Consider the following 54,936-nt stretch of genomic DNA (forward strand, 5'->3'; position numbering starts at 1 on the left):
CGGCGGCGACCTCGCTGGTCTTGCCGAGCATGCCGCGGGTGGAGGCCGCGGTTGCCCGGGTGCGTTCGGTCAGCGCCTTGGACTGGTCGGTGCTGGCGCGGACGAGGTCGCTCACGCGGCGCTCGAACTGGTCGCTTTCCCGGCCGCGCTGGTCGGCCGCCTCGATCGCCTCGAGCAAGGCGACCTGCGCCAGGATGATGTCGGTTTCGAAGCAAGTCAGCCGTTGAAAAGTGGTTACGCTCTGCTGCAGCTGGGCCTGGTCGCCGCCGAACCGCTCGAACAGGCGGTCGATGACTCGGCCGATCAGCTCGTCACGCGCGGCGATATAGCCTGGAACCGAGCTTCGCTCGCGGAAGATGCGGCGGCCATATTCGGCGACCGACTGGACCCAGTCGATATTCACCTTGCCGGCATAATGGCTTTCCAGCCGCTTGGCGGCCTCGGGGCCGAACTGGCTGCGCACTTCGGATTCGATGATGTCGCCGGCGTCCTGCCACAAACGGTGGATGTCCCGCTCCAGCGACCCTTCCGGATTATAGGCCGACAGCCGCGCGCTGACCTGTTCATCCGTCAGCCGCTGCAGCTGAACCGTTTCGCCACCCATCGCATCGTCTCCAGTGAATTCGCTCTTGAGACGCTCTTGCCGGACAATGGTTAAGACCGGGTTAGGCGGGGACGCGGTGCGCGCGCAATCTTGCCTCGGCGAAGGCGCGGTCCTAAGCGCATCGCCGTGCCGCCGCTCCGGGTGGAACGCAGCAATCATCGAGGGGCTGAATGGCCGAACCACATACCCGCCCGCTTTCGCCGCACCTGTCGATCTGGCGGTGGGGCCCCGGCATGACGGTGTCGATCCTCCACCGCATCACCGGCGCCGGCCTGTCGATCCTTGGCCTTGGCGTGCTTACCTGGTGGCTGATGGCGCTGGCCGACGGTCCCGAAGCCTATGGCACCTTCACCCAGGCCGCCGCGCACCCGATCGGGCTAGTCGTCCTGGTCGGCCTGACCTGGGCGTTCCTGCAGCACCTCTTCTCGGGCATCCGCCATTTGGTGATGGACAGCGGTGCGGGGTTCGAGATCAATATCAACAAGCGCTACGCCTTGCTGACCATCATCGTCTCGGTCCTGCTGACAGCATTGCTGTGGGCCTATCTGCTGGGAGTGATCGCATGAGCATCGGGCAAAGCGCCTCCCCGCTTGGCAAGGTCCGCGGGCTCGGCTCGGCGCGTGAAGGCGGCGAGCATTGGCTGACCGAGCGCGTCACCAGCGTGGCTTTGCTGCTGCTCGGCGTCTGGCTCATCGCCTCGCTGCTGATGCTTCCGGCGCGCGACGGCGCGACGCTGGTCGAATGGCTCCGCCATCCCAGCGGCGCAGTACCGATGGCGCTGTTGATCGTCACCGCCTTTCGCCACGCGCTCGACGGGATGAAGGTCGTGGTCGACGATTATGTTCATGACGAGGGTCTTCGCTTCGCCACCAACCTCGCGCTGCTGTTCCTGGCGGTCGGCGGCGGGGCGATGGCGCTGTTCGCGCTGGCCCGCATTGCCTTCGGAGTTGCGGCTTGAGCGCCTACAAGATCGTCGACCACACCTATGACGTCGTCGTCGTCGGGGCCGGCGGCGCCGGCCTTCGCGCCACGATGGGCTCGGCCGAACAGGGTCTGAAGACGGCCTGCGTGACCAAGGTCTTCCCGACGCGCAGCCACACCGTTGCCGCGCAGGGCGGGATTGCCGCCAGCCTGGGTAACATGGGCGCCGACCATTGGACGTGGCACATGTACGATACGGTCAAGGGCTCCGACTGGCTCGGTGACCAGGACGCGATCGAATATCTGACGCGCGAGGCGCCCGCCGCGGTGATCGAGCTTGAACATGCCGGAATGCCGTTCAGCCGCACCGCCGACGGCCGCATCTACCAGCGCGCCTTCGGCGGCATGACCCAGAACTTGGGCGAAGGTCCGCCGGCGCAGCGCACCTGCGCCGCCGCCGACCGCACCGGCCATGCAATGCTGCACACGCTCTACACGCAGAGCCTGCGCCACGACGCCGACTTCTTCATCGAATATTTCGCCATCGACCTGATCATGGAGGACGGCGCCTGCCGGGGCGTCATTGCCCTGTGCCTGGACGACGGGTCGATCCACCGCTTTCGCGCGCAGGCCGTGGTGCTGGCGACGGGCGGCTACGGCCGCGTCTATTTCTCCGCGACCAGCGCGCACACCTGCACTGGCGACGGCAATGCGATGGTGCTCCGCGCCGGCCTGCCGCTGCAGGACATGGAATTCGTGCAATTCCACCCGACCGGCATTTACGGCGCGGGCGTGCTGATAACCGAAGGCGCGCGGGGCGAGGGCGGCTACCTCACCAACAGCGCGGGCGAGCGCTTCATGGAGCGCTATGCGCCGAGCGCGAAGGACCTCGCCAGCCGCGACGTCGTGTCCCGCTCGATGGCCATGGAAATCCGCGAAGGCCGCGGTGTGGGTCAGGAGAAGGACCACATCTTCCTCCACCTCGACCATATCGACCCCAAGATCCTGCACGAGCGGTTGCCGGGCATCACCGAGACCGCGATGACCTTCGCCGGGGTCGACCTAACCCGCCAGCCCATCCCGGTCACGCCCACGGTCCACTATAATATGGGGGGGATCCCGACCAATTATCATGGCGAGGTGGTGACGCTGAAAGACGGCAACCCCGACGCCATCGTCCCCGGCCTGTTCGCGGTGGGGGAGGCGGCCTGCGTCAGCGTCCACGGCGCCAACCGGCTCGGCTCCAACAGCCTGATCGACCTCGTCGTGTTCGGCCGCGCTGCCGGGCATCGCCTCGGCGAAGTGGTCAAGAAAGGCGCGCTGCAGGATGAGCTGCCCAAGGACGGCGCCGACCTCGCGCTCGGCCGGCTCGACAAGTTCCGCCATGCCGAGGGCAACAGCCCGACCGCCGAAATCCGCCTCGAAATGCAGCGCGTGATGCAGGCCGATTGCGCCGTCTTTCGCACCGAGCGCACGCTTGCCGAAGGCGTGTCGCGCATCGACAAGGTGTTCGCGCGCATGGCCGACGTCCGCATCACCGACCGCAGTCTCATCTGGAACAGCGACCTGGTCGAAACGCTCGAGCTCGACAATCTGCTCAGCCAGGCCGTGGTCACGATGCACTGCGCCGAAAACCGCAAGGAAAGCCGCGGCGCGCATATGCACGAGGACTTTCCCGAGCGGAACGACGCCGAATGGATGAAGCACACGGTGGCGTGGTGCGACGGCTGGGGCGGCAAGAACGCCGGCGTGAAAATCGATTACCGCCCGGTCCACGAATATACGCTCACCGACGACATTCAGTACATCAAGCCGAAGAAGCGGGTTTACTAGGAGCCGCCGAGCGCAGGTGAGCGATTGCGCAGCAATCGGAAGCCAGCGCGTAGAGACGGCGACTAGCGGACGGCCTGCGCGGCTAGCCGCGACAGGACCGACGGCGCGGATTCACTCCGCGCCAGCAGTGTCGGTTAGAGACGCTTTGAGCTGAAAGCCGAAGTTGGACTCTCGAGTGTGTTTAGGTTTTTTGAACCGAGCATTCTTAAGACTGAACCGATGGCCACTCTTGAACTCAGGCGAGCACTAGCTCGGCCCGACGCCGAAACGTTGGTGCGGCAGATCGACGCTTATGCGGATTATTTTGCGACGGGTGAGGGCGAGTGGCCGGACGAGTGCGCAGACGATTTCGAATAAGTGCTTAATGCGGGTCCTGACGCTGAAAAAGCCCTCGCTTATGTCATTATCGCTGCATCACGCACCGATGATGCCAACTTCTTGCTATTCCTTGGGTGCGGTCCACTGGAAAACTTGCTTTTCTACGCCTCGCCAGAATTGATGCGGCGGATCATCGCCGAAGCCAGGCGGTCGGCAAGGTTTTGCTGGTTGCTAAGTTGTCCATACAAGATCGCGATCGATCAGGCCGTGTGGGAGCAAATCAAGCCGTTCCGCCAGACGGGCGAGCATGAGGAGCCCTCGCTAGAAACCTTGCCGCCGCGCAATGTCGCTTGAATTCGCGAGCACTGACGGCCGCAATGCGTTGACAGCAAACGTCTCTTCGGAGTCAGACTAGCTTGAGCGCCACCGCATACCTCGCCGCCTTATCCGCATAATGTGCCGCCGACGCGCGCAACGCCTGCCGCTCCGCCTCGCTCAGCTGCCGGATCGCCCGCGCCGGTGACCCGACGATCAAGCTCCCCGCCGGGAACGTCTTGCCCTCGGTAAGCAACGCCCCCGCGCCGACCAGACACTCACTTTCCAGCACCGCGCCGTTCAAGATCCGCGCGCCCATCCCAATCAGGACATCATCTGCAATCGTGCACCCGTGAAGGATCGCCTGATGTCCGACGGTCACGCGCGCGCCGATGGTCAGCGGGAAACCTGGGTCGCTGTGGCCGATCGCGCCGTCCTGGATGTTGGTGTCTTCGCCGATGATGATCGGCGTGTTGTCGGCGCGGATCACGGCGCCGAACCACACGCTCGCCCGCGCTGCGAGGCGGACGTCGCCGATCAGGTCGGCGGAGGGCGCCGCCCACGCGCCGTCAGCCAGGGCCGGCGCAGCGCCATCAATCTGGTACATTGGCATCCTTCCGCCTTAACCTAGTCGCTCTGGCTGCGGAACGCGCTCGAGCAACCGCAGCGTCTTTTCCGGGTAGGCGACGTCGGTTCCCGGCTCGAGCGTAGCCGCGGCGCCCGCAGCGACCGCGATGCGGAATGCCTCGGCCGGCGCCATCCCCTGCGCGAGGCCGTAGGTCAGGCCAGCGAGGAAGCTGTCGCCCGCGCCTACGGTGCTGACGGTCTCGACTTCGAAAGCCGGCAGGAAGAGGGTCGCGTCAGCTCCGATCAGCAAGGCGCCGTCGCTGCCGAGAGTCAGGGCGACATGCGCGGCCTCTCCACGCGCCACGACCGCAGCGGCGGAATCGCGGCTCATTTCCTCCTTGCTCACCTTGAGGACCGATATGCCGCCCGCAGCGAGCGCCGCGTCCAGCGCCGCGCCCGACGTGTCGAGGATGAGGCGTGCGCCGCGATCGCGTGCGGCACCGCCGATCTCGGCGTAAAAGTCGTCGGGAACGCCGGGGGGCAGCGATCCGCTGGCGACGAGCCAGTCGCACGAGGCGGCCACGACCGCCGCCCGGCACTGCGCCAGTTCCTCGGCGGTGATGGTCGGTCCTTCGGGAACGAAGCGGAATTCGCGGCCGCCCGAGCGCTCGTGCACGGTCAGGCTGGTGCGCGTGTCGTCAGCGATCCGCACCCAGCGCCGGACAAGGCCTTCGCGCGCGACCAGTTCGTCGAACGCCGCGCCGGTCGCGCCCCCCGCCAGGAAGACGGCTTCCACGTCGAGGCCCGGAGCCTGTCTTGAGCTTGTCGAAAGGCGCTGCAGCACGCGCGCGACATTGATCCCCCCGCCGCCCGGATCGATCCTCTCGCAGCAGGTGCGGATCTTCTTTTCCGGTTCGACTCGCTCGGCCTCGCTCGACACGTCGATCGACGGGTTGAGCGTCAGGGTCAGGACCTTCTTCGCCGCCATAACGGGGTTCATCGCAGATGCGCTGGCCGCTGTCACACCGCCGCTTCGGCACCCATCGGGCGCGGCGGCGTTGGCAAGGGGATGAGCAAGGATCCCCGGCCGTCGCGGACCGACTTTGCGGAAGACCGCACCATCCTGGCCAACGAACGCACCTTTGCCGGCTGGACGCGGACCAGCCTGGGGTGCATCGCGCTCGGGGTCGGCTTCCAGGCGCTGTTCAACCAATTGCAGCCGAGCTGGATACCGAAGGCGATCGCAACCGCCTTCCTGCTTCTCGCGGCATTGATCGTGTGGCTTGCGGAGCGCCGGTCGGCGGCGGTGATTGCGCGTCTTGATCCACACGTCGTCGTCAATGCCCGGCGGACGAACCTGCGCGTGATCGCCTTCTGCGTTTCGTTCGGGGCGGGGATGCTCGCAGCCTCGATCTGGCTGCTCATGTGATTGTCGACGGTCAGTCCGCCCATTGCGCGAGCAGCGCTCCGCTCGCGGGATTTTCCATGCGGATGCCGTCGAACCTGACGAGGATCAGGCAGTCTGGCGGGCGATTGGGTTCGGACACCGAACAGCGAATGACCTTGCCGTCCGGCCCCGCGCGAAGCCTGCCGGCGAGGACCAGGTTGAACCCGCTTTGGGCGATTCCGTCGCTGTCCTGTGGTGTCAGCACCGTTTCATACGGCCGCTCCAGCCGCCGCCCCGTGCGGGAATCGTCCACGGTAAAGATTTGTACCAGCCCGATCCGCTGCCCGGATGCGGGCGCGATTTGCAGCGGCGGTGCAGCTTCCGCCGCGGGTGCGGGCGCGGTCGCCGGGGATGCGGTTGGGACGGCTGGACAGGCTGCGGTCAGCAGCCAGGGCCGGCGGATCGAAAAACCGGAAGCCGCTTCCACAGCGCCGGTTCCAACCAGGTGGACAAGCCGGGGATCGTCACGGCCAATGTCCGGCCGCACAGTCAGGCGGATCGTCCGATCCTCCCCCGTTCCGCGCTCCTCGATGTTCGCGCGCACATCGCTTGCGGCGCCAGGGCAGGCGAAGCGCAGCGCAAACGCAAACGGCTTCCCATCCAGGGTCCGCTGGGCTTCAAGATCGCTTACCCCCGCCGCGGCGGCGCTTGCGGCTCGAGCCGTTGCCAGCAGCAGCGCCGCGCGGTCGAGCGGCGGCTCTGGGGTCGGCAGCACCGGCGAGGCAGCTTGGCTGTTGGTCACCATATTGCCCTCTGCCTCTGGGCCGGCATTCCGGTCGCATCCGGCGGTGAGAGCGAGGAACAGGACGCTTGGCAGGAAACGCAATATTGTCACGGGCAAGCCCTTAGCACAGAACGAATATCCTTCGGCATCCGCCAATCAAAGCAATGGCTTGGCCGTGATCGCGCAACGCTTCATAGCGGGCTCATGATTTCGGGCCAAATGATCACTTTGACGGTGCTCGTCGCCGTCGTTGCGGCGCTGATTTGGGATCGGGTGCGGTCGGACGTCGTTGCGCTCACTGGCGCTGCGGTCCTGCTGATGACCGGCGTCGTGCGCCCGGTCGAAGTGCAGGGGGCGTTCGCCAGCCCGGCGATCATCGCCCTCGCGTCGCTGTTCGTCATTGCTTACGCGATGGAGCTGTCAGGGTTGCTCGACGCGTCGATCCGCAGGCTGGTCGCCCTGTACCGCTGGATTGGCCGCTCTGGCCTGTGGGTCGTCATCGGCCTCGCCGGCGCGGCATCGGCGTTCCTCAACAATACGCCCATCGTCGTTCTCGGCGCACCCGTGGTTCGGGAAACGGCAAAGTCGCTAAACCTCTCGCCCCGCCGCTTCCTGATGCCATTGTCCTACGCGGCGGTGCTCGGCGGATGCTGCACGTTGATCGGCACCTCGACCAATCTGCTGGTCAACGACATGGCCGCGGTCGCCGGGCAGCCGCGCTTCAGCATTTTCGAAATCACGCCGGTCGGCCTGATCGTGGCGCTGACCGGCGGGCTGTATCTCTTGCTGGTCAGCGGCCGCCTGATTTCCACCGAGGGCGGGGAAGAACCAAGCGCCGAGGATCTTCGCGGCGGTCGCGAGCCGGGGCTTGCGGGCGGGCAGATGGGTGACGCCAGCGCCTTTGCCGGGCAGGTGGCGCTGAAGCCGGTCAAGGCCGTCGTTTCGCTGTTGATTTTCATCGCCGTGGTTGCGCTTGCGGCGATGAACGTCGCGCCGATCGCCGCCTGCGCGTTCGCCGGGGCGGTGCTGCTGATCCTGTTGCGCATCATCACCGCCGACGAAGCCTATCGCGGCTTGCGCCCCGACGTACTGATGCTGATTGCCGGGATGGTCGTGCTTGGCATTGCGCTTGACGTCAGTGGTGTCGCAAATGCCGCGACGGGGGCGATGATCGGCTCGCTCGATACCTTCAGCCCCTTACTCGCGCTGATCGTGATCTACGGCGTGACCCTGTTCGCGACCGAACTGCTGTCGAACGCGACGGTCGCGGTCCTCTTCACCCCCATTGCGGTGTCGCTGGCCGAAGCGCTGCAGGTCAGCCCGCGGCCGTTCCTCGTGGCAATCATGATCGCCGGCAGTGCCGCCTTCGCCACGCCCTTTGGCTATCAGACCAACGTCATCGTCTATCAGATGGGACGTTACAGCTATCTGGACTTCGTTAAGGTCGGGCTCCCGCTCAACTTCCTGACCTGGGCCGCCGCGGTCTTCGCCATCACGATCTACTTCCCCTTCTGATCCAAACCTTGCCCGAGGGAGCGCTCTCGGCTAAGGGGCCGACCGTCCGGCGGGCGCTCATTTCAGCGCGCGCGGCAGCCCGTCACTTGGCGAGCGCGTACGGTGCCCGGAATGTCCGGCGCCGCGACGCGCTTTTTGCCGTGAATAGGGTGCCGCGTGGGCGAGCATCCGCGGGGTGCCGCTTCGGCATGGTGCCGGGGCGGCAGTGCATGAAACCAGGTCCGCATGTGAAGGCCCGCCACGGTGGCGCGCCACGCGGCAGGCCCGACAAGAATACGGAAGACAACGACTTTATGGCGACCACGACTTTTCCCACCCGCGACGATTTCGCCGCGATGCTCAACGAGAGCCTCGGCGGCGAGAACGAGACCTTTGAAGGCAAGGTGGTGAAAGGCATCGTCACCGGCATCGAAAACGACATGGCGGTGATCGACGTCGGACTGAAGAGCGAAGGCCGCGTCGCGCTGCGCGAATTCGCCGCGCCGGGCCAGAAGGCCGAACTCAATGTCGGGGACGAAGTCGAAGTGTTCGTCGACCGGGTCGAAAATTCGGCCGGCGAAGCGATGCTGTCCCGCGACCGCGCACGTCGCGAAGCCGCGTGGGACAAGCTGGAAAAGGAATTCGAAGCCGGCAACCGCGTCGAAGGCGTGATCTTCGGCCGCGTGAAGGGCGGCTTCACCGTCGATCTCGGCGGTGCCGTGGCCTTCCTGCCCGGCAGCCAGGTCGATATCCGCCCGGTCCGCGACGTCCAGCCGCTGATGGACCTGCCGCAGCCCTTCCAGGTGCTCAAGATGGACCGCCGCCGCGGCAACATCGTCGTGTCGCGCCGCGCCATCCTCGAGGAAACCCGCGCGGAACAGCGCAGCGGCCTCATCCAGAGCCTCGCCGAGGGCCAGGTGATCGAAGGCGTGGTCAAGAACATCACCGATTACGGTGCGTTCGTCGACCTCGGCGGGATCGACGGCCTGCTCCACGTCACCGACATCAGCTACAAGCGCGTCAATCACCCGAACGAAGTGCTTGGCATCGGCGACACGGTGAAGGTGCAGATCATCCGCATCAACCGCGACACGCAGCGCATCAGCCTTGGCATGAAGCAGCTTGAAGCTGATCCGTGGGAAGGCGCCGCTGCCAAGTATCCGATCGAGGGCGTGTTCCGCGGCCGCGTGACGAACATCACCGAATATGGCGCCTTCGTCGAGCTTGAGCCGGGCATCGAAGGCCTCGTCCACGTCTCGGAAATGAGCTGGACGAAGAAGAACGTCCACCCGGGCAAGATCGTCAGCACGTCGCAGGAAGTCGACGTCAAGGTGCTCGAGGTGGACGAGGAAAAGCGCCGCGTGTCGCTCGGCCTCAAGCAGGCGCAGGAAAATCCGTGGGCCGCGTTTGCCGAGAAGCATCCTGTCGGCTCGACCGTCGAAGGCGAAGTCAAGAACGCCACCGAGTTCGGCCTTTTCGTCGGCCTCGAGGGCGACGTCGACGGCATGGTCCACATGTCGGACATCGCCTGGGGCGTCTCGGGCGAGGAAGCGCTGCAACTTCACCGTAAGGGTGAGATGGTCACCGCCCAGGTGCTCGACGTCGATGTCGAAAAGGAGCGCATCAGCCTTGGCATGAAGCAGCTCGAAGGTGGCGGCAGCGGCTCGGGCGGCGGCGCTGGTGCCGGCGCGGCGGGCGGCGTCAAGAAGGGCGAAACGCTCACCGTCACCGTCCGCGCGGTGCAGGATGCGGGCCTCGAAGTGCAGGTCGGCGATGATGGCGCGACCGGGTTCCTCAAGCGCACCGATCTTGGCCGCGACCGCGACGAGCAGCGTCCGGAACGCTTCCAGCCGGGTCAAAAGCTGGACGCCCTCGTCATCGGTTTCGATCGTTCGAAGAAGCCCAACTTCTCGGTCAAGGCGCTGCAGATCGCCGAAGAAAAGCAGGCGGTTGCGCAATATGGCTCGTCGGACAGCGGCGCGTCGCTTGGCGACATCCTCGGGGCGGCCCTCAAGGAGAAGGCCGAAGCTGCCACCGAAAAGAGCGACAAGGCCGAGAAGAAGACCAAGAAGAAGTAAGCTTGCGCCAAGGTGCGGAAGTCGAACGATTTCCGCACCTTGGCCCTCGTTTCCCGCTTGCAAGGCGGCGGGTTTCCTGACAGCTTCAGCTAGACGGTCGCCGCCGGGGGCGAAGGGCGACCGTAATTCCTTTGGCGGGGTAGCGATGATCCGTTCCGAACTGGTGCAGAAGCTCTGCAGTGACTTTCCCGACCTCACGCAACGCGAGGTTGAAGGCGTCGTGAGCTCGATTTTCGACTCGATCACCGATCAATTGGCCAAGGGCGGCCGGGTCGAGTTGCGCGGGTTCGGGGCTTTTTCCACCCGCAAGCGCGATGCGCGCGTCGGCCGCAACCCGCGCACCGGCGAATCCGTCTCGGTCACCGCCAAGCGCGTGCCCTATTTCAAGCCGGGCAAGGAAATGCGCGAGCGCTTAAATCTGCAAGAGGTTACAGCGGAGTAAGCCCGGCGTTTCGATGCCGGGCGTCCTTTGACCTGTGCGGACGTGGCGGAACCGGTAGACGCTGGAGACTTAAAATCTTCTGCCCCTAAGGGCGTGCGGGTTCGAGTCCCGCCGTCCGCACCAATCCCGAAATCCCCCTGATCCGGCGCGAGCGCGCTGGCCTTGCGAGCGCACGCTCCATGCCGCGCGCACGCCGCCGTCCCAACGCGGGACGGGGGACCGCAAATCCTAACAAGTCGTTTGCAGACGTAGTTAAAGCTGCGTTAGGATTTGACCATGGCTCGCCCGCGTTCCTCGCTTGGCCTTACCGTTCCACGCCATTCGGCGCCTGCCGCGCGCGCCCGCCCAGCGCCGCGCCACGCACGAGCCTTCGGGCGCCGTCAGAATTACGAAACTGTTGCCGTTGAGGCTCCCGCAAGGGCCAACGCCGAGCTGCGCCAGATGGTCAACACCTTCCTTGGCGGGCTCGTGTTCGTGGGCGTCCTGATCGCCTGACCGCGGTCAGCAATCGCAGGCCTGGTGCAGCTTCCAGCCGAGCCAGGCGGCGACCACGCTGGCGAGGGCGACGATCAGCAGGCTGTCCGCCACCGTAATCTCGAAAAAGCCGATGGCGACCGCCAGGATGCCCGTCGCCACGACCATCGCGCCCGAATTGACGATGTTGTTGGCGGCGATGGTCCGCGCCGTTTCCGACTTGGGCACGGTCGTGGTGAGGAAGGCGTACAACGGCACGACGAACATGCCGCCGGCGATCGCCACGCCGAGCAGGTCGACCAGCACCATCCAGCTGTTGGGCATGGTGAAGAACGCGCTGATCGACTGGAGCTCGCCACCGCTCACCGGCCAGCTGCGCACCCGCCGGAACAGGTCGAGGACGAAGACGCCCATGAACAGCGCCGAGATGGGGGAATAGCGCGCCGCCACCTGGCCCTTGAGCAGCCAGTTCACGAACACCGACCCGACCGCCACGCCAACCGAGAAGACCGCGAGGAACAGCGTCGCGACGGTCTGGTCGGCGCCAAGACTGTTCTTGACCAGCGGCGGGAATTGCGCGGCGAGCACCGCGCCCATCGCCCAGAAAAAGCTGATCGACAGCACCGCAAGAAACAGCCGCCGGACATGCATCGTCGCGCTGACCAGGCGGATCGATGCGCGCACGATGTGCCAGTCCATGCCGCGCTTGGGGAAGCCCTCGACCTCTGGCTCATCGACTGGCGGAGCGGGCGGGACGAAGCCGCCCGCAATCCGCCCAAGAACGGCGACGACCAGTACGCCGACCGCCGCCCATTCGGCATGGTAGCTGCCATCCGGATTCTGCAGGACAAGGATGCCGCCCAGGATCGTCCCGCCGAGGATGGCGATGTAGGTTCCGGCCTCGACCAGCCCGGTTCCGCCGAGCACCTCGTCGCTTTCCAGATGCTGAGGCAGGATGGCGTATTTGATCGGCCCGAAGAAGGTCGAATGGACGCCCATCGCCGTCAGGGCTGCGAGCAGCAGGGGGATGTTGTGGAGCAGCAAGCCTGCTGCGCCGAAGATCATGATCAGGATTTCGGCGGTCTTCACGATCCGCACGATCCGGGCCTTGTCATGGGCGTCGGCAAGCTGGCCCGACAGCGCGGACAGCAGGAAGAAGGGCGCGATGAACAGCCCGCCGGCAATCGCGCTGAACGTGGCCTCCTGCTCGGCATCGCCGTAGATGCCGTAGATCACCAGCATCACCATCGCGGTGCGGAACAGATTGTCGTTGAACGCGCCGAGGAATTGCGTGACGAAGATCGGCAAGAAGCGCCGCGTTCGCACGAGGTGAAGGGAATCGTGCACCGCTCGGCGTTGCCTACTTGTCCATGGTCGCTGACGGCGCCGCGACCGGGCGATAGTCGCGCACGAAGCGGTCGAGCAGGCGCACGCCGAACCCCGACAAGCCTTCAGGAACGGTCGGCAGGGACGACCCTCGCGAATCCACGCCGGCGATGTCGAGGTGCGCCCAAGGCGTCGTTTCCACGAAATAGCCGATGAAGTGCGCGCCGAAGCCAGCGCCGGGGGCACCGCCTTCGACGACATTCTTGATGTCCGCGATATCCGACTTCATGTCTTTGGCGTAATTGGGGTGAAGCGGCAGGCGCCACAATTCTTCGCCCGTCGCTGCGCCAGCCGCCGTCAGTTGCGCGGCAAGCGCATCGTTGCGCGTGAAGAGGCCGGCATATTCATCGCCCAGCGCCGTCGACACCGCGCCGGTCAGGGTCGCGACGTCGACAATGACGGCCGGGCGCAGGTTGCGTTCGGCGTAAGAGACGGCATCCGCCAGCACGAGCCGGCCTTCCGCATCGGTGTTGAGGATCTCGATGCTCTTGCCATTATAGGCGCGCACCACGTCGCCGGGACGCGTCGCCGACCCGCCCGGCATGTTCTCTGCCAGGGCGGCGATGGCGACCACGTCGACGGGGGCACGCGACTTGGCCAGGCTCAGCACCGTGCCGACGACCCCGGCGGCGCCAGCCATGTCGCCCTTCATCGCCCACATGCCGTTGCCCGGCTTCAGCGAAATGCCGCCCGAATCGAAGGTGATGCCCTTGCCCGCCAGCGCGACAAGCGGGGCGCCCGAAGCGCCGCGATAGCGGACGAGCAGCATGCGCGGTGGACGCGCCGAGCCTTTGCCGACGCTGAGGATTGAGCCCATGCCGCTGCGCTGCATCTGGGCTTCGTCGAACACCTCGATCGTCACGTTCGGCACGCCGCGGAACGCCGCCCGCGTGCGCTCGACGAAGCTTTGCGGGAAAATGACGTTGGCAGGCTCACGGATCAGGTCGCGCGAGAATAGGACGCCGTCGACAAGCGCGCGGCCGCTGCTTGCGAACGCCGCTTCGGATCCGGGCGCGGCGACGATGTTCATCGGTGCGTTCTGACCCGCGGGCTTGGGCTTGGCCGGGTCGGCGTACTTATATTTATCGAAGCTGTAGCCGCCGAGCCGCGCACCGACCGCAATGTCCGACGCCGCCGTCGCCCGGTTCACCGCCGGCAGGTGGTTGGCGATCACCGTCACGGGACCGTCGACATCGTTCGTCTGCTGCGCCGCGATGCCGCCGATGTCCTGCAGCGTCTTCGAGGTCGCGGGTGCGGTCCCGGCGCCGATGACGACGACCCGGCTCCACGGCCCGATGCCGCGCAGCACCAGGGTGCTGCCCTCCGTGAATTCGAACTTGTCCGCGGTCAGCGCGCGATCGACCGCGGCCAACGTGGGCGCGTCCACGGCCTGTGCCAGGCGCGCGACATCGCCCTTGCTTTGCATCGGCAGCACCAGCGCCGCGCCCTGGGCAGGGACGCTGCCAACGAAGGCGAAGGGTCGCTCAGCCCACGCTCCGGACGGCAAAGATAGCGAACAGGCAAGCAACGCCGCGGCGAACATCAGACGCATCGAAGTTCCTTCAGTACAACGGGAAAACCCGCAACTCCTTGGCTTCACTTCCGGGGCAGCACAAGTGGCGTCGGGACCCGCTGTCGCACCCCCTCTGCAAAAGCGCGAAAAGCAGGCTAAAGCGCAGCGGATGCTGACACTGCCCAACCTTCTCACCCTGTCGCGCATCCTGGCAGTGCCGATCCTCGTCTTCCTGCTGTGGAAGCCGGCGCCGTGGGATTATCTGATCACCTTCGTGCTCTACTGCATCGTCGGGATCACCGATTATTTCGACGGCTATCTGGCCCGCGCGCAGGGCAAGATTTCGCGGCTTGGCCAGTTCCTCGATCCCATCGCCGACAAGATCATGGTCGCCGCGGTGCTCGTCATGCTGATGGCCAGCCGCAAGGCCGACGGCGCAGACCCGATCATCCAGAATTGGGCGGTGATCCCGGCGCTCGTCATCCTGCTGCGCGAAATCACGGTCTCCGGACTGCGCGAGTACCTCGCCGAGCTGAAGGTGCTCGTCCCGGTCAGCGCGCTCGCCAAATGGAAGACGACATTTCAGCTCGTCGCGCTCGGCGCGCTGATCCTCGGCGGCGCGTTCCCGGACCAACCCTGGGTGCATCAGGTCGGGGTGGTCAGCCTGTGGGCCGCCGCGGCGCTGACACTGGTCACCGGCTACGATTATCTGCGGATCGGCCTCAAGCACATGGACTGACGCTAAGCGCTCCAGCCGGGATTGCGCCCGATTGATCGATTTTCCCCTTATCACTGACCAGTTTTAGTCGTTTCCGTCGATCGTCGGGGCGTCCTAGGGCAGCCTCGAACATTTATCGGCAGGAGAGGCGAATCATGGACGCGAAGACTGGTGAGATGGGCGGCTGCCCGATGGGCCACGGCGATGGCGGGGTCCGCGCGCTGCTCGGCCGCACCAACCGCGACTGGTGGCCGGAAATGCTGGCGACGGAAATCCTCAACCCGAACGGGGCGACCAACCCGTATGGCGAAGAATTCAACTATGCCGAGGCGTTCAACGCGCTCGACTATGACGCCCTCAAGGCCGATCTCAAGGCGCTGATGACCGACAGCCAGCCGTGGTGGCCGGCCGATTACGGGCATTACGGCCCCTTTTTCATTCGCATGGCTTGGCACGCCGCTGGCACTTACCGCACCGCGGACGGCCGCGGCGGCGCCAATAGCGGTCAGCAGCGCTTCGCACCGCTCGACAGCTGGCCCGACAACGGCAACCTCGACAAGGCCCGGCGCCTTTTGTGGCCGATCAAGCAGAAGTACGGCAAGAACATCAGCTGGGCCGACCTTTTCATCCTCGCCGGCAATGTCGCGATTGAGGACATGGGCGGGCCGGTGTTCGGCTTCGGCGGCGGCCGCGCCGACGTGTTCGAGCCGGAACGCGACATCTACTGGGGCTCGGAAGACAAATGGGTCAACCAGGGGGTGCAGACGCGCATCGCGCCCGAACATGGCATGCATGAGCTGGAAGGTCCGCTGGCCGCGATCCAGATGGGCCTCATCTACGTCAACCCCGAAGGGCCGGGCGGCAATCCCGATCCGCTCCTGTCGGCGCGCGATATGAAGGCGACCTTCGAACGCATGGCGATGAACCATGAGGAAACGGTTGCGCTGACCGCCGGCGGCCACACCTTCGGCAAGGCGCATGGCAACGGCGACCCGTCGACGCTCGGCCACGCGCCGGCCGGCAGCGATCTTGTCGCGCAGGGCTTCGGCTGGGTCAGCGGCGAGGAACATGGCGGCATTGGCGAGCATACCGTCACCAGCGGTATCGAGGGCAGCTGGGTGAACACGCCGACGCAGTGGAGCGAGAATTATTTCCGCCTGCTGCTCGATTATGAATATGAACTGGTGAAGTCGCCCGCGGGCGCACAGCAGTGGCAGCCGATCAACCAGCGCGAAGAGGACATGGCGCCGGCGGCATGGGACCCGAATAAGAAGGTCCCGACGATGATGACCACGGCCGACATGGCACTGAAGGTCGATCCGGAATTTCGCGTGATCAGCGAGAAATTCCGCAACGACCATGAAGCGTTCAAGGATGCCTTCGCCCGCGCCTGGTTCAAGCTGACCCACCGCGACATGGGGCCCAAGGCCCGCTACCTCGGCCCCGAAGTCCCGGCGGAAGACTTGATCTGGCAGGATCCCGTCCCCGCCGGCACCATGCCGTCGGACGCGGAGGTCGCCGCCGTGAAGGCGAAGATCGCCGATAGCGGTCTGACCGTCAGCCAGTTGATCAAGACCGCCTGGGCGTCGGCGAGCACCTATCGCAAGTCCGACCATCGTGGTGGCGCCAATGGCGCACGCGTCGCGCTCGAGCCGCAGCGCAATTGGGAGGTCAATGAGCCGGACATGCTGGCCAAGGTGATCGACACGCTGAACGGCCTTCGCGGCAACATGTCGCTGGCCGATGCCATCGTGCTCGGCGGCGTGGTCGGCTTGGAGAAAGCGGGTGCGGCCGGCGTGCCCTTTACCGGCGGTCGCGGCGACGCGACGCAGGATCAGACCGACGCCGAAAGCTTTGCGGTCATGGAGCCCGAGGCCGACGCGTTCCGCAACTATGTCGGCAAGAAGAAGCTGGCGGTGAAGACCGAAGAGATGATGCTCGATCGCGCCAGCCTGCTCGGCCTGTCGGTGCCCGAAATGGTGGTCCTGATCGGCGGGCTTCGCGTGCTCGGCGCCAACCATGGCGAGCGCGGCCACGGCCACTTCACCAACCGTTCGGGGCAACTCACCAACGACTTCTTCGTCAACCTGCTCGACATGACCAATGTTTGGAAGTCGGTCGAAGGATCGGACGATCAGGAATATGTCGCGACCGACCGGGCGGAGGGCAAGGAGCGCTGGCGCGCGACCCGCGCCGACCTCATCTTCGGGTCGAACAGTGAGCTTCGAGCAATCTGCGAAGTCTATGCCGAAAAAGGAGGGCAGGAGCGGTTCGTGACGGACTTCGTCAAGGCCTGGACCAAGGTCATGAATGCCGATCGCTTCGATCTTCCGCAGAACAAGCAGTCCAACACGCCAGTCGGCGTCGCCGAGCCCGCGCTCGCCGAATAGACAGCGTGCCGAAAGGCCGCGGCGCTCCCTCCTGGGCGCCGCGGCCCCTTCTTCAGACCGGTTCGTGGATCGCTTGCGGCTCGGCAGGCGCCGCTGAAAGGTCGGTCGCGATCCGGCGCAAGGTGGTCGCAAGCAGCCGAAACTCACGCTCGCGCGCACTCGACCGCCGCCAGATCAGCGCGATGCGGCGATAGCCCTGGTCGGACCGCAGCGGCCTGGCGTCGACGCGCGTCCCGTCAAGGATGCCGGCATCGATCGCCATTGCGGGGATGAAGGTAAGGCCGAGCCCATTATCGACCATTTGCACCAGCGTGTGGAGTGAGGTGCCCATCATCGCCGCATGGGCGCGAAGGTCGGGACGGTTGCACGCCGACAACGCATGGTCCTTCAGGCAATGCCCGTCCTCGAGCAGCAGCATGCGCCCCTCGTCAATCGCATCGACATCGACGCTTGCGCCGCTTGGCGCTTCGCCGCGTGGAAAGGCGACGTAGAGCGGGTCGTCGAACAACGTCTCCGATTCCACCTCGCCGCAGCCGTAGGGCAAAGCGAGCAGCACGCAGTCGAGCTGGCCACGGTGCAGCGCCTCGCACGCCGACTGGCTCGGCTCCTCGCGCAGGTAGAGCTTGAGGCTCGGCCACTCGCGGCGCAGGTGCGGCAGCATCGCCGGCAGAAGGAACGGCGCGATTGTCGGGATGACGCCCATGCGCAGCTCGCCATGCAGCGGCTGGCCCTCGGCGCGGGCAAGCTCGGCCAGTTCCTCGCTCTCGCGCAGCACGCGCACCGCCTTCTTCGCCACCTTCTCGCCAAGCGCAGTGAAGCGGACCACGCGCCGCGTTCGCTCGACCAGGGTCACGCCCAGCAGATTCTCCAGCTCGCGCAGGCCCGCCGACAGGGTCGATTGGGTCACGTAACAGGCCTCGGCGGCGCGACCGAAATGGCCGTGCTCGTGCAATGCCACGAGATATTGCAGCTGCTTGATGGTCGGCTGGTGGACGGTCATTTAATCGAGTGATCCAATCACTCCGCCGGGCCTAAGCGATTCAGGCGATTTACGCCAGCGCGCGATAGAGCGCGTATCCGCTGGTCAGCGTGACGATCGCGCCGACGAAGGTCAGCAGCAGGTCCGGGTTGACCCGCTTTGCGATCATCGCCCCGAACGGCGCCGCCAGAACTCCGCCGATCAGCAGGCCAACCGTCGCCACCGTGAACGCTTCCCACCCCATGGCGAGGATGAAGGTCGCCGAAATCGTGACGGTCAGGAAGAATTCTGCGGTGTTGACAGTGCCGATCGTCTTGCGCGGGTTGCCGCCCTGGACGAGCAGGTTGGAGGTGACGATGGCGCCCCATCCGCCGCCGCCGCCGGCATCGAGAAAGCCGCCGACCAGCCCGAGTGGCTCGACCACGCGCGGCCGCTTCTCCGTGTGGCGGTGCATCACGCCGCGGTAGAACAGGTAGAGCCCAAGCAAAGTGAGGTAGCTGAGCACGATCGGGCGCGCCGTGTCGGCGTGGATCTGCGTCAGCACGTAAGCACCGAGGATCCCGCCGATCATCCCCGGGATGACAATCCGCGCGAACAGCCGCCAATCCACGTTGCGGTGCGCGACATGGCTGATGCCTGACACCGCGGTGGTAAAGGTCTCGGCCGTATGCACGCCGGCCGACGCTGCCGCCGGGGGCACGCCCATGTTGATCAGCAGAGTGCTCGAAATCTGGCCATAGGCCATCCCCAGCGCGCCATCGACCAATTGCGCGGCAAAGCCGATCAGCAGGAAGGGAATGAGGATCGAAGGATCGCTCAGGAATTCGGGTATCGCTTTGGCCCCCTCTGCTGCGCCGCGTCGCGACTAACGGACAATCTCGCCGCAGGTTGCGAAGCCGATTGGCCGCACATAGATTGCTTGGCGAAACGACACGAGGATACCGGCTTGCCCTCAGGCCTGATTGCCTATCTCGACTCGGTGAAGTCGCGGGATCCCGCGGCGCGGTCGCGCTGGGACGTATTATTCTACCCTGGCGTCTGGGCGCTTGGGCTGCATCGCGTCGCGCACTGGCTGTGGGAAGGGCATTTGTTCTTCGTCGCCCGGCTGGTGAACCACTTGGCGCGTTTCCTGACCAGCATCGATATCCACCCCGGCGCGAAGATCGGCGCGCGCTTTTTCCTCGACCACGGTTTCAGCGTGATCGGCGAAAGCGCCGAGATCCACGACGACGTCACCATCTACCAGCATGTCACGCTGGGGGGCACCAACCCGACCACGGGCGTCGGCGGCAAACGCCACCCGACCATATGTTCCGGCGTGGTGATCGGTTCGGGCGCGCAGGTGCTGGGCCCCATCGAGGTCGGCGAGGGCGCCAAGATCGGCGCCAATTCGGTCGTCACCAAGGATGTCCCGGCAAGCGCGACGGTGGTCGGCATCCCTGCCAAGCCAGTGCCCGTCGACACCGTCCATTACAGCCCGGGCTTCCTGCCCTACGGCACGCCCTGCGGTGAGGATGTAGATCCCGCGCGCCTGCGCGTCGCCGAGCTCGAGCGCGAGCTCGACGATTTACGCAAGGAGGTCGCGGCGCTCAGCGCCGAGCGGCAGCCGCGGCCGAAGGTGAAGTCCGCTTGAGCGTCGTGGCGCCGTTCCCGCCACCTTGGGACCGGCGCCCCATCGCCACGTTCGACCGCAACGAATTCACGCGCATCCTCGATCTCTACGGGCGCATGGTCGCGGCCGGGCACTGGCGCGACTATGCGCTTCGCATCGATCCCGACGTCGCGGTCTTCGCCGCCTACCGTCGCCATTCCGAACGGCCCGAGGTCCGCATTGAAAAACGCCCCGCGCTTCGGCTGAAGCAGGGGGCGTTTGCCTTGGTCGGTGAACATGGCGCGGTGCTCAAGCGGGGCCAGGAGCTTGGTGGCGTCCTGGCTCCGCTCGAGCGCCGGCTTATGCGGCTGGTTGGCTAGCCGGCACGCCGGGCCGATCGAGGATCGGCAGGCGGGCCCGCAGGCTTTCCGGAAGCGGCCGGACGACCGCTGCGCGGGTCTGGTGCCAGAAGGCCGACAGCAGCAGTAACGCCGAGCCGATGATCAGCGCGGTGAGTGCAACGTTGAGCTCGACCGCACCGAACCGCTTGAACAGGTCGGACATCGCCCACAGCACATAGGCCAGCGCCGATACCAGCAGCGCGCGGCGGTCGATCGCCACTGCGGTCAGCCCCATGGCGAGGTACAGCAGCACGACGACCGCGCCTTCGACTAGGGTCGCATCGCCGTCGGTCAGCCCAAGCAGGGTGAAGACCGGGTGGACGATCATCGGCGCGGCCAGCAGGTGAAGCCAGAAGGCCACGTCGGAACGGCGGGTGAGGCGGGCACGGTCCGACGCATCCCACCACATGGCGAACAGGAACATGCCGATGCCCAGCAGCAGGACGACCGACAGGAACACGGTCTTGGCCGTCTCGCCGTCAATCCCGGTCATTGCCATGACCAGGCCGACGATGATCCCGGCTGCCGCAGCGGCTCCCGCGGCGACCGTGATCGGTACACGGAATCGGCGCCAGTGAATCCACGCCGCGCCCGCTGCGACTGCCGCTGCAATTGCGCCGAGGATCGCGCCCAATTGCGGGTTGTTGTCGATCTGCGCTTCCCCGACGGTCAGTCCGAGCAGCATCGCCGCCGCGCCGAACACGCTGCCGACAAAGGCGAGCAACAGCACGATAGACGGCAGGGCCATGCGGCGCTTTGCGGTGAAGAATAAGGCGAGTCCCCAAGACACCGCCGCAACTGCAAGCGGGGCGATGAACGACGGACCTTCGCCGGCGAGATCGGTCCCCGTGACCGACCCGATGCGCTGACCGATCCACGCCACCGCGACCAGCAGCAGGACTGCGGCAATCGATACGAAAATGTCGTTGAATCCGGTGATCAGCCGAAATTGCTCTTCATCCGGAATCGCGGTCGACCGCTGGCGTTCGACGTGCGCGCGCAGCCCGTCGGCGGCCTGGGCGCTGATCGCTCCGGAAGCAACGGCGTCGTCGAGCTCTTGCTGGCTATACATAAGGGCCTCCCTGTCGGCATGCCCTAACAGCGGTGTATTATAGTGTCAATACAGTAGCGCAGCTGCACTTATTGCATTTGGACCGCGCGCGCGGGTTCGGCAGCCTCGGTCGGATTGGCCGTCACGCTCGTGTCCTGGGCCTTGGTTGGACCCGCGACAGTGACCGCGTCCGGGCGCACGCTCACCTCGAATGGCGTCTCGGGCCCAAGCTCGCCGTCGATCGAGACGCGCATTCGGGGGCGCGTCGAAACGCGCATCTTCGTGCCGTAGATTTCGCAAACCTGCTGGCCCCTCGACTTGAGCTTCAGGGCGCTCGATAAGTAGCTCCAGCCAAGCTTGAACATGCTCCGCCCGCGCACAACCTGGATGACCACTTCGCCGCTGTGCAAATCGGCGTTTTCAATGAGTTCGACGCCGCCATGGAAGCGGCCATTGGCGATGCGCGCCTCAGTTGCCCAAAATCGGCGAACCTTCTTTCCGTCTTCGACCTTGAGCCGGAACGCCTTGAAACTGGCCGCCGACCATCCTGCCCACAGCAGATAGCCAAGCCGGCCGAACGATTTCTTCAGGCCGTGCGGAACCGTCTCCGCGACCATGGGGGCAAGGCCGAGCGCCGCATTGTTGAGGAAATAATCGCCGTTGATCGCCGCCAGATCGACCTTGCGCGGCGAGCCGTGCGCGATGACGTCGATCGCCCCGTCGAGATCGAGCGGAATGCCCAGCGTGCGCGCAAAGCTGTTCGCGGTGCCCAGCGGCAGAAAGGCGAAGACGGTGTCCTTGCCAAGAAATTCGTCGATCGTTTCCGACAGCGTCCCGTCGCCGCCGCCGACGATGACCATCGGTGCGCGATCGATCGCCGCCGCGACTTCGTCGTTCAGCGTCTCGGGCTTCTTGACCGCACGCGCATCGATCAATTCCACACCTGCGGCGATCAGCTTGTCGCGGACCTGGTCGAAGACCTCGGCCCCGCGGCGGCTGGCGGCGTTGACGATCAGGATCGCCATCTTGGGGAGCGGGGTGTTGGGCATCGCCTGGCAAGAGCGGCTACCGCGCCTCGCGGTTCCACGATAAAGCGCAGCCATGCCTGCTTGCTACCCCGCGCTGCGCCTCCGCCGTGGCCGATCGACCCCGTGGATGCGCGACATGCTGGCCGAGCACCGGCTGCATCCCAGCGACCTCATCTGGCCTTTGTTCATCTGCGCCGGGGAGGGGTGCGCGGAGCCGATTGCCGCGCTTCCGGGCGTCAGCCGCTGGACCGTTGATCAGCTGGCCAAGCAGGCGCGCCTGGCGGCGGATGCCGGCATTCCGTGCGTCGCCTTGTTCCCCAACACGCCGCAGCCGCTGCGCAGCGACGACGCGCGCGAGGCGCTCAACCGCGACAACCTCATCTGCCGGGCAATCAAGACGATCAAGGATGCGGTGCCGGACATCGGCGTGCTGACCGACGTCGCGCTCGACCCCTACACCAGCCACGGCCATGACGGTTTGATCGACGAAGCCGGCAACGTGGTCAATGACGATACCGTCGCGATCCTCGCCGACCAGGCACTTGTTCAAGCCGAAGCCGGGGCGGACATCGTCGCGCCGTCGGACATGATGGACGGCCGCGTCGCCGCGATCCGCGCCGCGCTCGAGCGCGAAGGCCATTGCGACGTCGCGATCATGGCCTACGCCGCCAAATATGCCTCGGCCTTCTATGGCCCGTTTCGCGATGCGGTGGGATCGAGCGGGCGGCTGAAGGGCGACAAGCGCGGCTACCAGATGAACCCAGCCAACATCGACGAGGCGCTGCGCGAGGTCGAGCTCGATCTCGCGGAGGGCGCCGACATGGTCATGGTCAAGCCCGGAATGCCCTATCTCGACGTGCTCGCGCGGGTGAAGGACGCGTTCGGCGTGCCCACCTTCGCTTACCAGGTGTCGGGGGAGTATGCGATGATCGAGCATGCCGCCGCCGCCGGGGCGGGCGACCGCGATGCGCTGATCCTGGAGACGCTGCTGGCCTTCAAGCGCGCCGGCGCAACGGGCGTTCTCAGCTACCACGCGCTTGACGCCGCGCGCCTCATCAATGGCTGAAGTCGCCACCGAAACCGACCGCCTGCGCCTGCGCACCTGGGACGACGCCGACAAGGTCGAGTTCGCCCGGGTCACCAACACGCCGGCGGTGATGCGCTGGCTCGGCGGCGTGCAAAGCGACGAATGGCTTGCAGCCGGCTTTGAGCGAATTGACGGCTATCAGCGCGACTTCGGCCACACCTTGTGGGCGGTCGAGCGCAAGGCCGACGGCGCCTTGCTCGGCTTCTGCGGCCTGAAACGGGTCAACTCGCCCGGCGCCAGCTGCCCCGGCGACTTCGAGGTCGGTTGGCGCTTGCGCGAGGACGCCTGGGGGCAGGGGTTTGCCAAGGAAGCCGCGATCGCCAGCCTCGACCTTGCCTTCGACCACTTCGCCGCACCGCACGTCGTTGCCTTGACGGTCGAAGGCAACGCGAGCAGCCGCGGCTTGATGGCTCGCCTCGGCATGACGCGCCGCGCCGACCTCGATTTCACCGACGACCGCTTCGGGCCGGAGATGAACCCGACGATCGTCTATCGCATCGACGCCGCCGAATGGCCCGACGCAAGGCGGCGCGCACTGCAAAAATAGGGAGGAAAATGGCGCGCCCGGAAGGATTCGAACCTCCGGCCCCCAGATTCGTAGTCTGGGAAGGCGTGGTCTCATAACGCTCGATATTGTCTTGCTCCCGCAGCAGCGTGTTCCAGTAGTGTCCAATGCTGTTGCTCAATATCCGGTCGTTTGTTACCTAACGCGTACCTAAGCTGCCCTTTAGGTAGCGCAATCACGATACCGGGGTGACTGCATCACCGGGTCCATAGGAGACCCGGATGACCCAATCGCAATCGAATCCTACTGTTCGCGTCGCGACCATTCTCGCGACTTGCGTCTGGAAGCCGTGCCCCACGTACCTTGCGTTGGGGTTGAGTGCGGGGAGCCACCCCGACTTTATAACTGAGAATCACGGAACGATCTGGACCTTCCTGGCGCGCACTCGTGCCGCGCAGGATTGGTGGGCCGAGAATGTCGGTGATGGCCCGTGCCTGGGTCGCAATTGCTGCGTCGACCACCACCACGCTCAGGCCATTCTGGTCGGGCTACAGCGCGATGGCTTCACGACGCAGAGCGGGAGGTCCCAATGACCAAGGCCGTCGTACTGACCGACTCCAAAGTGGCGAGCATAAAGCCACCCGCCAGAGGGCAAAAAGAGCATCCCGATCTCAAGGTGACGGGCCTCCGGCTGCGTATTGGCGTATCCGGAAAAAAGGTCTGGATCATACGCGCTCGCGCTGGGAATAAGATGATCAACAAGAAGGTCGGCGTTTATCCGACGATGGGCCTAGGAGCCGCCCGCACCGCTGCCGAGAGGCTTCTGAAGACAATCGCCCGTGACGGCGGGACGGAAGCGCTTGAACGGACTTTTGGTGCAGTAGCTGAGCTATGGTTGGATAAGCTTCGCGCGAGCGGCAAGCGCCAGACTTACATTCACGATGCCAAGCGAAAGCTCGAACTGCACGTTCTACCCAAGTGGCAGGATCGGAAGGTCACTGATCTGCGGCGGAGTGAGGTCCGCGATTTGATTGAGGGGATCGAGGGGGCAGTCCTCCCGAACAGGGTGTTGGCAACCATTCGACCGATCTTTCGCCTCGCGCTGTCCAGGGACTGGATCGACGTCAATCCAGCAGAGGGCCTCACTAAGCCAAAGGGGGAAGAACCACGGGACCGGGTGCTCGACATGGGCGAGGCAAAGCGCATCTGGACAGCAGCAGGGCTCCTAGGCTTTCCTGGCGGCCCCTTCGTTCGCGCGCTTCTGCTCACGGCGCAGCGACGCTCGGAGGTGGCCTCGATGAGATGGAGCAACGTCGATCTCAACGCGGGGACTTGGCGGTTGAAGGCCGCCGATACGAAGGCGGGCCGCGCGCATCTGGTGCCCCTGAGCGCTCCGATGATTGAGTTGCTGAAGGCCCTGCCGAGGCTTGACGACTCTGACTATGTTTTCACGACCGATGGGCAGACTGGGATCGCCGGGTTCTCGAAGTTCAAGTCCCGGCTCGACAGGTACATCGCCGCAGATGAATGCGCCTCGATTGAAGGGTGGCGTTTACATGATCTTCGGCGAACCGCGGCCACGAACATGGTGCGGTTGGGGGTGCTCGAAGAGGTCGTCGGCAAGGTGCTAAACCACGCGAGTGCCGGGGTCACAGCGAAGGTCTACGCCCTGCATCGCTACGAACCTGAAAAACGGTCGGCTCTCGATCGTTGGGGCGCTGAACTGATGAGGGCAGTCGGGGGCCAGGATAGCTCGAACGTCGTCGCCTTCCGATGACTGCGGAAAATGCCTTCACCGCCTTGACCATGACCGCTCAATGCGGCGGTCCGAGCCTACTTCCCTGCCCGGAAGCCATGGTCATGAGTAAGGATCAGGAAGCTTGCCTGCACGTCGATCGCGATATGTATCTCGCTCGTTGCAAGCGCCAATGGGAGCAGGATCACTATTACCCGGCTGCCGGGTACGCGGTCCTTTTTTGCACGTACAACAAACTGCCGCTCCCAGCCTGGCTCGCAGACGTTGTGAATCAAGCGATGCTTACCGCCTTCGAGCATGGCGGGAGAACAACAAATCGGCGCCAGGGTGGCTACACGCGGCAGGCACGGAGGCTGGAGGTTCATCGGCACCGGTGGGCGACCGTGAGGATGTACAAACAGCAAGAGATGACGGACGAGGAAGCCTTTGAGCGCGCCTCGAAAGACCTCAGAGGAAGTGCGGCCCAAGGTGAGCCGAGACAAGTTGAACAAAGCTACCGCAGAATTCAACGGCAGCAGCGAGATCTAGTACGGTTTAATCAAGGAAATAAGGGAGCCAGAACAGTTCGGTAGATGCGCGTATGTCCTCCGCCGTTCCATTTGTTCGGAGACGGCCACAATGTACCGACTGCTTCGGCTGAATGCTGTTAAGGAGATCACCGGTCTTTCGAGATCGTCGATCTACGCTGACCTCACTTTCCCGCGACCGGTTAAGATCGGCGAACGCGCCGTGGCGTGGGTCGAGGACGAAATAGGGGCGTGGATCTCCGATCGCATTGCGGGGCGCGACGAGAAACAGCAATGAGCGGCCAACGCCCCCGCAAGTCGCTTCGCGACTCAATTGATGCAATGTGCCGTGAGTGCTGCGCGCGCGACGCGGGTTCGAATTGGCGTGAGCACGTCGCTGTCTGCTCGTGCTCGTCTTGCCCGCTGTGGCCGGTGCGTCCGCTATGCGCCAACGCGTCCGCCTGGATGAAAACGCGTGATCCGGCGAACGCACCACGCGAGTGGTTCGCAATGTCGCGTGAAACCGCGCTCGCCCAGATGCGAAACATCCACACAGATGCCCCAGGAAGGGGCAAGACAGCGATCCTAGGACACTGCGAGGAGCCGAAAGTAGCGGTTTGCTTTCCTGTGACGACGGTGCGCCAGGACCGCGATGTAGGCTACGTCGAAGGAACTCTAGCCACTGACGAGCAGCGGAAGCGTCGTGGCGAGGCGTAGGCCGCTAGCAGATCACCGGGCTGACACACGCGGCTGTGCGCTCAGCGGTCTGCCTCATGCCGTCGCTGACTCGGCGGCGTACTTGTCGCTAAACCCCTTCGAGCGTGCTGTGCTGGGCGAGATTCTTAGGCGGTTCAACGGCTATAACAACGGATCGATCGGGATCAGTTACGAGCAGATCGGTGATCGCCTTAAGGGGCAGAACAAGTCTCGGCCCAATAATGCTCGAATTGCAGCGGCAATCGTACGGCTGATTGATCGGGGCCTCGTCGGCGACCCAGAGCCTGAATCATGGATGCAGCGTCGCGCGCGGGAGTATCGGCTGACTTTCATCACGAGCGGGAAGGCTCCACCGTTCAAATGCGCGACCAATGAATACCTACGCTGGGAACCCAGCCACGGAAAAATCGGCGGTGACGGTGCGTCACCAGAGAGGTGCTTCCGTAGTGACCCTCGATCACCAAGCCTACTTTCGTTTGGTGACGCACGGTCACCCCCACCTTCAAAAAACGGCAGTTTCACGTCGGTCGAAAATCCGTCCCCTGGTGACAGAGCGTCATTGCTTATAAGTAAGCCATACACGGGCCTCAAAAGCACTGCAGCGCATGACCCGCAGCCGCCCGTCAATTCCATTTAGCGAACGCGAACGCGCTGCGCCACAGCTGGCCGAGAGACAACGATAATCGCTCCATGTAGCCGCGCGCTGCGGTTACAGGCAGCTCTCGACCGCACTCCGCATCCCCTTTCCATAGCCGTCGAGAGCGTTTCCCCAAACCCGCACCGCACCGCCCTGAATATGCGCCGTAAAGTGTGGCTGGTTAGCGGTGACGCGAACAATGAACGCCGAGTCTATCTCGTAGATCGACGGGGAAGATGGGCCGCGTTCGCTCATTTTGTAGGCGATGCAGTTGGCCAATTCCTTGTCAGGCTTGGCGCTGGAATAGGTAGCACTTGGCATTTTCTCTATTTGGAGAGCTTGTGCGGTCATCAGCAGAATGAGCATTACATAGCCCCGTTTTCGTCGTCCCTTCGGCAATTCCGTGTCGGTCGCTTTCATCGGCAACTCGGAATAGTTGCCCGTGCGCTTAGGCTTGCCCCGATGAGCCTTCAACCTGATCGCCACTCCGGCAGCTTCGCTGAAAAGCACCCTGCGCTGGATGAGCTGGAGCACAAACTCGCGCGCGTGCGCACGCGCGCGAGACGAGTGTCCGCTTTAGGCGCATCGTCGGAAATTTGAGGCCGCGCGGATGCGCTGCGTCCATCTGAGGGGGGTATTCTTCCTTACTGCTCCAAGCCAAGAACTTCCAGCATCTCGTCGCTTAGATTGTCGGTGTTGGTGATGCATATGACCTTATCGGCAGTAAGGCGGCTACGCGACAGCCCAACGGTGCGCTCCTCTAGAGACGCGGAAAGCCCGATGTTGAACGCTACGGAGACGCTGGGACGGTTTGAACAAGCGCCCGCGACGTACCACGTTTCGTCTTGGAGTTCCCCAGTGAGACCCGTAACGAGGCCAACCTCCATGTCGGCCCGCAGGGTGGCTGCCGCACCCTCTTTGACTTCAATAGCCGCGTCTATGGATTGGGCCGACGCTGGCGAGCTGACCGCCAGCAAGGATGCAAGACACCAGGCGCGAACGATGGTCATCCTCCTTGGCGATGGTATGGCTGCCTGTCCTCCTGCACCACCGATCATAACTTGATGTCCCCTTTCCGCCGTCGAGCGGAGAGCAACTTTAACACAAACTCGCGCGCACGCACGCGCCCGCGCGAGTTTCCCGTGCAGCTTACCTGGAGCCGACCTCCCGGGCGGGTCCGCTTGAGCGACTTGCTGGCAGTAGCCGACGGGAGCGGCTTCGGTTCCTTGGCGGCGGCATCGCTCGTCGCGTTCGCCTCCCAGTTTCCCAGCCTTGACGAGCCTGAAAATGCCATCAGAAGGGAGTCCGGTTGAAGGAGGGCGAGTTGCGTAGGGGAGTAGCCCTAGCATTGGCTATCGTCGTAAGTGCCAGCGCTTCTGCGGCGCCGACCGTCTTCATATCAGAAGGTCGTGGAGAAGCTTGGTGGAATGCATCAAGCGCAAAGGGCCGCGTCACAGGTCGAGTGGCTGGCGGCGTTACCGTAGCCGGACTTACGAAGCACATTGAAGAGACGGAAACTTACCACACTTACAAGATCTGCGCGCTGACCGAGGTGCAAAACGACACCTACGTCGGCGTCGATCCATCGACGCAGGATAGCATCTCAGCGACGCTGCCGTCAGTCCGATGGCGGGTACAAGCGCGCACTCCGGACGGTCGCCGCGTCGTCGCACAAAGCGTCCTCTATGAAGATTGTGATGATGCGGACAACCGGGGTGCTGCAGTCCTGGTTACCGATGTTAAAACATCGGACATTTTGCTTTTTAGACCAATGGGGCCTGGCGAGAGGAATGGAGCCTCCGTACCGATCTGGACGGCGTTCCTGAACAGGCCTGAAGGCAAAGGCCCTGATGTTCCTCTATTCAGCTTCTCTTCCTGTACGGAGTGCGGCGCCGAAACTGCCGTTTACTACGACGTGACCAGGAAGAAGATGTACACTGAATACAACGGCCACTAGCGGCGGGCGATCCGATTGTGCCAGCATGTTGTGGCAACAGCTGGCTGGCCGATCAGTTGAGCTAATTCGGCTCAGGCTTATCTGACGAAGTTTCTTCGCCAGGCTGCTGCTGTGGCGGCAGCACCTGATCAAGCGATTGCGAGCTTGGATCGGTTTCAGAAGGGGCGGGCCGCTGTTGAAGCTCTCGGTCCGGCTGTGGACGTACAGGCATGCCCTCTTCGTCAACCAGGACCGTCGCAGAGTTATCAAGGGTCCCATCGATGTTGTGGCCCACTGACACATTGGCGGCAGGCTGCTCGTCTATCGCCCCAGAATCGGCCAGCGGTGGCCGGTAAACTGACGATCTTGATGCAAACTCACAGCGCTTGCTCCAGTGCTGATCGAATAGGGTCTGCAAGGCTGCGGTACCGCGCTGCTCTTCGGCACCATTGCAGGCCGATAACTGAGTGGAAATGCTTGCGTACTCATTGCCTGTAAGCGCCCGGCAGGAGTCTTCGGCACTAAGAAGGTCGGCAAAGTTGAACTCGGGATCGAGCTGGGCTTCTTGGCCATCGAGCTGCACGACGAAGCGAGTGAACCCCACGAACCCGCCCATGCGGTTCTTACCGTTGATCTCCCCGCAGACGTATTGCCCGCGTACTTGAACATTTCTAAATTGAGCAGACGAGGGATCGAGCAGCAGCTTTGCAACAGCACGCTTAGCTCGCTCTGCTCGATACTCTTTTGATCCTGGCAGGAATTCGCACGCGGTCAGCGCGACACCTACCATACCGGCTAAGACGAGACGGCGTGGTCGCACTGCACCCGCTCCCACTGCCTGTTAGGCAGCCACCTCCTCTGTTGTCGATAGGAGGCGCTCGCCCGCTAGCTTCCTTTGATGCCGCTCAATCGCAATCAGGAGGAAAAAGAACATAAGCACGAGGAAGGCACCCAAGATCTGTAGAGCCGTCATAAGCGAAAGCTGTCCCTCCGCGATGCCGCTCAAAATGCTCTGGCGGTCTGCCTCCGCTTTCGAGGCGTTCGCGTTACGGCGTTGCTCCAACAGCTCGAAAAAGCGGTCCTGAAACGCCCTAAAGATTTGGGTGTGCGACTGCGTGCCCTCTGGATACTGCATAGTCGTGATCGTCTCGGTATAGGGGACCTCGACAGCTCGCTGAGCGGGGCAGCCCATCGGCGTCTCGTACCAGTTTTCGCACGCGGTGCTGGTGGAGTCCCATCCTTGCTGCATCGTTGTTCTACTTCTTTGGACCCGTTCCTTCACGGGAACCTTTCGCGCAGCCTGGTAGCGTTTGAGCCGCTGGATCGTATCGGGTTTCGCAGCCGCTTCGGTCATGACGGTTAGAAGTGTTTCAAGGTCTTTGCGATCATTATCAAAGTTAAGCTCACCCTTGCGAATGGCCTCTTGCCGAGCCGCCGTATTGACGTAGGCGCCGTCGAATTCAGCCTTCGAAAGCTGCTTGTCCTCGCGCTGTCGGTATGGCTCGAAGGCGGACCTGTACAAAGAGTAATATCGGTCCACGAAAGACGAATAGAACGCGTTTTGAGAGGGGTTCACTCGCGGGCCGTTCGCCGTTTTCGAAGGACTTGTTTGAGTCGTCGGCATTTGAGCGTCCGTCAACTCGTCGGGTGCGACCACCGCCTCCTCCTCGACAACCGACTCGGGCGACTTGCTGATTTTGTAAGCACTCGAGGCGGCCAGCCATGCGGCATAGACAAGCAGCAGCGTGGCAATCACCAAGATGACGGCGCGCAAGACGCGTAGGTAGAAGCTCTCGGCCTTGTCCAAAATCGCAGCGGCACGGCTGCGCGACCACCCGCGCGGTTCGTCGTACGCGTTCATGACCAATCCCCGCGAAACGCCCTCGCGTCCGCGGGAGATATCCTGCAACGTACCAATCGAAAGTCAATGACCTAAGGCCGGGAGACCTTTCGCGCGGGCCGTATTGGACGCGACGTCGGCAACCTGTTCGAGCCGACTTTAGCCGAACAAGCAAACCGCCTGGCCGTCGGACTATGGGACAAAGTCGCACGCACGCGGACGCGCGCAAGGCCATCGCAAGGCAGGGCAGCAGATCAATGGTCTGGTGCCCTCATCTCTATTTACTCTGTAAGCAGCACGACCAACTCGCCCTTAGGTATCAACCATAGGTAGCCAACCCGGCAAAAACACCCTTTTTTCAGCTCAAGCGCACGCCGCGGTCCAAGCCCCCGGCGGGGTGGACTTTGAAGAGGATCTCACACGCGAGAGAGATCGTCGCCTAGTTCGAGAGCGTCCGAGCAGTCGAGTGGCTAGTCCCCTCTTCAACCGGGAAATGTCTGCTTTGGGTGGAAAGCAGACATTAGCCTTTTCTGCCTCGGAGGAACCTCGCTGACGTCTTGTAGTTACACTGCGAAGCCCAACGTTCTACTCGCGTCTCGCGAGTGCGAGTTGACCGGGGTGGGCTGAGTGGCGGTCCAGCGAAATGTTCGTTGGGCCGCTTCTCGTTTTCGGGGCGAGGCCGAATGTCGCGACAGTCGAGGGAGGAAAACTCGTTTTCGGACAGATATCGCGCCGAGCGCGAGCGCTTCGTCAAACGGCACGACCCTGAAGAATGCCGGAGGCGTGCGGCGCTGGACCTTGAAAACGCGAAGAACGCCACATCTGAAAACCAGCGGCGAGTGCTCGAAGCAAGTGCCCAACAGTGGCTTTCGCGAGCACGGCTACTCGACCGCCTGAAGGACAGTTTGGATTGACGCGAGCCGCACGTCAGTTGGGGTGGCGTGGACCGTTGTCCTGCTGGCTACGGCGCAGCATCTCATCGGTGCGCCTGAGTAGCGCGTCGCAGTCCTCGATTGCGCGCCGACACTGACGGCTTGCTTCGCTAAGGCTGGCCGCCTTGGGCTCTTCGGGTTTGCTCGCCATGCTGCCTCAAAAGAGCGGCCCCGCGCACCGGAGGATACGCGGAGCCGATGGAACAGCCAAACCGCAACCGGGGGGATTGGAAACGGATGGTAAGGCCGGAAACGGATTCACCGCAGCTCGGTTCCGACGCCGGGAAGCGGACGAAGACCTCATCTTCGTCGGGGCTGACAAAAAGGGTTGTTTTTTAAATGGTTAGGGAAATCACGGTTTGAGGGGTATGGTGTGTCATCGCCAGTCGATTCGGCATGCTGGCGACTGAGAGACATTCGTCGCGCTCCCGTCAGAAGCGGGGCAACGATGAGCTACTATCGTCTCTACTTTATGAGCAGTTTTTCCGGCCACATCGAAGGCTTCGAAGAGTTCGACGCAGAAGATGACGCGCAGGCCGTGAAACTGGCGGAGACCAGGCAGGGCGCACTCGGTATGGAGCTTTGGTGCTTGCACCGAAGGGTCCGACAGTTTGCTGCTCTCGATCTAGCCTCCCAGCTTCTCGAACAGAGGCACAAGCTCAAAGAAGTGAAGCACCAGCTTGAGACCGAACTACCCGATGACGTTAGTCGACCAGAGAACCGGAAGGCCTAGCAAGCGTTCTTCTGGACGCCATTTTCATAGACGTCCGAGTGTCGGTTGCTCCGCGTTCAAAGGAGTGACCCATGCCCCGCTTTTTCTTTCACCTGCACAACGCAGTGAACGTTCATGATGACGTAGGCCGAGAACTTCCGTCGCTTGAAGCCGCGCAAGCTGAAGCCACGCTCGCTTGCCGCGCTCTCATGGCCGAGGACGTTCGCACCGAGGGCCAGATCACCCTCAGTCATCGGATCGACATCCATGGTGAGGACGGCCAGTTGAAGCTCGCCCTACCATTCCGTGCTTGCGTCGAGATACGTCCGTAAGGTCCGGAATGGGTCGAAAGCAGACGTCAGCCGGGCCCGGTCTATGATCGACACGCAACCGCGGCGCACGGTGATCGGGCTAGAGCATCATGACGATGCCGAAGCTTTCAAGCGCGAGTTTATTTAGCGCGTTCGGCGAGCAGGATGTTCGTGCGACGCAGCCGGATACAGAGATCATACAGGCGCCCGCCAATTTCGTGTAGCATGGCAAGGCCCCCTGCGACGCCCAGTGCGATCAGCCATCTGGTGTCTTCAACCCAGTTCGCGACAGCGAAAGGCGCGGCTACATAAACCGGCATCAGCCAGGTTTGATACGCAGAACCAATTTTGTGCTCGTCCTCAGGCATGCTGGCCGGTCCGACTGTATGTAGTGTCATGAGGAGCCCCCTGTCTAAGAGAGCCGTATCTTATCTATCGAGCCGCGGGCGGCGACAACACTGCGAGCTTTGCCCCTTTCCTCCCGCACAGGGAGCACTTTAGACGGATTTGAATTTCAGCAAGGGTTCCCGTGCCTAGTTGCTTAGCAACCTCGAAACCGTCCAGCGTTTTTGCGTTGCCGCACCCGTCGCATTCGATCCGCAAGGCGCATTTGAAGCGGACTAGATCGGCGGACGTGCGGACGTGCTTTGTCGACATCCCTCGCCGCTAGCGCGGTGAGAACGACTCGGGAACATCGGAGTGAGCAAAGACGGAGAAGCAGCAATTAGCCATGCTGATCAGACCGACTGATGACCCCTGAGGCAATATCGTTCAGAAGCCGTCTCGCAGCGCTGCCCGCGTCCAAAGTGGCGGACCAAACTTCGCCTCGAGTAGCGCGGGACAGCTCTTGCGCGACGGCTAACCACGCCTCGATCGCCGCGCCCAAAGCTTCATCTGACAAAGCCGCCTTCTCATGCACTTCCTTATATGTGAGCTGCTTGCTGCGGTGCGCGAGGATGTTGCTGCGGATCACGACAGCGTTCGCGAAAGTGGCCTTATGAGCGTCGAGGCGAACTTTCAGCTCACCGCAAAGCTCGCTTAGATCCGGACGTTCAACTTTAACCTCCTTGATCAAGCTCAGCATGCCCGTCGAATGCGGCTGCTTGTCCAGGACGGAAGCGGTATTGATGATGGCCATCTCCCGCATAGCTTTTCGAGCGACGCTGAATAGCTCGCCGTAGTTGTGAAAGGCGGACGCAAGGGCGTTGTCGGCGACCACAAGCTCTCGATATCCGGCGAGGAAGTCGCGAGCGTGTGTTGCCGTCCGTGCCTGGTTCAGCGCTTGGAAGCCTATCCCATGATGCTTTTTGACCATGCGAAATCACAGAACCTTTGTGGTTGACGAGATCGCCCCTTCCTCCAGGAAGGTGCGTATTCGCTGCCTCGGCATGTACTGCGCGTCGAGTATGGCCAAGTGCTCGGCCAAGTCTGCCATCTCGTTCCAATCGTCGAGTGGCAGGCAGTAGCCGTCGTCGCAGGGCTCTTCAGGCGGCTCATCGAGGATGGGGATCGACTTCACTTGTGTTCCTCAGCCTACCCGCCGGACGGCAGGTTGACTCTACGTCAGTTTGGCTAGAGCCTCCATCGTTCAAGGCCGGGGGGCTTTATGAGTCGTTATCTACTTGTTGTTGCAGCGGTTATTGCTGCTTCGCTTCCATCGTTTTCGTCGGGGGCGAGCGCGCATGGCGGCGGCCTCAATTCCGAGGGCTGCCACAACAACCGAAAGACTGGCGACTACCACTGCCACCGCGGCGGTGGCTCGGCACGATCTGCCTCGAAGGCGCGCAGCTTTGGCGCCGTCAGCAGCTTGTCAGGAGCGTTCCGGAATTGCTCGGCAGCGCGTGTCGCCGGCGCCGCGCCCGTGCGGGAGGGTGATCCCGGTTACGGGCGGCATCTGGATCGGGACGGGGACGGAGTGGGCTGCGAGTGAGCCGGGCTGGGGCATTCGTCCTCGCTGCTGCTCTGGCAACATGCGCCTCCTGTAGTTCCGAGCCTTCGGATGACGACATCGACCAAGCCTATGAGACCGCTCAAGACCAACTCTCCGGCGCCACCTTTCAAGATGTTGGCGACACGAGCGATTGCACGGACGACTGCGGTGGCCATGACGCTGGTTTTGATTGGGCAAAGGAGGAAGGTGTGACTGACCCGTCGGAATGTTCCGGCGATAGTCAGTCATTCGTGGAAGGCTGCGAAACCTATGCCGCAACTCTCGAGACACTAGCGGAAGACGAATTGGACTCGGAAGAATGATCTTGCCGTGCGCTTCCTAGCCACACTCACGCTCGCGGTAATCGCCTCCAATTTCCTGCCGCCTGGTGAAGTCGATGCTCAGGTCATTCCAGCCGGGCAGTCGTTCTCATGCACGCCAACTGTTGTGTGGGACGGTGACGACCCAATCTGGTGCGCCGAGGGGCCCAAGATCCGGATTGCAGGCGTCGCGGCGCGCGAAATGGATGGCACATGCAAGCGTAACCAGCGTGTCCGACGGTCGACGCAAGAGAGGCTCGCGATCGTCTAGTCCGGCTTCTTGGGGGAAGCGGGGCGTTCGACCAGAAGGTCACGTTATTGTGAAATCAGCAAGGCTCACCTGCCGCTCTGATGGCTCGGCAGGGCGATCGAGAACAGCTGCTTGGTGCACCTCGCCTGAGTTCGGCAATCTATCGTGCGCGGTCGTGCGATCGGGCGGCGCAGTGCGCTGGCCGCAATACTGGAGGACGCACCCTTGCCCATGATCCATCGGCGCCTGGTCGCGGCTCTTCTGCGGTTTGCAGTAGCGCTTCCCGGGCGAGCTGTGGGCCGTCAGTGGGCCGATGCTGGCGGCTGGTAAGTCATACAGGTGCCGCAAAAGTACTGCGGGGCAGGACCCGCAGTTGCCGGTCAGTTCCCATTTAACGGACAAACTCGCGCAGGCGCGCGCGCGCGCGAGTGTCTCGCGCCCACTGCCTTTCTGACGATGTCAACGCAGGTGTGGACGCTATTGTGAGTAAGTCTGGGAAAGACTATGTAGAGCTAGAGGCGGCTATGCGCCGGAACCACCCAGAGCACCCGAAAGGCTGCAGGCGGGTAACACCGCAATCATGGGCCGGGGAGCCGCCTCACTTCACCTAAAAAGGTCAACGAAAGCCCGCTGTTGCTCGTTCAGCTCAAGCTGGTCGGGGTGCGGGAACATTTTGACCCCATAACTGAGATAATTGCCGTTTCGCTCGTATAGCTGCGGCTTCAATATCTCGGCGTAGCGGCGCTCCTGATTGCCATAGAGGTCCGGCTCAAGTCCGGCTGTCACACAGGTCGCCATGATGTCCGCTATTTGCAGCCCGGCCCTTGTCGAATGGTCACGCGCCTCGATGCCCTCTGCGTCGATAACCATCCAGTTTATCTGGATGTTCTCCGGGTCGTCGAACGCTTGAAGGCGGCGCAGATAGTCGATGAAGTTGGGGTATGAAAGGCCACCCCGGCGGGAGAAGATCATCTTTGCTCGCCCGTCGCCTTCGGGAACCTTGGGCCGTGCGGCCCGACAGAACCATGAGATCCGCTCGATTAGGTAGCGGCACATGTAGAAATAGAGCTGGTTCTTTCCGACGTAGGTCCCTTCGGGGATGCTGGCCTTGTTTGCCAGAACGCAGATGGTCCTGAATGGCTTGGCGCGAAGCGTGTGGGCAGCCATCACTTTCTGCTGGTGGTTGAAGTCCTTGCAGTGAAGCGGCACTTTTCGAACCTGGTGTCCGAGCTGGTTCCTTATGGCGTCCCGCCACTCGATTGCTTCAAGGTCTCGTGAATACCGCCAGATTGAAGCTGAGAGCGTAAGCCAGTGCGACGAGCCTCCCCGCCGTCCCGGCTCGCGGTAGCGCCCGCTGAGGCCGTCATCCCCCGACTCATCAATGTAGGCTATGAAGCTATGCGCCATGACTTAGTCCGATAACGAAACCCATTCCGTAGAGGAAACGCTGGCTCCGCGCGAAGCCGCGCTGAAGCGGATGCTGGCAACGCCGCACAAGCCGTACAAGGCGATGAAGAAGGAACGCAATGAGCGATGGCGGGCCGGAGCAACGCGCTGTTGGACGGCAGGTCGGTGCTCGCTAACAGGTCCTGTGACAAAACAGGAGCACGAGTCCAACATTGACAACGTAACCCGCCTCGCAGCGCTCTCACGGGTGCTCGCTGAAGGGCATCACCCGGTCTCTGCCCGAGCTGTGCCACAAACTCGCGCGCGCGCGCGTGAGATCCTCCGCAACACCAAACCAATGGCTGCCGGGATACCTATGGGATACCTGGATCTGGCAAGGTATCTTCAGGAATGGCGGAAAAATGGCGCGCCCGGAAGGATTCGAACCTCCGGCCCCCAGATTCGTAGTCTGGTGCTCTATCCAGCTGAGCTACGGGCGCGCGGACTCCCAAAGGAGCCGGGAGCGGGCGACATAAGGTGGTGCCCGGTTTGAAGCAACCCTATCCGATTGCCCGCCGCCAAACGCGCACCTAGAGCGAGGCGATGCACGGCGTTCGACCACTCACTCTCCTGGCTTTCGCCATCCTTGCCGCCTGCGCCGGGCCGCGGGGCGCGTCACCGTCGCTCCAGCCCCGCGCGACCGAGACGATCGATCCGCGCGTGCCGGTCGAAGCCCCGGTCAACAACCGGCCCGTGACCGCGTCACTTGCGGCGCGCTTGCAGGCGCTGGTCGCGCAAGCGCAATCGGGCGATGCCGCCTTCGCCCCGGCGGCCGCGCGCGCCGAGCAGCTCGCCGCGAGCGCGGGTGCGCGGGGAAGCGAGAGCTGGACCGTCTCGCAAGAGGCGCTGTCGGCGGCGGTGGCCGCACGCGCGCAGACCACGCGCGCCCTCGGGGATATCGACGCGCTCGGCGCCTCGGCGCTGCAATCGCAGGGAGGATTGGCGCCTGCCGACCTCGCCGCCATCACCGATGCAGCGGCAGAGGTCGGGGCCATCGACCGGCGCCAGTCGGCCCGCCTCGACGCCATTCAAGTCCGGCTCGGACTGTAACGGCGGTTAATTCAAGTTAAGAATGCGGGAACCTCGGCCCCGCCTGTGCTTTTTCGCAGCACCTTGCCGCGTTATTTTCTTAGCCTGCGTGATGGCGAGTTCCTGCGCGACGATGAAGGGCAGGAGTTTGCCAGTTTGGACGCCGCCCGGGACACCGCAGTTCGCGGCGCGCGCGAGATCATGGCCGAGGATGTGAAGCGCGGCGTTCTCAGCCTCGGCGACAGCGTCGAAATCACCGATGAAAATGGGCAGCGGGTAGCGACCGTCGTGTTCCGCGACGCGATCGAGATCAACGGCTAAGTGCCCGCAGTTCTTGAAAATAATCCAGGTTAATCGCGCTCCCGGCTAAGCCACGTTAGGGAAATCCACAGGCGCGGCTGTTCGCGCCTTGTGTGCGTTGATGTGGGGCAAATCTCTTCGATGGACAGCCATTTCCGCAAGCTAAGGCGGCGCCATGACGTAAGCGCCGCCGAGGAAGCAGCCTTCTGCGACATGGTTGCGGAGCATCGCCGGGTCGGGCCCGACGAGGTCGTCATTCGCGCCGGGGAGCCCCTACACGAGAGCACCCTGCTGCTCGACGGCTGGCTGGCGCGGGTCAAGGATTTGCGCAGCGGGTCACGCCAGTTCACCGGCCTGCACGTCCCCGGCGACTTTGCCGACCTGCACAGCTTCACGCTCGGCCGTCTCGACCACGAGGTGGTATCGCTTACCGAATGCCGGCTCGCCATCGTGCCGCACGCGCGGTTGAAGGACCTGATGGAGCGAAATCCCCGCCTGGCCCGGATCCTGTGGTCTGAAACCAATCTCGATGCCGCCATCAACCGTGAATGGACGGTATCGATGGCGCGGCGCTCGGCGCTGGCCCGAGTCGCGCATTTGTTGTGCGAACTTTCGATCCGGCTGGAGGTCGCGGGCTTGTCGGACGGCATGACGTTCGATTTTCCGATGACTCAGAACGAGCTTGCCGACTGCCTTGGCCTGACCACGGTGCACGTCAACCGGACGATCCAGGAGTTGCGCAAGCGCGGCCTCATCCAGCTCGACCGGCGCCAGGTTACCATGCGCGACGTCGCTGCGCTGCGGAACATCGCCGAATTCGACGACAGCTATCTCTATCTGGGAAAGGCGCCGCTCTAGGCGCCCGGGTCAGGCGCTGATCGACGCCGCGTAAATCGGCAGGGGCCCGGCACGGGCGGCATAATCTTCAGCCAGTTTGGCGTGCCAGGCGCGTGCCGTTTCGGTCACTGCGCGTTGCGCCGCCATCCGTTCCTCGACCGCCCTGCGGCGGTAATAGCGCTCGTCCGACTCCACTTGCGCGCCCCCCTCTGGTTCGAAGACTTTCGCGCGCAAAGACCTAACGATTCGTAAATATCCACAGGCTCGCTGGCTGCAGCGTGCCGAAACGCCGTCTTTGTCCCGGGCTGGCACAGACCGTTGCACTTCCGTGACAGTCGGTCGCGATTCACGGATCATCGATGAAACCTAACGACTCGACGCTCGTTGGGCCGGGAAATGGTTTCAAAGGATGGCACCATGCTAAGCTCGACCGACCTTCGCCGCGTTCCCTTCAACCCCAATGCGCGTGGCTACCATGCCGTCTATCACGATGGTGAGATCAACCACTGCCCGGGCTGCGGCCGCACCCATTGGCTGATTGGCCGCATGTCGGCCGAATGCGCGTTCTGCTCGACCGCGCTGCCGCTGCGCGAAGCGGGCACGCATGGCCCAGCCGCGACCCCGGTATTCTGGAGCGGCCGCCGCCCCAGCTATGCGGAGCTCAACGCCGCTTAACCGATCGCTAGAAAACGGATTTTCAGCGGGGCCGCGCAAGTATATTGTGCGGCCCCATGCACATGCGCGCTCGCCTGATTCTCCTGGCGGTCTTGGCAGCGGGTTCGGCTCCCGCGCTCGCGGACGCCACCGATTTCACGCTCGTCAACGGGACGGGCACCGGCCTTGCCGATGTCGCCATCCGGCGCGCCGGGACGACGGACTGGAAGACGCTCGGCGCAGCGCCGCCCGCGGGCGCGCGAAGCCCGGTTCAGTTCAAGGATCCCGATTGTGCATTCGATATCCGCGCCAGCGTTGGCGGCGCGGGACCCGTCACTTGGGCCGGGGTCAATCTGTGTGACGTGAAATCGGTGACGCTGAAACGCGACGCGTCGGCAGGGCCCTGGGTCGACTACGACGAATAGCAGGCGCCGGCGTGCGGCGCTGTACGCGCGCCGGATGCGGCCCGGCGACCAGTGCCGGGACCGGCGGCCTGACCGAATCGAGCAGCTTGGCGCCGGCCAGGAACACGACGCCCGTGCACAGCAAAGCGAACATCCAGCCGAGCCATCCCGGAAACATTTGCAGATAATGGTTGCCGCGCTCGACCGCTCCCACGGCGATGGCATATGTGACCAACCACGCTTCCGCGCGGGTCTTGATCACGAATAGCCGGCCGAGTTTGCGAAGCATCGTCATTCCTTAACGCGGCAACGTGCCAGCCCCTGATTTGAGCCATTTGCGCCCTAAGGAAAAGCGTAAAGACGACCTTAACCATGCCATTATGGGACAGGTGGCGCCGCCGCGGCGGTCAGGCGAGTTCGCCCAGCTCCAAGGTGTCGAGCAGGTCGCGGCGCGCCGCCTCGATTTCGGCGACCAGCGGTGGGCGTTGCAGGTCGCTGCCGACGATTTCCACCGGCCACGACCGCCGCACCGCGTCCGCGATTCGATCAAGCTTGGCCTCATCGACCAGGAAGCGGGGGTCGACCGTCGTCGGATCGGCCACGACCCGCAGGCGAAGGCACGCCGGGCCGCCGCCATTGGCCATCGACTGGCGCACATCGACGATCTCCACCCGGCGGATCGGGCCGTTGCCCGCAATGTGAGCCTCGAGCCAGCGCCAAACGCTCGGCGTCTCGCGGCACTCGGTCGGTGCGACCAGCGTCATCTGCCCGTCGGGCAGGGTCACCAGCTGCGCGTTGAACAGATAGGATCGGATCGCGTCGCCCAGCGGCACGTCAGCGGCAGACACCTCGACATATTCGAAGCCGGGCACGCGCCGCTCGCATTGCGCAAGGAGCGAGTCGCGGTCGGCAAAAGCCTGCTCATGCGCGAACAGCACCCGTTCGTTGGCGACCGCGACCACGTCGTTGTGGAACGCGCCCGCGGCAATTGCCGCTTCCGATTGCTCGGCGAAGATGGTTCGCTCCGGCGTCAGGCCGTGGTGGCGCGCGATCGCCTTGCACGCCTCGATATGCTGGCGCGCGGGGAAGCCGCCGCCCGACACGCCGTAGACGAAGATTTCGACTCCCGGCTCTCCGTGCCCCGGAGTCAGGCGCATGTGGTTGGCCGCGCCTTCATCGCCGAACGCAGGCGGAACCGGCCCGTGCACGGCAAAATGCGCGTCACTGGCAAAGGCGAGGCGAAGCTGCGCCAGCGTCGCGGGCCATTCGTGGCTGCGATGCGGCATGGTGCGCAGATTGGCGACGGTCAGGTGGCAGCGCCCGTCGGCGGTGTCGGGGGCCGGGGAAAGTGTTGCTGCATTGGCCGCCCACATGGCGGAAGCGGACATGGCATTGGCGAACAACCCCGGCTCGGCATCCTCAGGCGTTGTGCCGAGTTCGCGCAGCCACGCCCGGTCGGGCCGCGCGTGGGGCACGAAAATGCCCTGCGCCAGCCCAAGCGCCAGGTTGGCGCGCATCTTGTCGATCCCCTGCAACGCCGCCGCGCGCGGCTGCGACACTTCGCCGGCATTGCGTGCGGAGGCAAGGTTGCCAAGGCTTAGGCCGGCATAATTGTGGCTCGGCCCGATGATCCCGTCGAAATTGATCTCGGTCAGCACGTCATGCCCCGTCGGTTGCGAGGACCGAAGCCATCAGCGCCCGACCACCAGCACCTGGTCGCCAACCTCGACCTCGAGCAATTCGGTTGCTTCGCGGTTAAGGCACAGGCCCTTCTTCGGCACGCGCTTCATGTTGGCGAAGCAGGCGCGGAAGTCGGTCAACTGCCCCGCGGACACCAGCGCCTTGGTGCGCCCGCCGTCACCGATCTCGCACACCGTCTCGGTCGCTGCCTCGCGCACCGTGCGGATGTCGTCGGTGTCGGCGACGACCGTCGGCCCGCCGTCGAAAATGTCGATGTAGCGGTCGAAGTAGAAACCCTCTTCCTCGAGCATGCGAAGCGCCGGGCGGCCGGTGGGATGGGGTTGCCCCATCACCGCCTGCGCGCTTTCCGCGAGCAGCGAAACGTAGATCGGCGTGCGCGGCATCAGGTCGGCGATGAAGCGCGTGCCGTGGACCGCGTTGAATTCGTCCGCTTCGGAAAAATGCATCCCGAAGAACCGCCCCGCGAGCCCGTCCCAGAAGGGGCAATTACCGGCTTCGTCCATGACTCCGCGGAGCTCGGCAAGCACCCGTTCGCCGAACCGCGCGCGATGCGCCTTGATAAACAGGTAGCGGCTGCGCGCAAGCAACGCGCCCCAACCGCCGGCGCGGCTTTGCGGATGAAGGAACAGCCCGCCGACCTCGGACGATCCCTCAAGGTCGGTGGTCAGCGTCAGCAATTGATTGCGGAAGGTCTTGCCCAATTCCGGGCTGGTCTGCGTGAGGTTGCCCAGATGGTAGGAATAGAAGGGCTGCACCACGCCCACCTGTCCGAACACCTGGCACGTTCCGCGCACCAGACCTTCGGCCGGGTCTTCCAGCACGAACATGTACATGTCGCCCTGCTGCCCGTCCTCGGCGCGGGCGAAGCTTTCTTCGGACCGCGCGATCTTGCCGACCAAAGTTCCTCGGTCGGGAGGCAGGTTGGTGAACCCGCCCCCAGTGAGCTTGGCCATTTCGTAGATGGCGGCGAAATCCTCGCCCCGAACGGGTCGCACGCGAAAGCTCATGCGCCCTCCGCCAGCCGCAGGATGGTGAGCGCCGACAAGGCCGCGCGCTCGCTCAAGCTGTCGACGATCAGATATTCCTCCGCGCTGTGGATCTTGCCCCCGCGCACGCCCATCGTGTCGACCACGGGCACGCCGCAGGCGGCGATATTGTTGCCGTCGCACACCCCGCCCGACGGCTGCCAGCCGATCGTCTGGCCAAGGTCGGCGCCGGCACTGCGCACCAGTGCGAACAGCGCCTCGGCCTCGGGCGTCAGCGGCTTGGGCGGACGGCCGAAGCCGCCGTGCGTTTCGATCTCGACGTCGTGTTTCGCAGCAATATCGCGCACCAGCGCAGCGATCATTTCGCGCGCCGCGTCTTCGTCTCCGGGCGTGGTCGGCCGCAGGTTGACGCGCAGGATCGCAAGGTCGGGAACGACGTTGCCCGGGCTCCCGCCCTCGATCCGCGACGGGTTGATCCGCAAACCCTCGTGCTTGGCGGCATCGAGCCGAAGCGCAAGGTCGGCGGCGGCCAGCACCGCATTGCGCCCATCCTCGGGATTGCGCCCGGCATGCGCCGATCGCCCGCGCACGATCAGCGCGAAATTGCCGCTGCCCGGCCGCGCTCCGGCCAGCGTTCCGTCAGGCAGCGCCGCGGGCTCATAGGTCAGTGCCGCGCGCTTGCCGCGTGCCGCCCGCGCCAGCAACGCCGCCGACGACAATGAGCCGACCTCCTCGTCGCTGTTGATGACGACTTCATATCCAATTCGTACCGCCGCCGGGCTGGCCTCGACCGCTTTCAGCGCCGCGAGCATGACCGCGATGCCGCCCTTCATGTCGGCCACGCCCGGCCCGCCGAGCACCGCGTCCGGCTCAATCCAGCTGGTTGCCTGAAACGGGTGATCGGGCGCGAACACCGTGTCCATGTGCCCGGTCAACAGCAGTTGCACCGGCGCGTCCGGCCGGACTGCAAGGTGCAGATGCCGGCCATGCTCGATCGACAATGTGCGTCCGCCCGCGTCGACGCTGTCCACCTCGGCCGGCGCTTCCAACGCAAGTGCGCCGGGCAAGTCGGCAAAGGCATCGCCGAGCAGGTCCGCCATTCGCGCGAGCCCCGCCAGGTTGCGCGACCCGCTGTTGACCGCCGACCAGGCGAGCACCTGCTGGAGCATCGGCGAGGCGCCCGCACGCTCGACCGCGGCCTGTTCGATGGACGACAATTCCCCCATGCCCGGCTCCTAGCGAGGACGCCGGATGAACGCCACACCGCTAAAGATACGCGGCGAACTCCTCGAGCAGGCGGCGGTACATGTCGCGCTTGAACGGTACGATCAGCTCGGGCAGCCGCGCCGGCTCGACCCATTGCCATTCGCGGAACTCGGGCTTGGGCGTGGCGATGTTGACGTCGCTGTCGCGGCCCAGGAATCGCGCCAGGTACCAATCCTGCTCCTGCCCGATCCACTGGCCGCGCCAGAAGCGGCCGACGAGCTCTTCGGGCAGATCGTAGCGCAGCCGCTCGGGACAATCGGCGATGCGCTCGACCAGGTGCGGCGGGATGCTTGTTTCCTCCTCGACCTCGCGCAGCGCTGTCGCCCACGGATCCTCGCCTGCGTCGATCCCGCCCTGCGGCATTTGCCAGGCGTCATCGGGATTGTCGCAGCGCGCCCCGACCCAGACATGGTTGTGCGCATTGAGCAGCATCACGCCGACCCCGCGGCGATAAAGATGGGCGTCGTTGGTCATGCTTTCCTGTGGGTCTCTTTAACGCTCCAGTCGATCGAGACGTTCGCGGACCCTGGTCGTCGCCGCCTCGAACGGGCCGAGGTTGCCGAGAAGCGCGGCCTGCGCGGCCATGTGCCATTGGAGATCCTCGAGCACCTCGGGCCGGCTACGCAACTTCGCGGCGGTCTGTGCTGCAACTTCCGCATCGATCACAAGGTCGCAGCGCGCGGGCAAGGTGACGAACTCATCGATGGTCTGCGGCGGCCGGTCGCCGCAGCGCTCGCGGATCCTTTCCTGCACGCCCATCGGGATGAGCCGCCGGACGTTGCGCCGATACGGCGTGTCGACCGCCGGCGTGTCGATCTGCGCATAGTCCGACGACATCAGGGTGGACAGGTCGGTCCTCAGCTCCGTGTCCTCGATCTCGCGCAGCCGGTCGGCGCCGAGCACGTTCGCCCACGCCGAGCCGTTAGTGCCGATGCCCGCGATTTGGCTGGCCTGGTAAGCGGCGATGACGAACGCGCTTTCGCTCACTCCGGGGCGCCCATCCCATCCGGCCTGTGCAGTTTCGGCATATTTTCGGGTGACGCCGTAATAGGCTCGGATCCCGTCGAAATATCCCTGGAGGAAGCGCAGCGACGGATCGAGCTGGGCGATCATCCGCCGCGTTTCCGCCTGGGCCGCGCGTTCCTGGTTCCAGTTTGCGACCCAGGTGCCGATGAACACCCCGACCACGACGATCAGAAGCTCGATTCCGATCGCGAACCAATTCTGCGCGCGCAGGTTGGCGGCGAAGCGTTTGTAGATCATCCCCGTCTCCCCCGGGCGCTCTTGTGCCGCTCGCCCGCTGCAATGGCAATTCCGCACGCAAACGGGTGGCGCGCGGGCACCGGCAGGCCTAGATAGCGCGCATGGCCACTGCCACGCACCGCGTCACCGAAACCGAAGCCCGCGCGAACCCGCCCAAGGAAGCGGTCGTCGTCCGCTTCGCCGGCGACAGCGGCGACGGCATGCAGCTCACCGGCGGGCAGTTCACGCTGTCGACCGCGCTCGCCGGCAACGACCTTGCGACCTTCCCCGATTTTCCCGCCGAAATCCGCGCGCCGCAGGGCACCACCTTCGGCGTCAGCGCCTTTCAGATCAATTTCGGCTCGACCGCGATCGAGACCGCCGGCGACCAGCCCGACGTGCTCGTCGCGATGAACCCCGCGGCATTGAAGGTGAATGTCGAGCATCTGCGCGAAGGCGGGCTGATCATCGCCGACGAAGGCGAATTCACCGCGCGCAACCTCGCCAAGGCGGGCTATGCGCAAAGCCCCCTCGACGACGGCAGCCTCGAGAAGTGGCAGGTCGTCCATTTCAACATCTCGCAGCTGACCCTCGACGCGGTGAAGCCATTCGGCCTCGGCAACAAGGAAGCCTTGCGCTGCAAGAACATGTGGACGCTCGGCCTGGCGCTGTGGATGTTCGACCGCGACCGCCAACCGATCGTCGACTGGCTCAAGGCCAAGTTCGCCAAGGCGCCCGAGCTCGCCGAAGCGAATATTGCCGCGCTTAACGCCGGCCATGCCTATGGCGAGACGGTTGAGATCGGCGGCCAGGTCCACAAGACCCATATCGACGCCGCGCCCGCGGAGCCGGGCCTCTACCGCACCGTGACCGGCGCCGAAGCGCTCGCTCTCGGCCTCGTCGCCGGCTGCCAGCTGGCGGGCCTCAAGATGTTCTTCGGCGGCTACCCGATCACGCCCGCCTCGGCGCTGCTCCATCACCTGTCGCGCCTCAAGGAATATGGCATCACCACCTTCCAGGCGGAGGATGAGATCGCCGCGATCTGCTCGGCGATCGGCGCCAGCTATGCGGGGCAGCTGGGCATCACCTCCTCGTCGGGCCCGGGCATCGCGCTCAAGACTGAAGCGATGGGCCTCGCGGTAATGACCGAGCTGCCGCTGGTAATCGTCAATTCGCAGCGCGGCGGGCCGTCGACCGGCCTTCCGACCAAGACCGAGCAGTCCGACCTCTACCAGGCGGTCTACGGCCGTAACGGCGACACCCCGATCCCGGTGATCGCCGCTCGCTCGCCCGCCGACGCGTTCGAATGCGCGATCGAGGCGTGCCGCATCGCGACCCGCTACATGACCCCGGTGATCCTGCTCACCGACGGCTATATCGCCAATGCCGCCGAGCCGTGGCGCGTGCCGGACATGAGCGGCTTCGCGCCGTTCCCGGTGCGCTTCTTCGACACGCCGCCTGGGGAAGGCGAGGGGGTCATGCCCTACGCCCGCAACGATGAGCTGGCGCGGCCGTGGATCAAGCCGGGCACCGCGGGGCTTGAACATCGCATCGGCGGGATCGAGAAGCAGCCCGGCACCGGCAACATCGATTACTCGCCCCACGCGCACCAGGAGATGACCGAGACCCGGCACCAGAAGGTCGCCAACGTCGCCGACAGCATTCCCGACCAGGAGGTGTGCATCGGGCGCGCGGGCGCCAAGCTGGCGGTCGTGGGCTGGGGCTCGACCTTCGGCCCGATTCACCAGGCGGTGCGCCGAGCGATCGCCCGCGGGCAGGACGTCGCGCACGTCCACATCCGCCACATCTCGCCGATGCCCAAAAATATGTCTGTCCTACTTAAGGGGTTCGAGCATATCCTCGTGCCCGAGATGAACATGGGCCAGCTCAAAACCCTGTTACGCGATCAGTTCCTGGTCGACGCCAAGCCACTCAACAAGGTGAGCGGCCATCCTTTCCGCATTGCGGAGATCGAAGCGGCGATCGAGGCCACACTCAACGGCTGATGAGCGTGAACAGGTGAACAGTCGCGCGCGTGATGAGTGAGACTTTATGAGACTTTCTGAATGAAACAGATCAACGTTTTCCCGATGCTCGCGATGCTGATCGTGGTTCTGCTGCTGCTCGCCTGGTTCGGCGGATATCTGTCATGAACGAACTCACGGCCATCCCAACGACCACCGCCAAGGATTGGGCGTCCGACCAGGAAGTGCGCTGGTGCCCCGGCTGCGGCGATTATGCGGTGCTGAAGGCCGTGCAGCGGACGATGCCCGACCTCAATGTCGCGCGCGAAAAGACCGTGTTCGTCAGCGGAATCGGCTGCTCTAGCCGCTTTCCATATTACATGGCGACCTACGGCTTCCACACCATCCACGGCCGCGCGCCGGCCTTCGCGACCGGGATCAAGCTCGCCAATCCGGAACTCGACGTGTGGGTGATCACCGGCGACGGCGACGCGCTCAGCATCGGCGGCAACCACACGATGCACTTGCTGCGCCGCAACCTCGACTGCCAGATATTGCTCTTCAACAATGAAATCTACGGCCTCACCAAGGGCCAATATTCGCCCACCAGCCGCATCGGCACGCGCAGCCCCTCGACGCCGTTCGGATCGGTCGACCGGCCGGTCACGCCGTGCATGTTCGCGCTTGGATCGGGCGCCCGGTTCATTGCGCGCGGCATCGACGTGCACAAGAACCTGCCCGAGGTGCTCAAGGCCGCGCACGCGCATCGGGGCGCCAGCTTCGTCGAAATCTACCAGAATTGCGTCGTCTACAACGACGACGTCTTCGCCGGATTCACCAGTCGCGAGGTCGCCGCCGACAAGCAGCTGTGGCTCAAGGCGGGCGAAAAGATGCTCTTCGCGGGCGGCACGAAGGGGCTGGCGCTCGATGCCGATCGGCTGACGCTCAAGGTCGTCGATGCGGATGACCCCGCGGTGATCACGCACGACCCCACCAACAAGGGCATCGCCGGGATGCTCATCGAACTGCCGCCCGAAGGCTTCCCGGTCGCGCTCGGCGTCATCTTCGAAGATCCGCGCCCGACCTTCGAAAGCGCCGTCATCGAACAAAACGTCGCCGCCGCCGCAGGCAAGGCCCCCGACCTCCAGAAGCTCGTCAGCAAGGGCCAGACCTGGCAAGTCGAAAAAGAACCGCGCGACCTGTGACGGATCAACATCCTCCCCACGATTTCGTGGGGAGGGGGACCAGCGAAGCTGGTGGAGGGGTTCTTGCGATGCGCTCAAGAACCCCTCCACCGCCTTCGGCGGTCCCCCTTCCCGGCAACTGCCGGGGAGGATAGTCCGTGGATAATCTCACCCATTCGATGGCCGGCTGGGCGCTAGGCCAGGCCGGCCTCAAGACCAAGACGCGCAAGGGGCTCGCGGCGCTGATCCTCGGTGCCAACATGCCCGACATCGACGTCTTCTTCGGCAATGCGCCGTGGGACCCGCTGGCGATCCACCGCGGCTTTACCCATGGCCTCGTCGGCGGGGTGCTGGTGATGCCGCCGCTGCTCGCGGGGTTGCTGTGGCTGCTCGACCGCTGGCAGCTACGCCACGACAAGCCGTTCAAGAGCGGACTCAAGATGCACGTCCCATGGCTGATCGCGCTTTGCTACCTGGGCGCGGTCACCCATCCGTTGCTCGATCTGCTGACGACCTATTCGGTGCAGCTCTGGTCGCCATTTTCGGGGCGCTGGTACCATGCCGACGGGCTGTTCATCATCGACATCTGGGTGTGGCTTGTGCTCGGCGGCGCGATCGGCCTGTCGAAGTGGCGCGAGCGCACGGGCCGCGAATGGCGCCGCCTGCCGCAAGCCGCAATTCTCGTCACGCTCGCCTATATCGGCGCCAATCTGTTGATCACGCAACGCGCTTACGCCGCAGTGCGCGAATGGGCGGGCGACCGCCCGGTGGATGGGATGTTCGCGTCTCCGCCGCCGGCCTATTCGTGGCGGCGCGATCTCGTCTGGCGCGAAGGCGGATGCTACCGCCGCAGCCATTATGATCCGTTCGACGGCGGGTTCGGGACGGTCGGCGCGTGCGAGCCGACCAACATGAGCGATCCGCTGATCCGCGCCGCCGTCCGTTACGATCCCGGGCTCCGCAAATTCCTCAAATGGTCGGTCCTGCCGCAGGCCGAGGTCACCCGCAAACGCTGCCGCGCTCATATCGCAATCGGCGACGCGCGCTATGGCGAGGGCCGCAATTCGCGCCTCGGGCATGAAACGGATCTGCCGCTCCCCGGGCCGGGCTGCTAGGCGCAAGAAATGGCGGGGCGTGGCGAACATCTTGTGCGGGGCGGGTTGCTGTTCGCCAACGGCAACAGCCTCGTCAGCCGCCTGTTCGCGCGCGGTTTCGCCCGCTTGCTCGATGAGATCGACGAGCGGCTGAAGGTCGGCGGGATCGTCGCAACCCAGCCCGACGGCACGGTCCGCCGCCTCGGCTTCCGAGCCCCGGGGCCGGAGTGTGTTGTCTATCTGCACAGCTGGAACGCGCTCGTCCGGCTCGCGACCTCGGGCTCGATCGGCTGGTACCGCGCCTGGGCCAAGGGCGAATGGAACTCGCCCGATCCGGTGCCTTTGTTCGCCTTGTTCATGGCCAACCGCCACAGCCTTGGCGGGCTTGCACGGTCGAAGGGCCTGGCCCGCGCCTTCAATCTCGCCCGGCATCACCTGCGCCGCAACGATCTTACCGGCGCTCGCGACAATATCGCGGCCCATTACGACCTCGGCAACGACTTCTACGCCGCCTGGCTCGACGACACGATGACCTATTCATCGGCGCGTTTTTCTCGGGCTGGTGAGAGCCTGGAGGCCGCGCAAGAACGCAAGGTCGCAACCCTGCTCGACCGGCTCGACCTAAAGCCCGGCCAGCGCCTGCTCGAAATCGGCTGCGGTTGGGGCAGTCTCGCCATCGCGGCGGCCAGGCGCGGCGTGTCGGTCGTCGGCCTGACCTTGTCGTTGGAGCAGAAGAAGTGGGCTGACAAAGCCTCGCTCAAGGCCGGCCTGTTCGACCGCGTCGAAATCCGCCTCGCCGACTATCGCGAGATCGACGAGCAGTTCGACGCCGTTGCTTCGGTCGAGATGGTCGAGGCCGTCGGCATGCGCTGGTGGCCCGCCTGGTTTGACGCCATCGCGCGCAACCTCAAGCCCGGCGGCCGCGCCGCGCTCCAGTTCATCAGCTTCGACCACGCCTTGTTCGACAGCTATTCGCGCAACCCCGATTTCATCCAGGCCTACATCTTCCCCGGCGGGATGCTGGTCGATGAGCCGCGCTTCGCGCTTCTCGCGGCGGAGCGCGGGCTCAGCTGGCAGGACCGCGAGGGCTTTGCGGAGGATTACGCCGAAACGCTCAAGCAATGGCGCCAGCGCTATGACGCGGCGGTCGCGCGCGGCGATCTTGCCGGGTTCAGCGACCGCTTCCACCAGCTGTGGCGTTACTATCTGATGTATTGCGAAGGCGGCTTTCGCGGCGGCGGGATCGACGTCGCTCAGGTCACCTTGGTCAAGGGCTAGGCTAAAAGCCGGTATCGGGAGCGCCCCGCCAGTCCGCGCGTTGCGCCTGCGAAACAGCAGGAGCAATGTTCAGATGGCCGACCTCAAGCTCAGCGACATCTCGGAGAAGATGCGCGACATCGATTTCACCATGCTTTCGACCCGCACCTCAGACGGCGCCATCGCCGCGCGCCCGATGAGCAACAACCGGCAGGTCGACTATGACGGCGACAGCTATTTCTTCACTTGCGACGACACCGGCACAGTCAAGGATATCTCAAGCGATCCCAACGTCGGGCTCGGCTTCCAGGCCAAGTCGGGACTGCTCAACATGAAGCCCTTCTTCATCGCCGTCGAAGGCAAGGCCGAACTGATCAAGGACAAGGGCCAGTTCGCCGAACATTGGACCAAGGATCTCGATGCCTGGTTCAAGGAAGGGATCGACACCCCCGGCCTGACGATGGTCAAGGTCCGCGCTACCCGCATTCATTATTGGGACGGTTACGACGAGGGCGAGATCAAGCTCGCCAAGGGTGCGGCCAACGACCGCGAGACCGAAGCGGCGCGCTAGGCGTCGACGCGGATCCGCTCGCCGGTGGGCGCATCGGCGAGCAACCGCTTCACGATTGCATCCGCCACCACTTCGGGCGGCTTGAGGCTCTCTGGCTCCTCGCCGGGGAAGGCGAGGGCGCGCATCCGCGTCCGCGTCGCGCCCGGGTCGACGATGTGCACCCGCATCCGCTCAAGGTACGACGTCTCGTCGGCATAGGCGCCGAGCAAATTCTCAAGCGCCGCTTTTGACGAAGCATAAGCGCCCCAGAAAGCGCGCGGCGCTTCGCCAACCGACGAGGTCAGCGCGACGATGTCGGCGCGGTCAGCACGCTTGAGCAGGGGATCGAACGCCGCGATCAGCGCCTGGTTGGCGAGAAGGTTGAGGCTGATGACCCGCGCATACTCCTTGGGGTCGATGTCCTGCACCGGCGTCAGCGAGCCGAGCATCGCGGCGTTGAGCACGAGAATGTCGAGCTTCTCCCAGCGTTCCGCGACCGCACTCGCAAGCTTGCCGATCGCATCGCCCTTGGTGAGGTCGATGGGCGCGATGGTCGCGGTGCCGCCGGAATCGTGGATCCGATCCTCGACTTCCTCCAGCGCCTTGCCAGTGCGGGCGAGCAGGATCACATGCGCTCCGGCCGCCGCAAGCATCTCGGCAGTTGCTGCGCCAATGCCCCGGCTTGCACCCGTCACCAGAGCGAGCCGGCCGGACAGGCATTTCGATTCGATTCCAGACATGTCGCGCGTGCCCCTGCACGCACGCGCAGCGCGAGGCAATGCGCGGCGATCTTCGACAAAGCTTCCGAACCCGCCGCGGAAGTCGTATGATTTGGCCATGCTGTGTTCACTAGCAGTGTGGCTGGACTGCGTGCCTTGGTAGCCTCGACTCTCTCAGATCTGGCTCCGAGCCAGTCTCCGGAACGCGTTGCTTCGGATCCTCTGGAGCACGCTGCAAGTCGCTTGGCGGAGGCACGAAGCGTCGACGAACTGGTTGCTGTCCTCCGCGGCCATGCCCGCCGGCTGATCGGCGCCGACGGGATCGCGATCATCCTGCGTGACGGTGAATGTTGCCATTATGTGGAGGAAGACGCGATCGGCCCACTGTGGAAGGGCGGCCGCTTTCCACTCGAAAGCTGCGTCAGCGGCTGGGCGATGGTCAACCGCCGGACCGCTGTCATTGCAGATATTCTGGCCGATTCGCGCGTACCGCATGAAGCCTATCGCGGGACGTTCGTTCGAAGCATGGCTATGGCACCGATGGGCGGCCCTGACCCACGCGGGGCACTCGGCGCCTATTGGGCCCAGGCCCATGTGGCTTGCGAGGCTGAGGTAAACATCCTGGAGCGGCTTGCAGACGTCGCTGGGGAAGCGCTCAACCGCCTCGCGGGGGAGTTGCGCCGCCGAAGGCACGACCGTTGAGATTCGCTGCCCGAAGGCGCTTGCGCCTGCCTCACATGGATGCCCAAACCTTGCTCCTTGCCCTGCTGCCGCGGAGAACCCTGCCGTTTTGGAAAGGCCAGCTTCTGGCGGTCGGACTGGCCGCCGTCTCGGGCGTGCTGCGGCACGCGGGCACTCCGTTGATCGGCACGACAAGTGTCTACACGGCCTTCTTTCCTGCGATTCTTATCGCTGCGCTTTGGGCTGGACCGCGGGCAGCAGCGACCGCCATCCTTGTGAGTACAATCGCCGGTGCCTGGATCAGTTTTTCGATTGAGGGCTCAGGTGTCGGTTGGCTGATGTTTCCGCTGATCGCCGCGGTAGTTGCGATAGTCGCCTGTTCGGTGCGTGCCGCGCTTGATGTTCAGCATTTCCGTTCCGGAGCGCTCGAGAACCGCGACCGCGAACTTGCCTCGATCAGCCGCGAGCTTGACCACCGCAGCAAGAACACGCTGGCGGTGGTCTCAGCACTGACTCGTCAAGCCGCTGAAGCGAGTGAAAACAAGGAGGAGATGCGCGATCGGCTGTGCGGGCATTTCGCCGCGATGGGCGCCGCGCAGACTTTGTTGCTGGAAGTCGGATCCAAGAATGTCGCCGTTAAACGGTTGGTAGAAGAGGCGCTCGCGCCTTTCATTCAGGAAGGGCAGATCAGCGTCGAGGTTGATCCCGAGCTGGAAGCGCCGACGGGATGCGAGGTTATGCTTAGCCTCGCCGTCAATGAGCTAGCGACCAATTCCTGTAAGTATGGCGCACTTTCAGCGCCCTCGGGGAATGTCCGAGTGACTGGTTCGCACACAGATTTGCAAGCGAATCTCGTGTGGTCGGAATTCGGCGGCCCGCGGGTTGAAACTCCGGGTCCGGCCAGCACCGGATCGCGGCTGATTAACCGGGCCCTCACGGGCGCGCCCGGCGGCCGCGTGGACGTCTCGTTTCATCCGGCCGGCTTACGCTGCGAATTTGCTGGTTGGCCGGTTAGCGGCTGGCGACGAGGGAAAGCGAGACTGCGGCTTCCTTTTCGGCGACGTCGGTCAATTGCGTCGGATAATCGCCGGTGAAGCAGGCGTCGCAGCGCTGCGGCTTCACGCCGTCGCGCTCCTCGCCCATCGCGCGGTACAGCCCCTCGATCGAAATGAAGGCGAGGCTGTCGGCATTGATGTAGTCGCGCATCTGCTCGATGCCCATTTGCGCCGCGAGCAGCTTGGCGCGTTCGGGCGTGTCGACGCCGTAAAAGCAGCTGTGGCGCGTCGGCGGCGAGGCGATGCGCATGTGCACTTCCTTGGCGCCCGCATCGCGCATCATCTGCACGATCTTCACGCTGGTGGTGCCGCGGACGATCGAATCGTCGATGAGGACGATGCGCTTGCCTGCGACCAGCGCACTGTTCGCGTTATGCTTGAGCTTGACGCCGAGGTGGCGGACTTCCTGGCTGGGCTGGATGAAGGTGCGCCCGACATAGTGCGAGCGAATGATGCCAAGCTCGAACGGAATGCCCGAGGCCTGGCTGAAGCCGATCGCCGCGGGGACGCCACTGTCGGGAACCGGCACGACATAATCGGCCTCGACCGGCGCTTCGCGCGACAGTTCGGCGCCGATGTTCTTGCGCACCTCATAGACCGACTTGCCTTCGGCAATGCTGTCGGGACGCGAGAAATAGACATGCTCGAAAATGCACGGCCGCGGCGCGAGCTTCTCGAATGGCCGGAAGGAGCGGGTACCGCCGTCGTTGACCAAGATCACTTCGCCCGGCTCGACATCGCGCAGGTAGCGCGCTCCGATCACATCGAGCGCGACGGTTTCCGACGCGAAAATCGTCGCTTCGCCGAGCTTGCCCATGACCAGCGGGCGGATGCCGAGCGGGTCGCGGCAGGCA

At 64.2% G+C, this 54,936-nt stretch carries 60 protein-coding genes and 2 tRNA genes (2 of these 62 running past the window's edge); 35 read left to right on the plus strand and 27 right to left on the minus strand.

Annotation, left to right across the window (positions count from 1 at the left end; translation table 11 throughout):
- On the minus strand, positions 1-604 hold the 5' end (the start) of the coding sequence (locus H9L13_RS04855) for a methyl-accepting chemotaxis protein (protein WP_187539516.1). The gene continues 686 nt to the left of window position 1, outside the view; the window shows 604 of its 1,290 coding nt (coding positions 1-604); the start codon lies at positions 602-604; its stop codon lies off the left edge, out of view.
- A gap of 170 nt (positions 605-774) precedes the next feature.
- On the opposite strand from H9L13_RS04855, the gene sdhC reads away from it, so the two are divergent.
- The 5 genes from sdhC (at position 775) to H9L13_RS04880 (ending at position 4,030) form a co-directional block, all read left to right on the plus strand.
- Positions 775-1,170, plus strand: coding sequence for a succinate dehydrogenase, cytochrome b556 subunit (gene sdhC / locus H9L13_RS04860; RefSeq protein ID WP_187539517.1), 396 nt, complete (start codon positions 775-777; stop codon positions 1,168-1,170).
- Positions 1,167-1,562, plus strand: a complete 396-nt coding sequence (gene sdhD / locus H9L13_RS04865; protein ID WP_235091201.1) for a succinate dehydrogenase, hydrophobic membrane anchor protein — start codon at positions 1,167-1,169, stop codon at positions 1,560-1,562. Before sdhC ends, sdhD begins: the two co-directional genes overlap by 4 nt.
- Complete coding sequence (gene sdhA / locus H9L13_RS04870) at positions 1,559-3,358, plus strand: succinate dehydrogenase flavoprotein subunit (RefSeq protein ID WP_187539519.1); 1,800 nt, start codon at positions 1,559-1,561, stop codon at positions 3,356-3,358. The genes sdhD and sdhA overlap by 4 nt, the downstream gene beginning before the upstream one ends.
- 219 nt (positions 3,359-3,577) lie before the next feature.
- Positions 3,578-3,715, plus strand: a complete 138-nt coding sequence (locus H9L13_RS04875; RefSeq protein WP_187539521.1) for a hypothetical protein — start codon at positions 3,578-3,580, stop codon at positions 3,713-3,715.
- Positions 3,716-4,030 (plus strand): DUF6869 domain-containing protein, encoded by a 315-nt coding sequence (locus H9L13_RS04880; protein WP_187539523.1) that lies wholly within the window; start codon positions 3,716-3,718, stop codon positions 4,028-4,030.
- Between the two features lie 52 nt (positions 4,031-4,082).
- Here H9L13_RS04880 and H9L13_RS04885 read toward each other — a convergent pair whose 3' ends face one another.
- The gene (locus H9L13_RS04885) at positions 4,083-4,604 is read right to left on the minus strand and encodes a gamma carbonic anhydrase family protein (RefSeq protein ID WP_187539525.1); all 522 of its coding nucleotides are present in this window, start codon (positions 4,602-4,604) and stop codon (positions 4,083-4,085) included.
- A 9-nt stretch (positions 4,605-4,613) separates the two neighbouring features.
- Positions 4,614-5,546, minus strand: a complete 933-nt coding sequence (locus H9L13_RS04890; RefSeq protein ID WP_235091202.1) for a 1-phosphofructokinase family hexose kinase — start codon at positions 5,544-5,546, stop codon at positions 4,614-4,616.
- A gap of 81 nt (positions 5,547-5,627) precedes the next feature.
- On the opposite strand from H9L13_RS04890, the gene H9L13_RS04895 reads away from it, so the two are divergent.
- A complete protein-coding gene (locus H9L13_RS04895; protein WP_187539526.1) occupies positions 5,628-5,987 on the plus strand; it encodes a DUF202 domain-containing protein in 360 nt (119 codons plus the stop codon).
- A 10-nt stretch (positions 5,988-5,997) separates the two neighbouring features.
- On the opposite strand, the gene H9L13_RS04900 is transcribed toward H9L13_RS04895, so the two are convergent.
- A complete protein-coding gene (locus tag H9L13_RS04900) occupies positions 5,998-6,840 on the minus strand; it encodes a hypothetical protein (RefSeq protein ID WP_187539528.1) in 843 nt (280 codons plus the stop codon).
- 93 nt (positions 6,841-6,933) lie between these two features.
- On the opposite strand from H9L13_RS04900, the gene H9L13_RS04905 reads away from it, so the two are divergent.
- From H9L13_RS04905 to H9L13_RS04925, 5 genes are all read left to right on the plus strand, one after another.
- Entirely contained in the window at positions 6,934-8,244 is a 1,311-nt protein-coding gene (locus H9L13_RS04905; RefSeq protein ID WP_187539530.1) for an SLC13 family permease, read from the plus strand.
- A 293-nt stretch (positions 8,245-8,537) separates the two neighbouring features.
- A complete protein-coding gene (rpsA, locus tag H9L13_RS04910; protein WP_187539532.1) occupies positions 8,538-10,301 on the plus strand; it encodes a 30S ribosomal protein S1 in 1,764 nt (587 codons plus the stop codon).
- A 145-nt stretch (positions 10,302-10,446) separates the two neighbouring features.
- Positions 10,447-10,743 carry an integration host factor subunit beta gene (locus H9L13_RS04915; protein ID WP_187539534.1) on the plus strand — a complete coding sequence of 99 codons (297 nt, stop codon included), beginning with the start codon at positions 10,447-10,449 and terminating at the stop codon, positions 10,741-10,743.
- Between the two features lie 36 nt (positions 10,744-10,779).
- Positions 10,780-10,866, plus strand: a tRNA-Leu gene (locus H9L13_RS04920).
- A 153-nt stretch (positions 10,867-11,019) separates the two neighbouring features.
- On the plus strand, positions 11,020-11,238 hold the full coding sequence (locus H9L13_RS04925) for a hypothetical protein (protein ID WP_187539536.1): 219 nt from the start codon (positions 11,020-11,022) through the stop codon (positions 11,236-11,238).
- Between the two features lie 6 nt (positions 11,239-11,244).
- Here H9L13_RS04925 and H9L13_RS04930 read toward each other — a convergent pair whose 3' ends face one another.
- Together H9L13_RS04930 and H9L13_RS04935 are read right to left on the minus strand one after the other, a co-directional pair.
- On the minus strand, positions 11,245-12,564 hold the full coding sequence (locus H9L13_RS04930; RefSeq protein ID WP_187539538.1) for an MFS transporter: 1,320 nt from the start codon (positions 12,562-12,564) through the stop codon (positions 11,245-11,247).
- Positions 12,565-12,577: 13 nt separating this feature from the next.
- On the minus strand, positions 12,578-14,155 hold the full coding sequence (locus tag H9L13_RS04935) for a leucyl aminopeptidase (RefSeq protein ID WP_187539540.1): 1,578 nt from the start codon (positions 14,153-14,155) through the stop codon (positions 12,578-12,580).
- Between the two features lie 130 nt (positions 14,156-14,285).
- Here H9L13_RS04935 and pgsA point away from each other — a divergent pair, with 130 nt between their 5' ends.
- Together pgsA and katG are read left to right on the plus strand one after the other, a co-directional pair.
- Entirely contained in the window at positions 14,286-14,855 is a 570-nt protein-coding gene (gene pgsA / locus H9L13_RS04940) for a CDP-diacylglycerol--glycerol-3-phosphate 3-phosphatidyltransferase (RefSeq protein WP_187539542.1), read from the plus strand.
- Between the two features lie 134 nt (positions 14,856-14,989).
- Positions 14,990-17,224 carry a catalase/peroxidase HPI gene (gene katG / locus H9L13_RS04945; RefSeq protein ID WP_187539544.1) on the plus strand — a complete coding sequence of 745 codons (2,235 nt, stop codon included), beginning with the start codon at positions 14,990-14,992 and terminating at the stop codon, positions 17,222-17,224.
- A 52-nt stretch (positions 17,225-17,276) separates the two neighbouring features.
- Here katG and H9L13_RS04950 read toward each other — a convergent pair whose 3' ends face one another.
- A complete protein-coding gene (locus H9L13_RS04950; RefSeq protein ID WP_187539546.1) occupies positions 17,277-18,224 on the minus strand; it encodes a hydrogen peroxide-inducible genes activator in 948 nt (315 codons plus the stop codon).
- A 49-nt stretch (positions 18,225-18,273) separates the two neighbouring features.
- Entirely contained in the window at positions 18,274-18,969 is a 696-nt protein-coding gene (locus H9L13_RS04955) for a sulfite exporter TauE/SafE family protein (protein WP_425326494.1), read from the minus strand.
- A 180-nt stretch (positions 18,970-19,149) separates the two neighbouring features.
- Between H9L13_RS04955 and cysE the strand changes: the two genes are divergently transcribed.
- Positions 19,150-19,836: a serine O-acetyltransferase gene (gene cysE, locus H9L13_RS04960; protein WP_187539548.1), complete on the plus strand. Its 687-nt coding sequence runs from the start codon at positions 19,150-19,152 to the stop codon at positions 19,834-19,836.
- Entirely contained in the window at positions 19,833-20,174 is a 342-nt protein-coding gene (locus H9L13_RS04965) for a DUF2794 domain-containing protein (protein WP_187539550.1), read from the plus strand. Before cysE ends, H9L13_RS04965 begins: the two co-directional genes overlap by 4 nt.
- On the opposite strand, the gene H9L13_RS04970 is transcribed toward H9L13_RS04965, so the two are convergent.
- Both H9L13_RS04970 and H9L13_RS04975 read right to left on the minus strand, forming a co-directional pair.
- Positions 20,155-21,267 (minus strand): hypothetical protein, encoded by a 1,113-nt coding sequence (locus tag H9L13_RS04970; protein ID WP_187539552.1) that lies wholly within the window; start codon positions 21,265-21,267, stop codon positions 20,155-20,157. The genes H9L13_RS04965 and H9L13_RS04970 overlap by 20 nt on opposite strands.
- A gap of 68 nt (positions 21,268-21,335) precedes the next feature.
- The gene (locus tag H9L13_RS04975; RefSeq protein ID WP_187539554.1) at positions 21,336-22,295 is read right to left on the minus strand and encodes a diacylglycerol/lipid kinase family protein; all 960 of its coding nucleotides are present in this window, start codon (positions 22,293-22,295) and stop codon (positions 21,336-21,338) included.
- Between the two features lie 52 nt (positions 22,296-22,347).
- Here H9L13_RS04975 and hemB point away from each other — a divergent pair, with 52 nt between their 5' ends.
- The 4 genes from hemB to H9L13_RS04995 all read left to right on the plus strand — a co-directional run bounded on the left by hemB (position 22,348) and on the right by H9L13_RS04995 (position 26,426).
- Positions 22,348-23,340: a porphobilinogen synthase gene (hemB, locus tag H9L13_RS04980; protein WP_187539556.1), complete on the plus strand. Its 993-nt coding sequence runs from the start codon at positions 22,348-22,350 to the stop codon at positions 23,338-23,340.
- A complete protein-coding gene (locus tag H9L13_RS04985; RefSeq protein ID WP_187539558.1) occupies positions 23,333-23,908 on the plus strand; it encodes a GNAT family N-acetyltransferase in 576 nt (191 codons plus the stop codon). Before hemB ends, H9L13_RS04985 begins: the two co-directional genes overlap by 8 nt.
- A 547-nt stretch (positions 23,909-24,455) precedes the next feature.
- Positions 24,456-25,643 (plus strand): tyrosine-type recombinase/integrase, encoded by a 1,188-nt coding sequence (locus H9L13_RS04990; RefSeq protein WP_187539560.1) that lies wholly within the window; start codon positions 24,456-24,458, stop codon positions 25,641-25,643.
- 597 nt (positions 25,644-26,240) lie between these two features.
- Complete coding sequence (locus tag H9L13_RS04995; protein ID WP_187539562.1) at positions 26,241-26,426, plus strand: helix-turn-helix transcriptional regulator; 186 nt, start codon at positions 26,241-26,243, stop codon at positions 26,424-26,426.
- A gap of 1,128 nt (positions 26,427-27,554) precedes the next feature.
- Here the strand turns inward: H9L13_RS04995 and H9L13_RS05000 are convergent.
- Together H9L13_RS05000 and H9L13_RS05005 are read right to left on the minus strand one after the other, a co-directional pair.
- Positions 27,555-28,016, minus strand: a complete 462-nt coding sequence (locus H9L13_RS05000; protein ID WP_187539564.1) for a hypothetical protein — start codon at positions 28,014-28,016, stop codon at positions 27,555-27,557.
- Between the two features lie 110 nt (positions 28,017-28,126).
- On the minus strand, positions 28,127-28,492 hold the full coding sequence (locus tag H9L13_RS05005; RefSeq protein WP_187539565.1) for a hypothetical protein: 366 nt from the start codon (positions 28,490-28,492) through the stop codon (positions 28,127-28,129).
- Positions 28,493-28,830: 338 nt separating this feature from the next.
- On the opposite strand from H9L13_RS05005, the gene H9L13_RS05010 reads away from it, so the two are divergent.
- Positions 28,831-29,439, plus strand: a complete 609-nt coding sequence (locus H9L13_RS05010) for a hypothetical protein (protein ID WP_187539567.1) — start codon at positions 28,831-28,833, stop codon at positions 29,437-29,439.
- Between the two features lie 61 nt (positions 29,440-29,500).
- Here H9L13_RS05010 and H9L13_RS05015 read toward each other — a convergent pair whose 3' ends face one another.
- Together H9L13_RS05015 and H9L13_RS05020 are read right to left on the minus strand one after the other, a co-directional pair.
- Positions 29,501-30,208: a hypothetical protein gene (locus tag H9L13_RS05015; protein WP_187539569.1), complete on the minus strand. Its 708-nt coding sequence runs from the start codon at positions 30,206-30,208 to the stop codon at positions 29,501-29,503.
- A gap of 51 nt (positions 30,209-30,259) precedes the next feature.
- Positions 30,260-31,279, minus strand: a complete 1,020-nt coding sequence (locus H9L13_RS05020; RefSeq protein ID WP_187539571.1) for a hypothetical protein — start codon at positions 31,277-31,279, stop codon at positions 30,260-30,262.
- A gap of 1,359 nt (positions 31,280-32,638) precedes the next feature.
- On the opposite strand from H9L13_RS05020, the gene H9L13_RS05025 reads away from it, so the two are divergent.
- Both H9L13_RS05025 and H9L13_RS05030 read left to right on the plus strand, forming a co-directional pair.
- Positions 32,639-32,923: a hypothetical protein gene (locus H9L13_RS05025; RefSeq protein ID WP_187539573.1), complete on the plus strand. Its 285-nt coding sequence runs from the start codon at positions 32,639-32,641 to the stop codon at positions 32,921-32,923.
- Positions 32,924-32,994: 71 nt separating this feature from the next.
- Positions 32,995-33,234, plus strand: a complete 240-nt coding sequence (locus H9L13_RS05030; protein WP_187539575.1) for a DUF6894 family protein — start codon at positions 32,995-32,997, stop codon at positions 33,232-33,234.
- A 119-nt stretch (positions 33,235-33,353) separates the two neighbouring features.
- Here H9L13_RS05030 and H9L13_RS05035 read toward each other — a convergent pair whose 3' ends face one another.
- The 3 genes from H9L13_RS05035 to H9L13_RS05045 form a co-directional block, all read right to left on the minus strand.
- Positions 33,354-33,581 carry a hypothetical protein gene (locus H9L13_RS05035; RefSeq protein ID WP_187539577.1) on the minus strand — a complete coding sequence of 76 codons (228 nt, stop codon included), beginning with the start codon at positions 33,579-33,581 and terminating at the stop codon, positions 33,354-33,356.
- Between the two features lie 356 nt (positions 33,582-33,937).
- Positions 33,938-34,528, minus strand: a complete 591-nt coding sequence (locus H9L13_RS05040; protein WP_187539579.1) for an AbiU2 domain-containing protein — start codon at positions 34,526-34,528, stop codon at positions 33,938-33,940.
- A 6-nt stretch (positions 34,529-34,534) separates the two neighbouring features.
- Complete coding sequence (locus H9L13_RS05045) at positions 34,535-34,732, minus strand: hypothetical protein (RefSeq protein ID WP_187539580.1); 198 nt, start codon at positions 34,730-34,732, stop codon at positions 34,535-34,537.
- Between the two features lie 87 nt (positions 34,733-34,819).
- Here H9L13_RS05045 and H9L13_RS05050 point away from each other — a divergent pair, with 87 nt between their 5' ends.
- A complete protein-coding gene (locus tag H9L13_RS05050) occupies positions 34,820-35,143 on the plus strand; it encodes an excalibur calcium-binding domain-containing protein (RefSeq protein WP_187539582.1) in 324 nt (107 codons plus the stop codon).
- A 1,173-nt stretch (positions 35,144-36,316) separates the two neighbouring features.
- Here the strand turns inward: H9L13_RS05050 and H9L13_RS05055 are convergent.
- Together H9L13_RS05055 and H9L13_RS05060 are read right to left on the minus strand one after the other, a co-directional pair.
- Positions 36,317-37,120 (minus strand): DUF3800 domain-containing protein, encoded by an 804-nt coding sequence (locus H9L13_RS05055; RefSeq protein ID WP_187539584.1) that lies wholly within the window; start codon positions 37,118-37,120, stop codon positions 36,317-36,319.
- 402 nt (positions 37,121-37,522) lie between these two features.
- Positions 37,523-37,599, minus strand: a tRNA-Arg gene (locus H9L13_RS05060).
- Positions 37,600-37,702: 103 nt separating this feature from the next.
- On the opposite strand from H9L13_RS05060, the gene H9L13_RS05065 reads away from it, so the two are divergent.
- From H9L13_RS05065 to H9L13_RS05075, 3 genes are all read left to right on the plus strand, one after another.
- Positions 37,703-38,209: a hypothetical protein gene (locus tag H9L13_RS05065; RefSeq protein WP_187539586.1), complete on the plus strand. Its 507-nt coding sequence runs from the start codon at positions 37,703-37,705 to the stop codon at positions 38,207-38,209.
- A 45-nt stretch (positions 38,210-38,254) separates the two neighbouring features.
- Entirely contained in the window at positions 38,255-38,509 is a 255-nt protein-coding gene (locus H9L13_RS05070) for a DUF6894 family protein (protein WP_223176483.1), read from the plus strand.
- 120 nt (positions 38,510-38,629) lie between these two features.
- The gene (locus H9L13_RS05075; protein ID WP_187539587.1) at positions 38,630-39,346 is read left to right on the plus strand and encodes a Crp/Fnr family transcriptional regulator; all 717 of its coding nucleotides are present in this window, start codon (positions 38,630-38,632) and stop codon (positions 39,344-39,346) included.
- A gap of 9 nt (positions 39,347-39,355) precedes the next feature.
- Here the strand turns inward: H9L13_RS05075 and H9L13_RS05080 are convergent, their stop codons facing one another.
- Entirely contained in the window at positions 39,356-39,520 is a 165-nt protein-coding gene (locus tag H9L13_RS05080; protein WP_187539589.1) for a hypothetical protein, read from the minus strand.
- Between the two features lie 222 nt (positions 39,521-39,742).
- Between H9L13_RS05080 and H9L13_RS05085 the strand changes: the two genes are divergently transcribed.
- A complete protein-coding gene (locus H9L13_RS05085; RefSeq protein ID WP_187540462.1) occupies positions 39,743-40,000 on the plus strand; it encodes a hypothetical protein in 258 nt (85 codons plus the stop codon).
- A gap of 56 nt (positions 40,001-40,056) precedes the next feature.
- A complete protein-coding gene (locus H9L13_RS05090) occupies positions 40,057-40,404 on the plus strand; it encodes a hypothetical protein (protein WP_187539591.1) in 348 nt (115 codons plus the stop codon).
- Between the two features lie 386 nt (positions 40,405-40,790).
- Here the strand turns inward: H9L13_RS05090 and H9L13_RS05095 are convergent, their stop codons facing one another.
- The 5 genes from H9L13_RS05095 to H9L13_RS05115 are packed head-to-tail and all read right to left on the minus strand — an operon-like array spanning position 40,791 to position 45,599.
- Positions 40,791-42,041 (minus strand): N-succinylarginine dihydrolase, encoded by a 1,251-nt coding sequence (locus H9L13_RS05095; RefSeq protein WP_187539592.1) that lies wholly within the window; start codon positions 42,039-42,041, stop codon positions 40,791-40,793.
- 33 nt (positions 42,042-42,074) lie between these two features.
- Positions 42,075-43,091 (minus strand): arginine N-succinyltransferase, encoded by a 1,017-nt coding sequence (locus H9L13_RS05100; protein WP_187539594.1) that lies wholly within the window; start codon positions 43,089-43,091, stop codon positions 42,075-42,077.
- Positions 43,088-44,296, minus strand: coding sequence for a hydrolase (locus H9L13_RS05105; RefSeq protein ID WP_187539596.1), 1,209 nt, complete (start codon positions 44,294-44,296; stop codon positions 43,088-43,090). The genes H9L13_RS05100 and H9L13_RS05105 overlap by 4 nt, the downstream gene beginning before the upstream one ends.
- A 40-nt stretch (positions 44,297-44,336) precedes the next feature.
- Positions 44,337-44,810, minus strand: coding sequence for an RNA pyrophosphohydrolase (locus H9L13_RS05110; protein ID WP_187539598.1), 474 nt, complete (start codon positions 44,808-44,810; stop codon positions 44,337-44,339).
- A gap of 18 nt (positions 44,811-44,828) precedes the next feature.
- Complete coding sequence (locus H9L13_RS05115) at positions 44,829-45,599, minus strand: hypothetical protein (RefSeq protein WP_187539600.1); 771 nt, start codon at positions 45,597-45,599, stop codon at positions 44,829-44,831.
- A 101-nt stretch (positions 45,600-45,700) separates the two neighbouring features.
- Here H9L13_RS05115 and H9L13_RS05120 point away from each other — a divergent pair, with 101 nt between their 5' ends.
- The 5 genes from H9L13_RS05120 (at position 45,701) to H9L13_RS05140 (ending at position 51,648) form a co-directional block, all read left to right on the plus strand.
- The gene (locus H9L13_RS05120; RefSeq protein ID WP_187539602.1) at positions 45,701-47,584 is read left to right on the plus strand and encodes a 2-oxoacid:acceptor oxidoreductase subunit alpha; all 1,884 of its coding nucleotides are present in this window, start codon (positions 45,701-45,703) and stop codon (positions 47,582-47,584) included.
- Between the two features lie 143 nt (positions 47,585-47,727).
- Positions 47,728-48,747: a 2-oxoacid:ferredoxin oxidoreductase subunit beta gene (locus tag H9L13_RS05125; protein ID WP_187539603.1), complete on the plus strand. Its 1,020-nt coding sequence runs from the start codon at positions 47,728-47,730 to the stop codon at positions 48,745-48,747.
- Between the two features lie 137 nt (positions 48,748-48,884).
- Positions 48,885-49,841 (plus strand): metal-dependent hydrolase, encoded by a 957-nt coding sequence (locus H9L13_RS05130; protein ID WP_187539605.1) that lies wholly within the window; start codon positions 48,885-48,887, stop codon positions 49,839-49,841.
- Between the two features lie 9 nt (positions 49,842-49,850).
- Positions 49,851-51,098 carry an SAM-dependent methyltransferase gene (locus H9L13_RS05135; protein WP_187539607.1) on the plus strand — a complete coding sequence of 416 codons (1,248 nt, stop codon included), beginning with the start codon at positions 49,851-49,853 and terminating at the stop codon, positions 51,096-51,098.
- A 73-nt stretch (positions 51,099-51,171) separates the two neighbouring features.
- Positions 51,172-51,648 (plus strand): pyridoxamine 5'-phosphate oxidase family protein, encoded by a 477-nt coding sequence (locus H9L13_RS05140; protein WP_187539609.1) that lies wholly within the window; start codon positions 51,172-51,174, stop codon positions 51,646-51,648.
- Here H9L13_RS05140 and H9L13_RS05145 read toward each other — a convergent pair.
- Positions 51,645-52,367, minus strand: coding sequence for an SDR family NAD(P)-dependent oxidoreductase (locus H9L13_RS05145; protein WP_187539611.1), 723 nt, complete (start codon positions 52,365-52,367; stop codon positions 51,645-51,647). The genes H9L13_RS05140 and H9L13_RS05145 overlap by 4 nt on opposite strands.
- Positions 52,368-52,589: 222 nt before the next feature.
- Between H9L13_RS05145 and H9L13_RS05150 the strand changes: the two genes are divergently transcribed.
- Together H9L13_RS05150 and H9L13_RS05155 are read left to right on the plus strand one after the other, a co-directional pair.
- A complete protein-coding gene (locus H9L13_RS05150) occupies positions 52,590-53,048 on the plus strand; it encodes a GAF domain-containing protein (protein ID WP_244954827.1) in 459 nt (152 codons plus the stop codon).
- Between the two features lie 50 nt (positions 53,049-53,098).
- Positions 53,099-54,121, plus strand: coding sequence for a sensor histidine kinase (locus H9L13_RS05155; protein ID WP_223176484.1), 1,023 nt, complete (start codon positions 53,099-53,101; stop codon positions 54,119-54,121).
- Here H9L13_RS05155 and purF read toward each other — a convergent pair.
- Positions 54,039-54,936: the 3' portion of an amidophosphoribosyltransferase gene (purF, locus tag H9L13_RS05160; RefSeq protein ID WP_187539615.1), read on the minus strand. It continues 551 nt past the right edge of the window; the window shows 898 of its 1,449 coding nt (coding positions 552-1,449); the start codon falls outside the window, past its right edge — the gene reads right to left on this strand; its stop codon occupies positions 54,039-54,041. The two genes, H9L13_RS05155 and purF, sit on opposite strands and share 83 nt — an antisense overlap.

Origin of the sequence: Sphingomonas lutea (genome assembly GCF_014396785.1) — a bacterium.
GTDB classification, from domain to species: Bacteria; Pseudomonadota; Alphaproteobacteria; order Sphingomonadales; family Sphingomonadaceae; genus Sphingomicrobium; species Sphingomicrobium luteum.

Coding starts and splice junctions, on each gene's coding strand:
- sdhC (WP_187539517.1), top strand. CDS start 775: ATGGCCGAACCACATACCCGCCCGCTTTCGCCGCACCTGTCGATCTGG.
- sdhD (WP_235091201.1), top strand. CDS start 1,167: ATGAGCATCGGGCAAAGCGCCTCCCCGCTTGGCAAGGTCCGCGGGCTC.
- H9L13_RS04875 (WP_187539521.1), top strand. CDS start 3,578: ATGGCCACTCTTGAACTCAGGCGAGCACTAGCTCGGCCCGACGCCGAA.
- H9L13_RS04885 (WP_187539525.1), bottom strand. CDS start 4,604: ATGCCAATGTACCAGATTGATGGCGCTGCGCCGGCCCTGGCTGACGGC.
- H9L13_RS04890 (WP_235091202.1), bottom strand. CDS start 5,546: ATGGCGGCGAAGAAGGTCCTGACCCTGACGCTCAACCCGTCGATCGAC.
- H9L13_RS04895 (WP_187539526.1), top strand. CDS start 5,628: ATGAGCAAGGATCCCCGGCCGTCGCGGACCGACTTTGCGGAAGACCGC.
- H9L13_RS04905 (WP_187539530.1), top strand. CDS start 6,934: ATGATTTCGGGCCAAATGATCACTTTGACGGTGCTCGTCGCCGTCGTT.
- rpsA (WP_187539532.1), top strand. CDS start 8,538: ATGGCGACCACGACTTTTCCCACCCGCGACGATTTCGCCGCGATGCTC.
- H9L13_RS04915 (WP_187539534.1), top strand. CDS start 10,447: ATGATCCGTTCCGAACTGGTGCAGAAGCTCTGCAGTGACTTTCCCGAC.
- H9L13_RS04925 (WP_187539536.1), top strand. CDS start 11,020: ATGGCTCGCCCGCGTTCCTCGCTTGGCCTTACCGTTCCACGCCATTCG.
- H9L13_RS04935 (WP_187539540.1), bottom strand. CDS start 14,155: ATGCGTCTGATGTTCGCCGCGGCGTTGCTTGCCTGTTCGCTATCTTTG.
- pgsA (WP_187539542.1), top strand. CDS start 14,286: ATGCTGACACTGCCCAACCTTCTCACCCTGTCGCGCATCCTGGCAGTG.
- katG (WP_187539544.1), top strand. CDS start 14,990: ATGGACGCGAAGACTGGTGAGATGGGCGGCTGCCCGATGGGCCACGGC.
- H9L13_RS04950 (WP_187539546.1), bottom strand. CDS start 18,224: ATGACCGTCCACCAGCCGACCATCAAGCAGCTGCAATATCTCGTGGCA.
- H9L13_RS04970 (WP_187539552.1), bottom strand. CDS start 21,267: ATGTATAGCCAGCAAGAGCTCGACGACGCCGTTGCTTCCGGAGCGATC.
- H9L13_RS04975 (WP_187539554.1), bottom strand. CDS start 22,295: ATGCCCAACACCCCGCTCCCCAAGATGGCGATCCTGATCGTCAACGCC.
- hemB (WP_187539556.1), top strand. CDS start 22,348: ATGCCTGCTTGCTACCCCGCGCTGCGCCTCCGCCGTGGCCGATCGACC.
- H9L13_RS04985 (WP_187539558.1), top strand. CDS start 23,333: ATGGCTGAAGTCGCCACCGAAACCGACCGCCTGCGCCTGCGCACCTGG.
- H9L13_RS04990 (WP_187539560.1), top strand. CDS start 24,456: ATGACCAAGGCCGTCGTACTGACCGACTCCAAAGTGGCGAGCATAAAG.
- H9L13_RS04995 (WP_187539562.1), top strand. CDS start 26,241: ATGTACCGACTGCTTCGGCTGAATGCTGTTAAGGAGATCACCGGTCTT.
- H9L13_RS05005 (WP_187539565.1), bottom strand. CDS start 28,492: ATGACCATCGTTCGCGCCTGGTGTCTTGCATCCTTGCTGGCGGTCAGC.
- H9L13_RS05015 (WP_187539569.1), bottom strand. CDS start 30,208: ATGGTAGGTGTCGCGCTGACCGCGTGCGAATTCCTGCCAGGATCAAAA.
- H9L13_RS05020 (WP_187539571.1), bottom strand. CDS start 31,279: ATGAACGCGTACGACGAACCGCGCGGGTGGTCGCGCAGCCGTGCCGCT.
- H9L13_RS05025 (WP_187539573.1), top strand. CDS start 32,639: ATGAGCTACTATCGTCTCTACTTTATGAGCAGTTTTTCCGGCCACATC.
- H9L13_RS05030 (WP_187539575.1), top strand. CDS start 32,995: ATGCCCCGCTTTTTCTTTCACCTGCACAACGCAGTGAACGTTCATGAT.
- H9L13_RS05035 (WP_187539577.1), bottom strand. CDS start 33,581: ATGCCTGAGGACGAGCACAAAATTGGTTCTGCGTATCAAACCTGGCTG.
- H9L13_RS05040 (WP_187539579.1), bottom strand. CDS start 34,528: ATGGTCAAAAAGCATCATGGGATAGGCTTCCAAGCGCTGAACCAGGCA.
- H9L13_RS05050 (WP_187539582.1), top strand. CDS start 34,820: ATGAGTCGTTATCTACTTGTTGTTGCAGCGGTTATTGCTGCTTCGCTT.
- H9L13_RS05055 (WP_187539584.1), bottom strand. CDS start 37,120: ATGGCGCATAGCTTCATAGCCTACATTGATGAGTCGGGGGATGACGGC.
- H9L13_RS05065 (WP_187539586.1), top strand. CDS start 37,703: ATGCACGGCGTTCGACCACTCACTCTCCTGGCTTTCGCCATCCTTGCC.
- H9L13_RS05075 (WP_187539587.1), top strand. CDS start 38,630: ATGGACAGCCATTTCCGCAAGCTAAGGCGGCGCCATGACGTAAGCGCC.
- H9L13_RS05085 (WP_187540462.1), top strand. CDS start 39,743: ATGCTAAGCTCGACCGACCTTCGCCGCGTTCCCTTCAACCCCAATGCG.
- H9L13_RS05090 (WP_187539591.1), top strand. CDS start 40,057: ATGCACATGCGCGCTCGCCTGATTCTCCTGGCGGTCTTGGCAGCGGGT.
- H9L13_RS05100 (WP_187539594.1), bottom strand. CDS start 43,091: ATGAGCTTTCGCGTGCGACCCGTTCGGGGCGAGGATTTCGCCGCCATC.
- H9L13_RS05105 (WP_187539596.1), bottom strand. CDS start 44,296: ATGGGGGAATTGTCGTCCATCGAACAGGCCGCGGTCGAGCGTGCGGGC.
- H9L13_RS05110 (WP_187539598.1), bottom strand. CDS start 44,810: ATGACCAACGACGCCCATCTTTATCGCCGCGGGGTCGGCGTGATGCTG.
- H9L13_RS05115 (WP_187539600.1), bottom strand. CDS start 45,599: ATGATCTACAAACGCTTCGCCGCCAACCTGCGCGCGCAGAATTGGTTC.
- H9L13_RS05120 (WP_187539602.1), top strand. CDS start 45,701: ATGGCCACTGCCACGCACCGCGTCACCGAAACCGAAGCCCGCGCGAAC.
- H9L13_RS05125 (WP_187539603.1), top strand. CDS start 47,728: ATGAACGAACTCACGGCCATCCCAACGACCACCGCCAAGGATTGGGCG.
- H9L13_RS05135 (WP_187539607.1), top strand. CDS start 49,851: ATGGCGGGGCGTGGCGAACATCTTGTGCGGGGCGGGTTGCTGTTCGCC.
- H9L13_RS05140 (WP_187539609.1), top strand. CDS start 51,172: ATGGCCGACCTCAAGCTCAGCGACATCTCGGAGAAGATGCGCGACATC.
- H9L13_RS05145 (WP_187539611.1), bottom strand. CDS start 52,367: ATGTCTGGAATCGAATCGAAATGCCTGTCCGGCCGGCTCGCTCTGGTG.